Source organism: Varibaculum cambriense (genome assembly GCF_032557235.1).
Classification (GTDB): Bacteria; Actinomycetota; Actinomycetes; order Actinomycetales; family Actinomycetaceae; genus Varibaculum; species Varibaculum cambriense_C.
The window spans coordinates 288,358-346,028 of the sequence record NZ_JAWGMB010000001.1 but is presented as its reverse complement, the minus strand read 5'-3'; the positions used below and the strand labels follow the sequence as shown (position 1 = coordinate 346,028).

Sequence of the window (57,671 nt, the reverse complement as noted above, 5' to 3'; positions counted from 1 at the left end):
GTACCGTCAACCTTACTATCCCAACCCATCAAAGAATCTACGTAAGCGGAGTCCGCTGACTGCAGTGGAACCTCTTTCTTGGCTGCCCGCCGGGAAAATAGTTCTGCGAGGGCGCGCGCCCCGAAACGCTGGGAAGTTCCCCCCGCCATTTCAATCCAGGGGGAATCAAGCAGCAGTCCTGCCACTTGATCCCGATGTCGGTTCACCCAATAGGCCGCCGTCAGACCCCCGGTAGAATGACCGGCCAACACTAGCGGCAACCCCGGATGTTCCTCTCGCATAACCTCTAGGGCGGCGCAAATGTCCAGATCATAAGATAGCAGGTCTTCGGTCCAGCCAAATGTCTGCCATTGACGCCAAGATCGCCCATATTTGCAGAGGTCAATTGCGTAAAATGCGCCGCCCGCTAAAGAAATATGGCGAGCCAGCTCCCGTTGGAAAAAGTAATCATTCCAACCGTGAATGAACAGACAGGTAAAGGCAGGCTCTTCGGGGCTATTTGAGATCGCCCAGGGATCATCCTGGGGAAGGTGACGCACCAAAGTAGCGCACAGTTCTCCCTCGTCATCACGGGGTAGCTCCAGGGTACGAGCCTCAAATCCCGGCCCTAAAATATCGGGCACCCACCGACCTACCGGTGCGGGCATCGCCGCCGGCTCGGTCGGTAAAGACGCGGCAGATGAACTCCCTTTCCCCATTATCGTCTCCTAGTGACCGTGTTTCCGCTCGCGGGACGCCGCATGGCGTTCTATCTCCGCGTTAACTTCCGCAATAGCTTCTGCCAAAGTGGGACCCTCCAGGTTTCCAATCCGGAATGCCTCCCAGGCATCCAGTTCACTATTTCCCCCGACCTGCTCAAACACTGCCTGAACTTGATCGGTAAGCTGGCCGTCCCCCGGATCAATCACTCCCTCTTCCTTCAGAAGAGCTTCGCAAATCCGTCCTCGATCATCTGACCACAGTAACACTGCGTCTTGACCAACCAGTGACGAAATAGAACGCAATCCTGCGGCATCTTTTTGCAACAACTGAGGTGTGGAACTCGCGGCAGCATCTGCCTCCTTAGCTGTTTCGGCTAAAGCTTCTGGAGCTACACCCCCATCTTCTCCCGCCGAAACTTCCGCTTCTACGCTCGCTTCTTCCTGAGGATTATCCTCCTGAGGTTCCACGTTTCCCACGTTTTCTACCGACTCTTCGCCTTCAATAGCTTCTACTTCCGGGTCACCAGTCGGTACTTCTTCGGAAACCTCTGTCGCAGCAGGCGGCGCGGGAGGTGCAGGTGGCACCGGAGAAACTTGCTCCTCCTGCGGAGCGGACTCTTCATCTACATGCCAAGAAATCTGCGGAGCCGGAGCCCGATGCCCTCCGATTTGCGGGCGTGAATAATTAATGGAACTGGAGGTAACCTGCGATACTTCTAAGAAACGACGGCCATTAGACATCTGGCGGGCAGAAATTTGGTGAATCTCAATTCCGGAAGCAAACAGCACCCCCAGCGCAGAGTAACACCCCTCATCAATTTCCCCCACTACCAGGAATAATCGCGGTCCCGGTTGAGTGGTAGGCGGCATAGCTTCCCGAAACTCTGCCCAACCGGTTTGAAAAGCTTGTACTCCCCCAGGATATTGACTGGCTAAATCCATCCATCCTTGCCCGGAGACCTGTCCGAGGCGAGAAATTGCGGCCACCAGGCTCACTGGATCGAGACGGGAAAGCACTTCAACCGAAACTACCTGTCCCGAAGCATCCAGAGCAGTTAAAGAATGCGGGCCGGTTCCCGATTCCCCGCTGTCCCCTGCCCAAGCGACCGGGAAAAGGGGGCGGTCAATTACCTCCAACACCTGCGAGCGAATAGACTCGAGCACATCCATCTCTAATCCATGCCCTACCGGGGTGCCAAACTGTGCCGGTATTAGGCGGCCAGATTCCAGTTCAAAAAGTGCCATCGATTCACCGCTCCCTGCTTTTCTTAAGGATGTTTACTCCATTGTGTCACGGATATCCTTCAGGGCGCCGGTTTTAGCGCCCATGGCGCTGTTAACAACTATTTTTTCCTGAAGGTATCCGCATTAGCTAGCAATTCCGCTAAATGTACTCCGTCTCGGCCAGCTAAAGTTTCTGCTTGGGTGCGGCAAGAAAACCCATCCGCCAAGAAAACAGCGTCCGGGTTGCCTTTTAACTGGGGTAGGAGGGCGTGCTCGGCTACCGCTAACGACATTTGGTGATGGGCGGCTTCCATCCCGAAGTTCCCGGCCATGCCGCAGCAACCTTGCAGTTCCACCAACTTGGCGCCAGTTTTCTCCAGTAAAGCACGATCGGCTTCCCAGCCCATCACTGAATAGTGGTGACAGTGCGGTTGAGCGACTACTTTCACCCCGGTGAGGTCAGGTAAGCACAAGTCGGGACAGTTCTCGTTGATAAATTCGGCGAGGGTAAAGGTTGCTTCACTAACCATTAGGGCGCGCGGGTCAGCTGGGAGGAGTTCTAACAGGTCGTCTCTAAGCACCGCGGTGCATGAGGGCTCGATTCCCACAATCGGGATACCGTTGGCAGCTGGCGGCGCCAGGCGAGCCAATAATTTTTCGAGGTGTCGCCTGGCTCCTTTAAGTTGCCCGGTGGTAATCCAGGTCAGCCCGCAGCAAGTATCTGGCGGAGCCAAAAACACCTGCCATCCTGCCCGGCTCAGCAACTGAATAGCGGCTTTGACTCCGCGTTGATCCAGTCCCCGCGAAAAAGAATCCGCCCAAATCACCACAGATTTGGAGGCTGAAAGCGCCGCCTGGTGGGTTCTTTTTCCGGCTTTATCTGCATTTTCTTTATCCGCTATTACTCCGGACTTTCCGAAAAAACCTTGTCCCCAGGGGGAAATCTCTGATGCTTTCGGCCATAGTTGGCGGTTCGGATATTGGCTTTCTAAAGAGTGAGTCGCGAAAGGAGGAAGCGCACGCTCCGTATCCAAGTGAAGCAGCTTAAGCACCGCCTGGGTTAGCGGGCGAATCTTGGTAGCCAAATTAGCCAGTTGCGCTGCTCCCGGTATTCTTGCCATTAGCCGCAGCCACCGCGGTAACCATCCCAGGGCATAATGGGAGAGCGGACGCGGCCGTCCCCGGTAGCGCCGGAATAGGGTTTCGCTTCGCCACTTTGCCATATCTACCCCGGCAGGACAATCCGCAGAACAGGCCTTACATGCGAGACATAAATCAAGCACCTGCCAGATTTCGGGGTCTGACAATCCGTGAATTAGCCCCCCGTTGGTGGCTTCTTGCAGGATACGCGCCCGGGCGCGAGTCGCATCCTGCTCACGCCGGCTTGCTTGGAAAGACGGACACATGAATCCGCCCGCCCCGCTGTTATCGGCGCGACATTTTCCCACCCCGGTGCAGCGATGGAAAGCATCGGTAAGGCTACCGGCGTCCTCGGAAAAAGCAAAGCCTTCTGGGCGGGCTTTAAGGGCGTGCGCTTGGGTACGCCGCACGTTTACTTCCACCCCATCCGGACCTGCCGGTCCAGTCAGCACCCCGGGATTCATCAAGTTCTCAGGATCAAATAAGGTTTTTACCTGCGCAAATAAGTCTACTGCCCGCGAGGAATACATTTTTGGTAGTAGCTCAGAGCGGGCTCTACCGTCCCCATGTTCCCCGGAGATAGAACCACCGTATTTTCCAACTATCTGCGCGGCGGCAAATAAGAATTCTCGCGATTTACCTAGTCCGGTAGCGCTGCCCAGTGGCATATTGAGCCGTACATGTACGCATCCGTCCCCAAAATGCCCATACAGCAGTCCGTCCAACCCGAACTTTTCTAGCAGCTTTTGGAAATCCTGCAGATAGGGGGCCAAATTTTCCGGTGGTACCGCCGCGTCTTCCCAACCTGGCCAGGCCTGGTCTCCTTTGGGGGTGCGTCCTCCCAGTCCCGCTCCATCTGCGCGAATCCGCCAAAGAGCAGCTGCATCAGCCCCGGGAGGATAAATCATGACTGCCTCTCCGCTGGCTCCAGAAGCATCCGCGAGTTGGCGTGCCCGTTGCAAAGCGGCGTCCTCATCTACGCCTTCCCCGCCGACCTCGCATAGCAGCCAACCGCTACCTTGGGGCAAATCTGGGACTGCACCTGGGCCTTTATGCTGGCGCACTACTTCCACTAGCCGAGCATCCATTCCCTCCACTGCCAGGGGCTTTAAGGGGAGGATTTTAGGTACGGCAGCGGCAGCGGCAATCATATCTGGGAAACCTAGCGCCACCAGGACTGGGGCTTTAGGAAGCGGGACGAGGCGCACGGTTGCCTGAGTGAGCACCCCCAAAGTGCCCTCGGTTCCGGTCAGGAAAGGGGCGAGGGCGCAGCCGTTTTCTGGTAGCAGATGCTCCAGGGAATAACCGGATACTTGTCGTCCAAAGCGTCCAAATTCGGTGCGGATAGTAGCTAGATTTGCTGCTACCAGGGATTTTAAACCGGGGATTTGTTTGATTTGCTCGCTGCAGGAGGACGAATCTTGCAGGGAAGCTGACCCGGTATTTTGCGGGGCCTGTCCAGCGATAATCTCGCGTCCTAACCCATCGATCAGCCGCAGCTCCAAAACGTTATCGGAGGTGCGCCCATAGGCGGTGGCGTGCGGCCCGCAAGCATTGTTACCGATCATGCCGCCGATGGTGCAGCGAGAAGAGGTTGAAGGATCGGGGCCGAATCGTAAGCCGTATTCCGCGGCCGCCTGCTGTAACTGGGATTGCACTACCCCTGGTTCGACGATGGCGTAACGCTTTTCGGCATCAATTTTTATGATTCGATTCAGGTGGCGCGAGTAATCAATTACTACTCCGGGGCCAATGGCATTTCCCGCACACGAGGTACCCGCTCCCCGCGCAGTCACTGGTACCCGACATTCCCGGGCTACCCGCAGCAATACCCGCAGGTCATCTTGATCTAATGGGCAGGCAATAAGTTTGGGAGGTATCCGATAGTTAGAGGAATCCGTGGCGTAGACAGTGCGGTCAGCCCGGGAATCTAGAAGTTCTCCGCGAAATTTTTCGCGCAAGATAGAGCGAAATCTATGGTAGCCACCTGCCTTGGTATCCATATTCCACCTTCCTCACTTTTATGCTTAATCTTAGCTGGTAGCCCCTGTGGCCTTAGACCTAAATCCATTCTCGTGCGCATGGCGGGATTGGGAGTGATAAGGAGCCGGTCGCTTCGGTTATTAATCAAACTCCTTGCGGTGGTTGCGACAAACCACCTAATTGTTGCGATAGATTTTTAAAAACAGAGCGTTACAACTCCCCTCCTGCTAGGAAATCGGGAGCGTTTACCTGAGGAACTGCGCCCGTATCCAGTTTGATCCGATCCATGGTAACGAGAGCACACTTCGACCCCGCAGGTAAGGAAGCAAAAGGACGCAACTCCCGCTGCAAAGTCTGGGTATCTAGCGCTGTCAAAGCCACTTGAAGATAGCAGGTTTCTTCGCCTCGCTGGGCACGGAAATCAATCTGGCCTTTGCTAGTTTCCGCGGTACTCACCTGGTAACCGCGACGAATCAGTTCCAGAAAGACCATATTTTCCAGGTCATGTCCAGTATTGGAGGGTTTATTTCCCAACAACACATCTCGCAATCCCGGATCAACAAAGTAGTATTTTCCGTTACTGCGCAGCCACTGCTTACCGCGCGTGCGGTAACGCCGGCAGGGATAACACATATGGGCACTGACCATGAGTTCAAGAAACCGGTCAATAGTTTGCGGAGAAATTTTTACGCCGTGCTCACCTAAAGTTGCAGAAATATTTCCCGGTGAAACCGCAGAACCCGCGGTATCGAAAATAAAACGCGCAACTTTGACGAATGCTTCGGTATCGCGCAGTTGCCCCCGACGGGCTATGTCTCGCGCAAAAATCGAATCAAACACACTGTTCATCGCTTGTTTCCGCACCTGCGAATTATGCATGAGTGCCACCGCTGGCAAAGTGCCATACATCCACTGCGCGTACGATTTTTCGTTGGGAACCTCTGCAGAGACCCTCATGAACTGGCGATACTCTTGCAATGAAAGTGGCATCACATCCAAGGCGATATAGCGACCGGCCAAATAGGTGAGTCCCTCTCCAGCAAAAAGGGAAGCATTCGAACCGGTAACAGTAATTCGTAAAGAGTATTTTTCACGCAACGAGTTCAAAACCCGTGCCCAATCTGTAAGTTCTTGAACCTCATCTACATGCAGATAAGCGATTTGATGCTCCTCAACTGCCCGCACTACTGCCTCGTGAAACTCCTGAGGATTACGCAAGTTATCACGCGAAAGATCTTCGAAGTTCACACTCATAATCTGGGTGCGGGGTACCCCCAATTCCAGCAGATGATTTTCATACAGATGCAGCAAAGTGGATTTGCCGCAGCGTCGTACCCCTGTAAGGATTCGCACCATGTCGCGAGCGGATGTTTCTGCGTCGATAGCTATTAGCTGCCGGAGATACAAATCCCGAGGAAACAGTACATTCATATTTATAAAGTATACTTCATTTTATACACCCTGTGTAGGGTTTTTAAAGTACACTTAATTTATTATATAAACTATCAACCTTTTTGAACTATAGCTTAAATACGTTTACACAGTCCCTAAGTGTCAGAAATAATTATTTCTGACACTTAGGGTAGTTAAGGCTGACACTTAGAGTATCTTCCCAGGTAGACGCCGTCCGGAAGTGTCAGCCAGAGTTATGGCCTATTAAAGCGGGCGCAGAATTCTGGTCACCTGCAAGGCGTTAGAGAGTAAGGACTAGCGGAGCTACTGGAGGACAACAGGGATTGTAGGACTAATGCCGGAAAATGAAGGGAGCCGGCGGGAAAATCCCGCCGACTCCCAGGGGTGTTCTCGAAATAGCTTATGAACTAGACCAGTGAGCGAGCGAAAGCCTCCAAGCTAATACCAAGGATCAGCAGTTATCGCTGGCTCAAGCAATCAACCTGTCCGGTTCCCTCCCCTTACAGGGAACCGGACAGGTGCGTTTAGCGTCCTAACTAGGCAGTAGCGTCCTCTCCGGATCCTTCAATGTTCTCCAAAGCCACCACGCGACCAGCCTCCAGGCGGGCAACCGCCACCCGGAACGGCGAGCAAGACACGTAATTCAACCCGGTCTTGTGGAAGAAATGAATCGATTCTGGATCGCCACCATGCTCGCCACAAACACCCATCTTCAGCTGTGGCTTGGTAGAGCGACCGCGGCCAACCCCTTCCTTAACCAAACGACCCACACCATGAGTATCAATCGTTTCGAAAGGAGAAGTCCCAAACACGCCCTCTTCAATGTACTTAGGGAAGAACACGCCCTCACAATCATCACGAGAGAAACCCCAGGTAGTCTGAGTGAGGTCATTGGTTCCGAAGCTGAAGAAATCAGCCTCTTTAGCCATAGACTCGGCGGTAATCGCAGCGCGCGGAAGCTCGATCATACAACCAATCGGGATATCCAATTGCACGCCAGCTGACTGAGAAATCTCGTCAATAATCGCCTGAGCGCGGTCACGAATAATTCCCAGCTCCGTAATCGAGCCCACCAAAGGCACCATAATCTCCGGGCGCGGATCCAGACCCTGCTTCTTCAATTCTGCGGCAGCAGACACTAGCGCATGAATCTGCATTTCAAACAGACCCGGCATCCACATACCCAAACGCACCCCACGCAAACCGAGCATCGGGTTAGCTTCATGCATCTTCCGGACTGCAGTGAGCATCCGTTGATCATCCGGGTTTACCTTGCCTTCAGCTTTTTGCAGGGCAACTTTGACCTCTAGACCAGTCAAATCTGGCAGGAATTCGTGCAGCGGAGGATCAATCAAACGAACCGTCATCGGCTTGCCATCCATAACTTGCAGCATTTCCACAAAATCCTGCTGCTGACGCTGACCCAACTGAGCGAGAGCGTCTTTCCGGTCATCCGAGCCCGGCTCCGAAAGGATAGCGTGTTCAACCAGAGGACGGCGATCGCCTAAGAACATATGCTCTGTACGGCACAGCCCAATCCCTTTAGCTCCAAAGTCTACCGCTAGCTTCGCGTCCTGCGGATTGTCGGCATTGGCGCGCACCTGCAACCGGGCACGTTTATCAGCCAGTTCCATCATCCGGTCTACGCAACGCACCAAATCTTGCAAATCGGCATCGTTGTCACAAGCTTCAAGACCCGCTGTTAGACCGCTCTCCAAATAAGTAGTTACTGGGGAGTCCTGAACTGGAACCGCACCCTCGAACACTTCACCGGTTCCACCATCAATCGCGATCATATCGCCTTCGTGGAAAGTCTTGCCGTCAACGGTCAAAGTCCCGGCTTCTGCATCAATCTCTAGAGCTTCCGCGCCACACACACAGGTCTTGCCCATACCTCGCGCCACTACCGCGGCGTGGGAAGTCTTACCGCCACGCGCCGTAAGCACGCCCTCGGCAGCGACCATACCCGCCAAATCGTCAGGATTCGTTTCCCGCCGCACCAAAATACAGGATTTACCGGCATTCTTTGCAGCCTCAGCCTGCTCGTTATTAAAAGCAATTCCACCCACAGCAGCCCCGGGAGAAGCCGGCATACCGCGAGTTAGTCTTACCCGCACGGCATCATTATCAAACTGGGGGAACATCAACTGGGTGAGCTGTTCACCGGTGACGCGCTCTAGCATCTGATCCTTGGTGATTAGACGTTCCTCGTTTAGCTGAACCGCAATCCGGAAAGCAGCAGCTGCTGTCCGCTTACCCACGCGGGTCTGCAGCATCCACAGCTTGCCTTTCTCGATGGTGTACTCGATATCGCACATATCCTGGTAGTGGGTTTCCAGTTTGCGCATAATCTTGATTAGCTGATCGTAAACTGGCTCATTTACCGTCTTGAGGTGCGAAAGAGGCTCGGTGTTCCGGATACCGGCAACCACGTCCTCGCCCTGCGCGTTCATCAAGAAATCACCGTAAACACCTGATTTGCCAGTTGAGGGATCCCGCGTAAAGGCCACGCCGGTTCCGGAATCATCACCCATATTCCCAAAGACCATGGTGCAGATATTCACCGCTGTCCCCAGCGAATTCGGAATCCGTTCGCGGCGACGATAAATCGCTGCCCGCTCGGTATTCCAAGACCTAAATACGGCTTCAATCGCCATATCCATTTGGGTGCGAGGATCTTGCGGGAAATCATTCCCGGTCTGTTCTTTAACGATCTGTTTGAACTGTGCCGTCAAATCTTGCAGGTTTTCGGCAGTCAAATCCACATCGGCCTGCGCGCCAACTTTTTCTTTCATGGAATCAAGCGCATCGGCAAATAAATCGCCGTCAATATCTAGAACGGTCTTGCCAAACATTTGCACCAGGCGGCGGTAAGAATCCCAAGCGAAGCGATCCGAACCTGACATTTTTGCCAGACCAGCTACCGAACGGTCATTCAGCCCTACATTGAGGACGGTTTCCATCATGCCCGGCATCGAGAACTTCGCACCCGAACGCACGGACACCAGCAGCGGTTCCTCTTCATCCCCCAAGGTACGCCCGATCTGATCTTCCACCCCACGCAAAGCCTTGGTTACTTCCGGAACCAAGCTTTCGGGAACCTCGTTATGTTTGAGGTATGCCCGGCAAGCATCGGTAGTAATCGTAAAACCAGGGGGAACGGGCAAACCCAGATTGGTCATCTCCGCCAGGTTGGCACCCTTGCCACCCAGTAGATCCTTCATATCCTTGTTGCCCTCGGCGAACGTGTAAACATATTTTGCCATAGGTTAATGGCCTCCATATTGAATTTAGACTGCGCTAAAAAGCGATACTTCCGTACCTAATCCTAACAGGTGGAAGCTAGATCTTAGGCCTTGAGTCCCTAAACTGAAACCAAGGCTACTGTACCTGCTGGAAACACACCGGCAACAGACAGAGTTTTCTGCATTTGTCACCGGCACTGTGCTAGTCATCCCTCACCAATGACCACATCCACAGCGAGGCAGTAAAACTGACTCCGGGTATCGCCTAAACTATTGAATGTGTCAGAGTATCCCCCTAGGAGACAGCGCCTGCAGTCTCGAGCCAACCGCGCCCGTCGGCGCTCGGACTGGAATTTGCTTATTCGCGCCTCCTCGCTCGCGATTGCGCTGACTATCACCTTTATTCTGATCATTTCCGCAATGCCACGAGCCCCTAAGGCACCGGAGGCAGTCCAGACCGCGCCCACTTTACATTGGACCGCAGTTCCGCGGGTTAATCCCAAACAGCAAGCAAAAGAGCCACCGATCGCCTTGCAGGTAAAAGGAGATTTACCGGGGGGAGAAACTTCCAAAGACGTGCCCCCTTCGGCTTCGGGAAACACATCGGTAGTACCTGGAACCTGGCAAGGACGCGGCACCGGCAAAGTCTACTTTTATCGGGTGGAAGTAGAAAACGGGCTACCCATCAACGGTGAAACGGCTGCAAAAAGTATTCACGCTATCTTGAACGATCCCCGCGGATGGGGCGGAAAACAGGGGGAAATCTCGTTTACCCGCACCGATGGGCAGGCTGATTTTCGGATAGTTATCGCCAGCCCCGCCCTGACCGACCGGCTGTGTGCCCCCCTAACCACCAACGGGGTTTCCAACTGTCGCAATGGCGATAATGTGGTACTCAATGCCCACCGGTGGATTGGAGGCGCAAAAATGTGGTTCCAAAAAGGGAAAACCATCACCGATTACCGAATCTACGAGGTTTCCCACGAAACCGGGCATTGGCTTGGACACGGACATCTGTTCTGCCCCCAGCGGGGGGGCTTAGCTCCGGTAATGCAACAGCAAAGCTCAGATGGCGGAGAAAACCTGGGATGTATTCCCAATGGCTGGGCAAATCCCTAAACCCCCTGGTAACAACTTATTTTCAGTTCGTTTTCAGGACTACTTCAGGGCGAAGTGAGACAATCGCCGCATGAGTGTTTTACTGACGATCGGTTTTGTTCTCTGTGGCGCAGCGCTAGTATTCCTGGTGGCTCGCAGTGTAAGAGGTCTAAATGCCCGCGACCGCGCCCGCAAATCTCATTTCGAACAGGAAATCGGCAGCGTAGATAATCTGCTGGCTTCCTCACTAGCCGATCGCGATAAGCTACGCCAGATGCGTGATCAAGGACGCCTGCAACGCTGGGACGCGATCCGGGACGTGATGCGCCAAGAGGGCGTACCCGAGGACGTTGCCACCGAATTTATTGACCGCCTCTAACGCTCTCTTATTTTCAGGTTTCGAGGACGGCTCTACCCTTACCCCGGTTGTTAGCTTTGCTGGAACTCACTCGTTGGTTTTACTAGAAAATTTTCCAGTAGTTTTCTAGTAGGTTTTCCAGTAGCTCATTTCCGCAGGTAGTCCAGTCTTTTATCACCTACCTACTGGAAAGGTAATATTTTCCAGTAGCTTTACAGCAGCTAGTAATTACTATGGTTCCACCAGTCTGTTGGGCTCGGGCAAGGGCACTTATGTTCTACTTTAAATGCCAAGTTGCCCGCGGGTCGCGCGCACTTTTCCCTTGCCAAGAAACTAGTCCTAGGTCTTTCAAATCTTTCAAAGCCGCCCGCGTTGTTGGTCGGGTAAGCATCGCAAACTGAGCGATATCGCCGGTTCCTCCGGAGCCTCCGAGGGCTTTTAAAGCTGCCATAACTGCTTTTGTGCTACGCGAAAGCTCCCCCTCTACCCCTTTAAGCCGCGGCTGATACCGCAAAGTTAGGATCACATGCATAGGTTCTTGCCGGTATTCCGGGTCAGCCAATCCGGCCTCTTTCATCTGTGAAAATATACGTTTAATGCCCTCTCCCAGTTCCTGGGCATACCCCAGGTCGCAGCAAGTGCGCGCGATTCTAGGATTTATCGCATATCGGGCTATTTCTAGAGGATCTCGGGAGGCGAGCCTTCTATCTCGAAAGCTACCCGGGTTGCTAATTTCAATCCGATTATCAAATATTTCAATCCTGATCCCATCTCCTATTAGGTCATAGGCACGATGGATAACTGCATTTACCAGTCCTTCCAACCAAGCGCCCTGAGGAATAACCGGAAAATCCGCGAACTTGCCATCTTGTCCCAAGGCGCGGCGTCGAGGCATTACGCCGTCAATCCACTGTACCGCCTGTTCAACAGCCTGAGGGATGGGAAGTTCTGTTCGCTGATCAAAAACTATGTTTTGGCTCTTGCCAGTCAACCGCTCATTTCCTTGGAAACGACATACCCGGATATACGCTCCCGGGAGGAGCACAAGCGGAGAATCAGCAAATAACAGATATGCCGCATTGTTGATGTGTCCATACTTATCGCAAAGTGAACGCGAACGAAGCAGGTGCTCCTTCCCGCGAGTAGCGCCAGTAGCCTCTAAGAAGGGAGCAATATTTTTCAGGGGTAAATCATCCACCGTGAGGTCGCGGACAGGTTCAGCTTCAAATTGTCTAGCTCCTCGATCATATTCCAAACGGCGAATTTCATCCGCGCTTAGACGCAATGAACGGTCACCACGGCGAAGGTAACAGTTATGGTCAGTTCCATAATGTACTTGCCCACTAGGAGCGACCGAAAAAGCTAGTACAAATCTAGATTCTCCGCCCTGGGAGCTAGTTACTACTTCCGTAACCTCACAATCAATCGGCGGAATACAATACTGAGTACCGGGAGTCATCCGCAGTTCGTTAATATTTTTAGTTTGCCGGTTTAAATCCTGGATCTTTCGGTCTTTAACTCCCACAATGACGGTACCACCCTCAGCATTGGCGAATGCAATCAAAGTGTGAGCCAAAGTTTTTGGGGAGACTTCTATCGCTTTACGTTCAAACCACTGATCTTCGTCCCGCAAGCATAACTGTCGGGTACGCTCCTCAATATTGGAAGCAAGAATAGCGTCTATATTGTTTGGCGTCATTTCTTGAGTATATATGCCACTTCATATATTCTACTGGAAAATTTTCCAGTAATTTTCTAGTAGATTTTCCAGTAGCATATTTCCGCAGGTAGTCACTTCTTTTTCGCCTGCCTACTGGAAAGGTAATATTTTCCAGTAGCTTTCCAGTAGGCAGTCAGCGTTGTTTTGCGTCAACCGCGCTAAGGCGCTCTCCCCACTTAAGCAATACGATCAACCAAGTTGTCGGCAAACTTTTCCAGCGCCGCTTTAACTCCGTTATCTTCAAGAAATGCAATCGCTGCCTTCGCATCCTCACACCAGCAAAAAGCCAATTGCCGGGTACGTTCCAGCACCGAATGTGCCCGCAGCATTTGCACTACCTGCTCCAGTGCGGAATCGTCGCTAACCAATGTGCCTCGGCTAAGTTCCGCTAAAATCTTTTGCCCGTCCTCATCGAGAACTCCGCGCGCCGCGTCCTGCCTCAGCAACAAAATCGGCATAGTATCTACGCCCTCGCGCAAATCCGTGCCCGGAGTTTTCCCGGAATCTGCGCTATCAGAGGACAGATCAATAACGTCATCTGCCAACTGGAACGCTACCCCGATCTTTTCACCGAACTGGACTACCGCTTCCGTCACAACCTCGGGAGCCCCGGACAGCTCCGCGCCAAAGCGTGCCGACTGCGCTACCAAAGAACCAGTCTTATCCGCCAGCACCTGGATATAAAACTCCACCGGATCTTGACCGGCTTCCGAGCCGAAAGTTTCGTTCAATTGCCCGCGACATAAACGATCAAAAGTTACGGCGTGTTGCATCACTGCTTCCGGACCTAAAGTGGCAACCACTTGTGAGGCGCGAGCAAAGACTAAGTCGCCTGCCAGTACCGCACGGTTATTACCCCACACGCGTTGCACGGCGTTCACCCCGCGTCTGGTGGGAGCCGAATCCATTACGTCATCGTGGTACAAAGTAGCCAGATGGGTAAGCTCGACTACCACGCAGGCACGCAGAATTTGTTCAGAGGAAGGACGCTCACCCAGATGGGAACACAGGAGCACCAAACCGGGACGCATTCTTTTGCCACCGGCTTTCGCCAAGTGTCCGACAATATCGTCGAGCACCCCGCGGTCATCTGATAGTACCTGGCTCAGGCGCTCCTCCACCTGAGCCAGGCCATCGGAAATTTGATCTTCGAGCTCGTCGATACGCGACTGGGACAAGTTACTCACGGGATAACAATAGCGGTATTTTGTAAAATATCGAGAACTGATCCCGGGAAAATCCCCAGAAGCACTGTCAAGAGAGCACACATGCCTATAGCCACATAAGTGATCTCAGCATGGGGAGCTACCGTAGTGTTTTCTGCCACCGGATCTAGGAACATAATCTTACCCAGGCGGAAATAGTAGAAGGCAGTAATCGCAGAGGCAATCACCGCACAGATAACCAGCGCAGTTGCCCCACCTTGCACACCAGCACTAAAGGCTAGGAATTTACCCACAAACCCGGCAGTCAGTGGGATCCCGGCGAAAGACAGCAAGAAGAGCATCATACAGCCAGCCAAAACCGGGTGAGTCTTACCGAAACCAGCCCAAGCGGACATGGAGTGTTGCTCCGCAGTCGCGACCCCGTCCTCGTTACTAACGCGAACCAGGTAGATGATCGCGAAAGCTCCAATAGTAGCGATCCCATAGGTAAGCAGGTAGAACAAGACTGCCCCATTCGCGTTTAAGGCTCCCTTAGTGAAGGCAATCAAGATGAAGCCAGCATGTGCAATCGAGGAGTAGGCGAGCATCCGTTTGATGTTATCTTGCACCAAACCGAAGAAGGTACCGACCGCCATGGTCAAAATGGCGACCGTCCACAAGAAGGGCTTGAAGTTGGCCTCGAACTGCACCACCACGGTAGAGAAGAAGCGCAGCATCGCTAGGAATGCCGCCGCCTTAACGCCCGCAGCCATAAAACCCGTCACCGGGGTAGGCGCACCCTGATATACATCCGGGGTCCAAGCGTGGAAAGGCGCAGCACCAATCTTGAAGAGCAAGCCCACCATCATCAGGGCGGCACCCGTCATCAGTAGCGTCGGAGAAGCTACTCGATAGGGAATAGCTAGCGCCAATTGATCCAGCAGCAGCGACCCGGAGTATCCGTATAGCAAAGACATACCCATGAGCATGAACCCCGAAGCGAATGCTCCCAGCACGAAATACTTAAGCGCAGCTTCCTGGCTGAGGAGGCGGCGGTAGCGCGCCATGGCACTCATCGCATATAAGGGCAGCGAAATAATCTCTAGTGCCACAAACAAAGTGAGCATCGAGTTTGCCATGGGGAATATCATCATTCCCCCCAGGGAGAATAGGCTGAGCGGCAGCACCTCGCTGCGCTGGTAGCCGCGTCTTTCAGTCTGTTCTTCTTGGAAAGAACCGGGAATATCCGAGGGCTGTCCAGCGAAAGCAGAAACCCGGTTGCCGGTACGATCAATCATCGGCAGCAGCGCCAGCAATCCCACAATCAGCATCAGCAGCTGGGAGAACATGGAGAATCCATCCACGATTAATTCTCCGCGCACTAGCCGCTGACCAGTTTGTAGATCGAAGGCCCCAAATGAGGGTGCAAAAGCCAGCAGGGCAACCGCAACTACAGCAATTGACCAGGCGCATTGCACGCTCCAACGCTGTTTTACGGGTACGAATGCCTCTAGCAGAATCCCGATGATTGCCCCAAAAAGCACCACCAATACCGGAGCCATTAGCGCCCAGTTAAAACCGAGCTCGCTAAAGTCATTAATCACGGTAGCGTTCATTAAGCTCACTTTCCGGTCCCTTCTACTTGAAACGCCACATCCTGGGTGACAATCACCTGATCGGCAACCTGTGACATCGGATCAACCAACGGTTGTGGATGCAAACCAATCACCAGCATCAGCACGATCAACGGAGCCGCAACTCCCCAACGTTCCCGGTTATCCAAATCCTTAATCGCCTTACGATGCTCCGGAGCCTTTCCGGTGAAAATCTTTTGATAAGGCAAAAGCACATAAACCGCGCCCGCGACTACTCCCACCAAGCAGAGCGCTGCTGCCCACTGGTAGAGGCGGAAGGTACCAATCAGTACCATTAGCTCCGGCACGAAACCAGACAGACCGGGCAAGGCAATGGCGGCTAATCCGGAGATTAAGAAGGTACCGGCAATCAGCGGGGTCACTCGTTGCATACCGCCGTAAGCCTCAATGTCTTGGCTATGTCCCCGCTCGGTGAGGAACCCGCCAATCAGGAACATACCGGCGATCGATAGGCCGTGCGCCACCATATAAACCATGGCACCAGCCAGCGCCACGGTGTTGCCAACATAGATACCCAGCACCATCAAGCCAAAGTGGGCTACCGAGGTGAAAGAAATCAGGCGCATTAGATCCTTTTGCGCCAAAGCCGCCAGTGAACCCCAGATTACGGAAATCACGGCCAGGATGATGAAAGCCAAGGCGGCTCGCTGGGAGGCATTCGGGAAGATGGTCAAACATAAAGTAATCATCCCGAAAGTACCGATTTTATCTAGGATTCCTACTAGCAGAGCGGAGGTTCCCGGACGGGCATTCTCGGCGGTGTCTGCTAGCCAGGTGTGTACTGGCACCATCGGCGCTTTGACCGCGAACGCAATAAAGAAGCTGATCATTAACGCCATTTCTACCCCGGGGCTAGCTTGCAGCTTTCCGGACAGGTTCTCTATCAGGTAAAGGCTGGCGTGCTGCTCGTTAGAGGCCGCGGCCAGCGGAGAATAAACATAGATTCCCACGATACCAATTAGCATCACCAGGCCGCCTGCCAGCGAATACAGCAGGAACTTCATAGCTGCGGCTTTACGTTTTGCCCCATTTCCATAGCGACCAATCAGGAAGAACATGGGCACTAGCATGGCTTCAAACGCCAAGTAGAAAACGAATACGTCACGAGCTGCAAAAATCAGCATCATAAATGCCAGGGTTGCCAAGGTAAGACCCACATACCCGGCATCATCGTAAGGTTTGTTCTCGCCCTCGAGGTCACGAGCCGAAGCGATCAGCACGATCAAAGTGAGCAGTGCCGAAAGTACTAGCATTGCCAGTCCGAGGCCGTTTACCCCCAGCGCCCAAGAAACTCCCAGGGCACGAATCCAACTGTGAGTTTCTGCGAACTGGTAGGCGGCCGCTTTACCGTAGTCAAAATTCAGTGCCAGGTAAATGGTGCCTAGCAAAACTAAGGCTGATACTGCGAGACCGATCTGCCGCGCGGCAATCCGAGTAGGCTTTATCAACCACAGCGCCAAAGCCGCCAGCGCCGGTAGCAGTACTAGCAGCGTTAGCACCGGGAAAGTTGAGTTCAAGACTGTAATCTCCATTTATCTTTTCCTCCTGCCCCTAAACCAATTGGCTTCCGACAACTAGGACCAGGGCTAAAAGCACACCGCCCAGAATGTAACTGGCGTATGCACGAATGTAGCCATTTTGTGCATGGCTCACGGCACGTCCCAAAGCCTGAGCACACCAGGCGATACCCCGAACGATGCCATCAATGAGACCGCGGTCAGCGCCTCCAACCCCGACAGTAAGTAGTTGTGCCGGCAGCATGGCGACCGACTCGTTAACGGTGTCCTGATACAGATCCACTCGAGCTGCTTCCACCAGGGCGTTGGAGGCCGGAGCAACTTTCGGTACCGGCTTGCGAACGTACATTACGAACGCCAAGGCCAGCCCGCAAAGAACCAGGATCAAGGTGATTACCGAAATCGCGGCGTGGGATAGCACTGAAACCGAAGCGTTTTCCGTAGCGGCTGCAGTGCCAGTAACTGGCTCGAGCCACTGGGTGAATTTCTCGGTGAAGCCCAAGACCATCCCCATGGCCAGAGAGAATACTGACAGCACCACGATCGGTCCGTTCATCAACCAGGAAGCTTCGTGTGGATGCACATCGCTGCCACCGTCAAATTCGGTTGTCCACCGCTTTTCTCCATGGAAAATCATGAAGAACAGCCGCGACATATAGAAAGAAGTGATTCCCGCGCCCACCATGGCTATCAATCCGAAGATCCAAGCCCCGGTGGTTCCAAAAGCCGCCGAGTTAAAGGCAGCTGCGATAATCGGTTCTTTGGAGAAGAAACCCGAGAACGGGGGGATCCCCAAGATCGCCAACCAGGCGATACCGAAACAGATCCAAGAAACCTTCATCACCGTTCGCAAAGCCCCGAACCGGCGCATATCGACCTGCTCGTTCATAGCGTGCATTACCGAGCCGGCACCTAGGAACAATTGGGCTTTGAAGAATCCGTGTACGAAAAGGTGGAAGATAGCCAAGGTCCAGCCGATGGGACCCAAACCAGCACCGAGCATCATATACCCGATCTGGGACATAGTAGAGGCGGCCAGTACCTTCTTCATATCGTCCTTGGCGCACCCCACGATTGCTCCGAACAACAAGGTAATCGCTCCCACGATTGCCACACAGAGCTGGGCAGTCGGAGAGGCCACAAAGATAGCCCCCGAACGCACAATCAAGTACACACCGGCGGTAACCATGGTAGCCGCGTGGATAAGGGCTGACACCGGGGTGGGGCCGGCCATAGCGTCGCCGAGCCAGGCTTGCAGCGGGAACTGCGCGGATTTACCGCAAGCAGCCAGTAGCAAGAACAGCCCGATGGCGGTAGCCCAACCAGCGGTCATGTCCCCAGAGCGCGAAGCTCCCAGGACATCGACAAACTTCATGGAATTAAATTCCGCGTACATGGCCATCATGGCAAGCAACAGACCCAGGTCACCGACCCGGTTCATTACGAAGGCTTTCTTAGCTGCTACCGCATTGGCTAGTTCGTGATTCCAGAAGCCAATCAACAGGTAGGATGCCAGGCCGACGCCCTCCCAACCGAAGAACAACGCCACATAGGAATCCGAAAGCACCAGCGTCAGCATCGAGGCCACGAAGAAGTTCAGATAGGCGAAGAAACGTCGCCGATCTGGATCGTGTTCCATGTAGGCCACGGAATAGACGTGGATCAAGGAACCCACAAACGTAACCAGGAGTACGAAAGTCATCGAGAGCGGATCCAGGAGTAGATTCCAGGAAAGCTCAATGGTCTCATTTCCGCCTCCGGCCTTAAACCAGGTAAACACCGGAGCTAAAATCGATCTTTCAGCTGGTGCCTGCCCGATCATTTGGCAGAAAATAATAAAGCCGATCAGGAAAGAACTCCAGGAGGCAACAACTGCTAACCAGTGTCCCCATTTATCGGTAGCCCGACCACATACCAGCAGGAAACCGGAAGATAACAGTGGAATAGCCACCATTAGCCAAGCGTATTCCGCTAGTCCCGTAGCCGACACATTTGCCATTTGTTCTGCCGCGGTATTTAGCAACAACGAGTTCATTACTTTCTATACCCCCTAGCGTCCCATCAAACGCACTTCATCGACCGAGGTCGAACGGCGCGTCCTAAAGATCGAGACGATGATCGCCAGGCCTACCACCACTTCTGCGGCGGCTACCACCATGACGAAGAAGGCCATCACTTGCCCTTCAATGTTTTGATGCATATTGGAGAAAGTCACCAGCATCAAGTTACAGGAGTTCAGCATCAATTCCACTCCCATCAGGGCGATTACTGCCGAGTGGCGAGTTAAAACGATCACCGCACCGATGAAGAAGAGTATGACTGCCAATACTAGATATGAAGTCAAAGACATTATTCACTGACCTCCGTTTGTGAGGCATCCAGTTGGGATGCTGCCGGCGGATCGTTGGGGGGCGTTCCCTCAATCTTGGGGGTGACTACCCGGGTCTTAGGGGAGTTCAATCCACTAGGCGCATCTTGTCCGTCCATCCCCCAGGCTCCAGATTTAGCGACTGCTTTCGAGGCCGCAGTAGAGTGTACCCCTTGCGCGGGGTTCGCCCCGAGATCGGCTCGAATCTTCTCTACCAAGTGCGGTGCAGCTTCACCTAGCGAGCGGTCAGCGTTGCGGGCACGCAGCGCCGGGGAAACCGAGTTGACGATCGGACGTTGATCCTCTCCCGAAATGTTGGGAGTGTCGGTGGCGTTAGTAGTTTGATAAACACCCGCGGCCGGCTGCTGACCGGGATGAATACCCCGTTTAGCATAATCCTCCATCCGAGCCTGCGCCGTCTCTGGCTGTTTAAACAGCTTATGGAGACGATCGCCGTGAGTTAGCGAAACCGCCGCGACTACCGCAATAATCAGCAGACAGCCGATAACTTCCATAGTGTAAATATGCTCGGTAAACAGGCTCATAGCGATCTTGACCGGGTTAGAATCGGTGGCACCTTGCGGTGAAGCAGTAGGCATATCCGGAACTTGACCAAACTTCGGTAGATAGGCCTTGAATAGCACAACTGCCACAAAAATCACTCCGAAAGCGCCCGCACAAATTGCGCTCCAACGCAAGAAACGGCGAGTACGCAGATAGTTATCCGAGGCAGCGACCCCCACCATCATGATAATGAACAGTATCAAGGTCATGACTGCGCCCGTATAAACCACTACTTGCACTACCCCAATAAAGTAGGCTCCCTGCGAGGCGTACATCATTGCTAGGCAGAGCATTACCCCCACCATACATACCGCAGAGTGTACTGCGGTTCGGCAAAACAGCACGCCGAGCGCTAGCGCCACCATGATTACTGCCGTGACCCAGAAGAATACGGTTTGTCCCGTACTAAAATCTGTAGCTGCGGCTTGGGCTAGCAATGTCATTGCTGAACCTCCTTAACCCCCGACTGTGTATGAGTCGGATCTTCTGGACGATGCTCGGCAACCCAATCACGTTGTGCCTGGGTCACACCGGTCACCTTTCCTCGGTAATAATCACCATCGGTGGTTCCTTCCACCATGGGGTGCGGAGCGGCAAGCATCCCGTCCTCAAGCGGAGCCAGGATCTGATCTTTCTCGTAGATCATAGTTTCGCGATGGTAATCCGCCATCTCAAAGTCGTTACTCATCGTCAAAGCTCGCGTGGGGCAAGCTTCAATACACATTCCGCAGAAAATACAACGCAAATAGTTGATTTGGTAAACCCTGCCGTAACGCTCCCCGGGCGAATACTGCGCCTCGGGAGTATTGGCGGCGGCCTCTACATAGATGGCATCCGCGGGGCATGCCCAGGCACACAGTTCACATCCGATGCATTTCTCCAAGCCATCGGGATAATGGTTCAGCTGATGGCGGCCGTGAAACCGTGGTTGCACATGCGGAGCCTCATAGGGGTATTGCTCAGTTACCGTGGGACGGAAGAAAGAGCGGAAAGTAACTCCGAATCCGGCTACGGGAGCGAAAAACTCGCCTAACGCACCCTTTTCATCGGGCTCAAAGCTCATGTCTTCCCTGGTGGGATTGCGTTTACTCATTTGATTCCCCTTCGTTGGCTACCAGGTAATCTTCCCTGGTACTTGCCCGCACTACGGCACGCGGACTGGGAGGTAGTACTTGCCCTGGCAGAGGCGGCACCGGGTATCCGCCTTTGAAAGCGTCAAAGGGTTCGCTGGCTGTGGCTTCCTTTTGAGCTTGCTTTTCCAGGGCTTTGCGATCGGCCTTGCCCCCGGTTATCCAAATAATGATGAGGGCAACTATAAAGACTGCCGCAATCGCCATCATTCTTTGCGAAATACTGCCAATTCCGTAGACGGTAACTACCCGCATCACGACCACCACTACCATCCAGGCGATCGATACCGGCAGCAAAATCTTCCAACCGAGCATCATTAACTGGTCATAGCGAACACGCAGCAGGGTGCCGCGTACCCAAATCATGAACCACATGACCGCCCAGACCTTGATTCCAAACCACAGGAATGGCCAAAGTCCGCTGTTGAGCGCGCCCCCGAGAATGGCATCCCCACCGGGGAAACGCCAACCACCCAGGAACAGCGTCACGCAGATCCCCGATACGTTAAACATGTTGATGTATTCCGCCAAGTAGAACCAGGCGAACTTCATCGAAGAGTACTCGGTCATATGACCCGCGACGATCTCGCCCTCACATTCGGGCAGGTCGAAAGGCAAGCGGTTAACTTCGCCCATCATCGAGATTACGTAGATTACGAAAGCAGGGAAGAGGGCGACGCACCACCACATGGGGCTTTGGGCGGCCACAATCTCCGAGGTTTTCATGGAACCGGAAACTACGAACACTGATACCAGAGACATTCCCATTGCCAGTTCGTAGCTGATCACCTGCGCGGCGGAGCGGGTTGCACCATAAAGCGGCAGGTGCCCATTGGACGCCCAGCCGCCGAGGATAATGCCGTAAACTCCTAATCCCGCAACGGCAAGCATATAAAGCACCGCCACATTAGAATCGGTCAGCTGCATAGGAGTCGAAAAACTCCCAAAATGCAGATCGGGGCCGAAAGGAATTACCGCGTAGATGCAGAAGGCACAGGCGGCGGTGATAACCGGTGCCAGTAGATAAAGCACCTTGTCTACATTCCGTTTGAAGATATCTTCTTTAGTTAGTAGCTTGACGGCATCGGCTAGCGCCTGGAAAAGCCCCAGTGGACCGTGAACATTCGGTCCTGGCCGGGTCTGAATCCGACCCAGGCCGCGCCTTTCCACCCACAGGGCCATGATCACACTGATAATCAGCCATGCCACGATGAAAACCGCCTTGATTAAGGTTATCCACCAGGTGTCATTACTGAAATCAGCGGCACCAGTACTATTTGCGCTTAGCAGGATTGTGGTATTCACTGCTGCACCTCCGCATTGGGCTCTAACTGGACTAAGGCGCCACTGGTGACGCCCAAAGATTCATACACGTGTGAGCCGGTGGAACATTCGGGCACCCACACCACACGCTGCGGCATTTTGGTTAGTACCACAGGCAGCTGGATTTGTCCCCTATCCGTTTTCAGGCTGATAGCGTCACCATCTTGGATACCAAACTCTTGCGCAGTTTCCGAACTGATACGCGCAAACGAAGCGCGCCCAGCCGCTTGCATATCGGTGGCTCCCACCTGCAAAAGGCCTTCATCGATCTGAGTCTTATGGCAAGTGATCACCACTTGCTTATTGGGGGGAGTTACCAACTCGGCAGGGGTGGCACCTTCGAACGCTACCCGTTTGCCATCCCAGTCCATAAGTTCATTAGCTTCCGCGTAAAGGGACTTGAGGGAATCAATCCCCAATTCCACACCCATCACTTGAGCTAGCTTGTTTAATACTTCCCAGTCCGGCATGTCTTGGGAAACCAGGGCTTGTCCGAAGGGACGCAAACGCCCTTCCCAGTTAATAAAGGTGCCGGGTTTCTCCGAAACTGGCGCCACCGGGAATACTACGTCCGCTGCTTGGGCGGCCGGCGTGAGATTAACTTCCAGGGAAACTACGAAGGAGGCCGCAGTTAAGGCTTTTTGAGCTAACTTCTGATCTGGCAGGTCGCGCAAGTCTAGACCGCCGAGCACCAGTGCTGATAGCTCCCCGCTGCAGGCATCCTCTAGAATCTTCTGCGTGTCACGTCCAGGCGTATCTGGCAGTTGCGCATTCCAAGCGGCAGCTAGATCACTGCGGGCTTCCGCGTCCCGCGCATCGCGTCCAAAGGGTAACAAGCCGGGTAAAGCGCCGGCTTCTACTCCCCCACGTTCGCCGCTGCGGCGTGGAATCCAAGCTAGCCGGGCTCCACTGCGAGCAGCCAAATCATTAACTGCTGTTAGTAAGCCCGGAACGGTACCAGCGCGTTCGCCAACGACGATTACTGCGCCCTCGCCTTGCAGACCAGCAAAAACTGTACCAAAGTCCCCTTCGGCCTCAGCTGTTACATTGGCTACTACTTCCGGCTCAGTTCCGGGAGCTGCAAACAGCACGGTAGCGTCAGTCTTTACCGAGGAGGGAGAGGCGAAAGGTGCCACTGTGGCTACCTTTACGCTCCCGGAGCGTACCCCTTTACGCAACCGCAGGAATACGGCACCGCATTCGTCCTCAGGTTCGAAACCAACCAATAGCACTTGACCGGCTTTTTCGAGGTCAGAGTAGGTTACTGGCATTCCTGCACCCGCGAAATAGGCACCTAAGAAAGATTCTTCTTCCCGGCCAGCCGCGCGGGTGCGCTGATCAATATCGTTAGTTCCGCAAACAACGCGGGCAAACTTGGACCAGGTGTAGGCGTCCTCAAAAGTTAGCCTGCCACCGGGCAGGAAACCAACTTTGCCTTTCCCGGCTGCTGCCAGTCCCTTCGCGGCACGATCAAAAGCATCCGACCAAGAGGTGGGAACCAGTTTGCCATCCTCGCGCACCAGCGGAGTTTTAATCCGGGACGGTTGGAACTGCCACTGGTAACCGAAACGATCCTTATCGGTGATCCACTCTTCGTTTACTTCCAGATCCTTTTGCGCTAGCCGTCGTGTGATGGCTCCACGACGAATATCGGTGCGCAAAGCAGAACCAGAAGCGTCCTGTTCGGTGACTCCCCGGGTGGAAACCAAATCGAAAGGCCGCGCCCGGAAGCGATAACGCTTTGAGGTCAGTGCCCCTACCGGACAGATCTGAATGATATTGCCCGAGAAGTAAGAGCTAAACAGTCTGCCTGCCTGGTCTTTCTCGTCCACGCCGGCGCCAATGGCAGCCGGGGAGGAAAGCGGAGCAGGTTTGCCGTGAGAATCCGAAAGCGCCGCGGCCTCGGGGTTGAGGCGAAGAGTCGGCTGAGAGCCGTCAGAATCGGAGATTCCCAAGATCTCCTGGTCAAAAGCGCCGATGTTTTCACCCATGAAATCGTGGTCGTCACGAGGCGAGGAACCGCCCCCGCGCCCTTGCAAGGCGATGAACGAGTCGCCCGCAATCTGGTTAGCGAACCGTACACAACGCTGACACAGTACGCAGCGTTCCCGGTCAATCAGAATTTGGCTAGTTAGCTCTACCGGTTTTGGCCACAGCCGCTTTTCATCACTAAAGCGGGTATGCAAAGTGCCATGCGACATGGCTTGATTTTGCAGTGGGCATTCCCCGCCCTTATCGCAAATCGGGCAATCCAGGGGGTGGTTAATCAACAGGAATTCGGTAATCCCGTGTTGGGCTTTCTCTGCTACTTCCGAAGTGGCAGCAGTTTTTATTTCCATTCCGGCCATTGCGGTCATAGTGCAGGCCGGTTGGGGCTTGGGCATAGGGCGAACCACCCCATCACGCCCCGGCATCGCCACCTCTACCAGGCACTGCCGGCAGGCTCCTGCCGGATCTAGCAGCGGATGGTCACAGAACCGCGGAATATGAATTCCTAGTTTTTCGGCTGCGCGAATTAGCAGTGTACCTTTAGCGACCTCAATGTCTTGGCCGTCAATATTGATTTGGACTTGCTCACTCACAGGGCGCCTCCTTTATTAAAAACCTCCGAGGCAGCGGGCGGGAATGCCTCCCACCAGGGAGTCGTATATCCGGCCTCGAACTCTTCGCGGAATTTATCGATTCCGCTACGCACCGGGGTAGCCGCGGCATCACCGAGGGCGCAGAAGCTGCGTCCAGCGATATTACCGGCAATATCGTAAAGCAGGTCTACATCGCCCTCTTGACCTTTGCCGGCCTCTAAGCGGTGCATTATCTGTTTCATCCAATAGGTACCTTCACGGCACGGGGTACATTTACCGCAGGATTCATGCTGGTAGAAATCAGTCCAACGGCTAATCACCCGTACTACGGAAGTAGTGTCATCGAAGACCTGCAGGGCGCGGGTGGCCAGCATGGAACCAGCGGATGCTACGTCCTCATAAGTTAGGGGAACATCCAGGTCATCTGCAGTAAATAACGGAGTCGAGGATCCACCCGGGGTATAGAACTTTAAGGCGTGCCCCTCGCGAATCCCACCGGAGTATTCCAGCAGCTCGCGCATGGTAATCCCAAACGGTGCCTCATATAGACCCGGATGTTTAACGTGACCAGACAGATTAAACATTCCGTAACCGAGGGATTTATCGCGACCCATCGAGGCGTACCATTCCACCGAATTACGGAACACCGTGGATACTTGGGCAATGGTTTCGGCGTTGTTAATTACCGTAGGCCGCGCATAGAGCCCCTTGACTGCCGGGAAGGGCGGTTTCAAACGGGGGTGACCCCGCTTGCCCTCTAGAGAATCCAGCAGTGCAGTTTCTTCCCCACAGATATAGGCACCGGCACCGGCGTGGGCAATCAACTTCAGATCACCCAACAACCCGGCATCTTCAGCCTCTTTAATGGCCACTAGCAGGCGGTTATAGGCGTGAACGACTTCGCCACGGATATAGATAAAAGCGTGATCGCAACCGATAGCCAAACAGGTGATCGCCACCCCTTCGATAACCGCGTGCGGGTTAGCCAAAATCATCGGGATATCTTTGCAGGTACCCGGCTCGGATTCGTCACAGTTAACGGTAAGGTAACGCGGACCGCCGTCATCAGGCGGCAGGAACGACCATTTCAGACCAGTACCGAAACCGGCACCACCACGTCCGCGCACGCCGGCTTGCTTAACTGCATCCAGAATTTGCGCCGGTTCCATTTGCTTGGCTTTTTCCAGGCCGGCGTAACCGCCAGTTTTCTGGTAGGCCTTCAGCGTCCAGCTCTCCGGCTCCCGATACTGTTTAGTGATAATCGGGGTCAGCGGAACCCGGCGGATCTCAGACTTTCCGTTTTCGCTCACTTGTCCGCCTCCTTATGATCAGCAGAGGAATGCTCCTTGCCGACCGGATCTTTTCCGGCCTGATTAGCAGCTGCACCCGAAGCTGTATCTCCAGCCTGAGCGGCTTCAGGTTCTCCAAACTGCTCGGGGTCAGGGGCTTGCATACCTTGTTCTTCGGCTACTTTTAGTCCCCACAAACTGGCGGGACCGGCAGCCACGCCCTGATTTGCAGTCTCGGGATTAGGGAATCCTGCCAGAATCCGGCTGGCCTCTTTGAAAGTAGGAGCCACTTCGGATCCTCGCGTGGGATGCACCGGCTTTCCAGCTTTAATATCGCGCACCAATTGCACCGCTGATTCGGGAGTCTGATTATCGAAGAACTCCCAGTTAACCATAACTACCGGCGCATAGTCACAGCCAGCATTGCATTCGAGTGCCTCGAGAGTAATCTTTCCGTCGGCGGTAGTCTCATCATTTCCGACCTCTAGTTCTTTTTCTAGAGTCTCCATGATGTTATCCCCGCCGAGGACGGCGCAGAGGGCGTTCGTACATACCCCCACGGTGTATTCGCCGTTAGGGTGCCGTTTGAACTGGGTATAGAAGGTGGCAACCGCGCTCACTTCCGCGCGCTGGCAGTTAAGAATATCGGCGATTAGTCCGATGCCGTTGGCGGTGACGTATCCGTCGATGCTCTGCACTAGGTGCAGCAATGGGATCATTGCGCTGCGTTCGTGCCCCTGTGGATAGCGAGCAATAATTTCCGCTGCTTCGGCGCGGAACTTTTGCTCGACCTCAAAATCGTAAAAACTCATTAGCGATCGACACCTCCCAGGACGGGATCCACACTGGCCAGCGTTACGATCAAGTCAGAGATCGTACCGCCTTGTGCCATTAGGGATAAGGACTGCAGGTTAGCAAAGCTGGGGTCACGGAAGTGCGCCCGATAGGGACGAGTGCCCCCATCCGAGACCACGTGTACCCCCATTACGCCTTTAGCATGTTCCACCAGCTGGGTGGCCTGGCCAACCGGTGCTCTAAAGCCTTCGGTCACCAACTTGAAATGTTGAATCAGGGACTCCATGGAGTTACCCATGATCTCCTTGATGTGTTCGGGAGAGTTACCTTGCCCATCGGTACCTACGCTCAGCTGTGCGGGCCATTTGATTTGCGGATCGGAAATCATAACCGGTTCGCCCTCGGTTTCATCAAGGCGATCCAGCACCTGGTAGATAATCTTCAAGGATTCATAACATTCGTCGAAGCGAACCACAGTCCGGTTATAGGCATCAGACTGGTCAGCTACGGGAACATCGAACTCGAAGTTTTCGTATCCACAATAAGGCTGCATCTTCCGCATATCCAGAGGATATCCAGCTGCCCTCACGGAAGGACCGGTCATAGACATAGCCATATGTCCCGATAAAGGCAAAACAGCTACATCACAAAAACGAGCCTTAAAGATCGGGTTCTGCAAAGTCAGATCCTGCAGCTCGTTGATATCACGGCGGGTCTTGGGGAGCAGATCACGAATATAATCGGTACACCCAGGCGGCAAATCTTGGGCTACCCCACCGGGACGGATATAGGCGTGGTTCATACGCAAACCGGTGATCTGTTCGAAGATCCGTAGGATTTCTTCACGTCCTCTGAACCCGATGGTCATCATAGTGGTGGCGCCGAGCTCGTTACCACCGGTGGCAATGGCCACTACATGCGAGGCAATCCGGTTTAACTCCATCATTAGGATGCGGATTAGGTTTGCCCGCTCCGGGATTTCAGCGGTTTTCTTTAGAAGTTTTTCTACTGCCAGGCAGTAGGCGACTTCTTGGAAGAAGGGGGCTACATAGTCCATCCGGGTGCAGTAGGTTACGCCCTGCGTCCAGGTACGGTATTCCATGTTCTTTTCGATACCGGTATGCAAGTATCCGGTTCCCACCCGCACGTCGCGAACGTATTCGCCATCGAGTTCCACAATCAGGCGCAACACCCCGTGCGTCGAGGGGTGAACCGGTCCGATATTCATCACGACCCGCTCATTGGCGAGTTTTTCGACTTCGGACGCCATTTCTTCCCAGTCTCCGCCATGCAGATCGTATTGCGGAGTGTCCTCGGTTACTAGACTGTCGAGGGCGGGACCGGCAGCTCGGAGCAGGGGGCTGTTCTTTTCGTCGGTGTATTTCATTTAGCTGTATGACCTCCGAGAATCGGCGGGCGGAACTGTCGCGCCCTTAAATTGCACCGGGATACCGCCCAACGGATAGTCTTTCCGCTGCGGGTGTCCTACCCAGTCGTCGGGTAAAGCAGTTCTGGTCAGACCGGGATGACCGGTAAAGATAATTCCCATCAGATCCCAGGTTTCTCGCTCCCACCAGTCATTTCCTGGATAGGTAGCTACCACCGAGGGAATCCGAGGATCAGATTCCGGGCAGGTAACTTCTATGCGCAGCTGGCGATTGTGGGTTGCGGAATAGAGCATATAGACTGCGTGCAGCTCTTTCCCCGTATCATGCGGATAGTGCACGCCGTTGACCCCAAGACACAGCTCAAAACGCAGATCTTGATCGTCGCGCAGCCACCTGGCAACCTGCGGCAGATGCTCGCGGGCGATGAAAATGGTCAGTTCATCATTATCGACTACTACCCGCTCGATTACCTGCGCTATTTCCAGGTCAGACTGTTCGATAAGTTCTTCTAAAATATCTACGACTTCATCGAACCAGGATCCATAGGGACGTCCGCTTTCAGCCGGCATCTGGCGACGCAACTGCATTTCAGTGAAGCCGGTGGTGTCACCATCATCGTGTACCCCGAACAGACCGTGGCGGGTACCCATATCTGAGCCGGCCGTGAAACCGCGTGGGGCGGTTACCTCGACCGCTACTGGCCCGTCCTCAACATCGGAATGGAGGACTACTGTCTTGTCGTCTTCGCTCACGCCAACAGTCCTTTCATCTGGGAGGTAGGAGTCGCTTCCAAGGCCGCCTTTTCGGCTTTACGGGCGATCTCCAGCCGTTCTTTTTGAGTAATAGGAGTGCGGTAGTGGATCTGATCCCACAGCACCATAATCGCGTGGATCAGGGCTTCGGGACGCGGGGGGCATCCGGGCAGATACACATCTACCGGCACCACGTGGTCGCAGCCTTGCACTACTGCATAGTTATTGAATACCCCGCCGGAGGAAGCACAGGCACCCATGGAAATAACCCATTTAGGCTCCGGCATGGCATCGTAACAATTGCGGATAATCGGTGCCATCTTCCAGGAAACCCTGCCCGATACGATCATCAGGTCGGCATGCCGCGGAGAGGCACGGAAAACTTCCATCCCGAAACGGGAAATATCAAAGCGCGGGGTGCCGGTGGCCATCATTTCGATAGCGCAGCAGGCCAGCCCCATAGTCACCGGCCAGACACTAGCTTTACGGTTAAGACCCATAAACTTGTCTAGGCTGGTGAGGGCGACTCCTGCCGGCAGCTCATTATCAAAAGACATGCTGTACCTCCTGTACCTCTCTTAATAGTCCAGTCCGCCGCGGCGCCATTCATAAATATAGGGCACCAGCACCAACACAATGAACAGTAGGATGTCGATCAATACCGGAATGGCCATCACTTGACCAAAATGCCCGATTGATACGGCGAACGGGTATAGGAACACCATTTCCACGTCGAAGACAATGAACGTCATCGCAATCAAGTAGTACTTAATCGGGAAACGTCCGCGGGCGTCCTCGTGAACATTGGGATCAATCCCGCATTCGTAAGTCGCCAGTTTGGTGCGGGTCTTGCGCCCCGGGCCGAGAACTGCCGACAGTACCAGACCGCCGACGGCCAGCACAATCGCGACCGCACCCATGATTAACAGTGATGCCGATGGACTCATTTGGCCTCCACATCCTTTTTATCCGCTCCGCCAGCTATGACGAAGTTACTGCTGTAGTTTCCGGTTAGATTCCGGTTCGGTTGTTCTTTCTGACCGATGTTCTTCATGACGGTATTACCACCTTAGTCAGAATTCGCAGCATCTTGTCGGAGGCTACTCCGCCGCGGCGTTCATAACCATCAGAAAGCATCTTATGGACAAATCGCATCAGCGCCGGTTTATCCAACCCGTACTTGGTACAGGCATGCATAATTTTGGGATTCTCGATCAGGCGCACAAACACGCGACCCAAACTGTAGTAACCCCCGTATTGATCTTGCAGGTCACGAGGGTATTCTCGGAGGGCGAGTTCTGCTTGTTCCCGCGAGGTACGTCCCAGTGCCTGGATTAAAGCGTCAGCGGCGCGCCGTCCGGCGAACATCCCCGGGGCGATTCCTTCCCCGTTGAAAGGAGATACCATTCCGGCGGCATCACCGACCAAAAGTAGTCCATTTTCGTAAGCCGGTTTGCGATTAAATGCCATTGGTAAGGGTGCAGACCGTAGCGACCCCACCATATTTTCTTCGGTCAGACCCCATTCCGGGGGAAGGTTAGCGACCCAGCGCTGGAATATCTGCTTATATGGCAACTTGGTGGACTGGGCACCCGAGGATACCGACCCTAATCCCACGTTGACCAGCCCATCACCCATCGGGAACAGCCAACCGTAACCGGGAAGTAAATTGGATTTACCAGGTTTGCCATCCCACAGCTCTAGGTGCGATTCCATCATGGTTTCGTTGCCGCGGGGAGAGCGGAAATATGCCCGCGCCGCTACCGCTAGGGGACGATTCTTGAGGGGGCTACGCCCTTGCCGCGAAGCGAGACGGGCATTCGCTCCCGAACAATCCACCACGTATTGTGCCTGGAAAGTTACTTCCTGTTTTTTGCGAGTCTTAGGATCGCGCTTAATAGCGCTGACCCCGCGGGCATATCCGTCACCGTCGGTGAGCAAGTCTTGAACCACGGTGTTTTCCACTAGCCGAGCACCTGCGGCTACTGCCTGTTTAATTAGCCGCTGGTCTAGCTGGGTGCGCTGGCGGGTAAGGCCATAGGCGGGCAGGGAACCGTTTTTCGGCCACGGCAAAGTAATCCGATGCCCACCCCCGATTACGCTCAATCCGTAATTGGGCTGCCACCCTTCTGTTAAGGGATTAATCCCCATCGCCAAAATTTCTTTAACCGCTCCTGGGGTTAGACCGTCACCGCAAATTTTGTCCCGCGGAAAAGTGGATTTTTCTAGCACTAGGACGTCAATGCCGGCTTTAGCTAGGTGATAGGCTGTGGCAGACCCTGCCGGACCGGCACCCACTACCAGCACCTGACAGCGATCGCCTGCAAGCTGATCCGCCATGCCTGAACGCCCCTCCCGTGCCATGTATCGTTCCTGCCTCTACCCTGATGTAGGTAAGCAAATCGAGGATTTTAGGCAGTCTCCTCACGCCTGTCCTAGGCTAACCTGCTTTTTTATTTGCCTAAAGTCACAGAGGTTTACGCTGGCAAACCCAATTTTCCCAGGACCTAAGTCCATGACATATTCTAAGTGATTAAGCAAGGGATTTATTGCTTAATTAGATACAACTTTCAGAAAATCTCCATATTTCCCGGTCATAACCATTCGTAGTTATCCCCGTAATCAGCTTTTAGCTCTCTTTAAATGCGCGATGAATCGCCACTGTTCCTAACGTTAGATTGCGGTAGGAGACCTCACCCCAACCATTGTCTTGGATTAGGTGCCCCAAAGTCTCTTGGTTTGGCCAATCCAAAATGGAATCAAACAGGTAAGTATAGGCATCCGAATCTGAGGAGACCAGGCGTCCGGCAGTGGGCAATACGTTGCGCATATACAGCTCATATAGCCGGGCAATCAAGGATGAAGGCGGAGTCGAGAACTCCATAATTGCCAACTTTCCCCCCGGCTTAGTAACTCGCGCCAGTTCCCGCAACGCCTTCGCCGGATCGTGCATATTTCTAAACCCGAAGGAGCAGGTAACGGTGTCAAACGACTGATCCGCGAAAGGTAGGTCGTGGGCGTCACCTACCACGAAGTTAAGTTCGCGGTGGCGCCTTTTCCCCTCCGCAACCATGCCTGCCGAAAAATCGCAGCAGGTAACTTCCGCTCCTGCCCGGTGAAAACCCAGCGAAGAGGTGCCGGTGCCAGCGGCGATGTCCAGAATCTTTTGCCCTGGTCGCGGCGCCACCACTTGCTGCAGACAGCGCCGCCAAATCCGGTGTTGCCCGAAAGTCATCACATCATTAGTCAAATCATAACGGGCAGCCACCTGGTCAAACATTCCAGATACTTCTTCAGGCTGCTTATCTAGACCAGCGGCTGCCGGTGGTTGCTTTTCGCTCAAAATGGCTCCTTCTAAGTAGGCATTTGTCAGGTTACTCAGAAACGTTGCCCCAATCCAACCAGGTTGAAACCATGCCGCCTAGCCTTTGCTTTTTGCAGGGCTTTACTAATCCGGGAGCGACGCCGAAAATCGATCACCGGCCACCCGCGCTGCAAAGCGCGCACCCGCAGCCAAATATCGGGATTGATAGCCGAAGGCTTGCCCACCAGGGTTAATAGCGGCATATCGTTATCGGAATCTGAATATGCAAAACAGGATTGAAGGTCGTATCCCCGCTCTGCCGCCAGCGCCACTACCTGATCTCGCTTGCCTTGGGCGTGCATAAGTTCTGATTCTAGACGCGCCTCGTAAACCCCGTCTTTCACCGCAACTTGGGTGCCGATGCCACCGGTAATTCCCAGACGCGCAGCCAACATTTGGGGAAGTTCCGAGGGCGCGGCGGAGATCAACCAAATATCATGCCCGGCTGCCTGATGTCGTTTTATCAGTCCTTGTGCCTGCGGGAAAAGCTTTTTCTCTAATCGGTCGCATACCCGCTGCGAGATCGCCATAATCTCTTGGCAAGTATGCCCGGCCATAACCTGTAAAGCCCGGGTTTTTACCTGCTCGATACGCTTTTGATCTTCTCCCAACACCACATAGAAAAAGGCGTGACGCGCAGCAAAGAACAGGTCGGAAATCCCAAAAAATCCGTGTCTAAAAAGCTCACGAGTGAGTATCCAGGAACTAGCTCCCCGAATGACGGTTTCGTCAAGATCGAAGAAGGCTGCTACCTTCGGTTCTCCGCTCACGCCTCTAGCCTAATGGTCTAGCTAGGTTTTGCACACTCAGTTAGCAAAAACAGTTTGCTAGGGTTGAGGATATGCAGAACCTAACCACGATTCACCTAATGCGCCACGGCGAAGTTGATAATCCGGATGGGGTTTTATATGGACGGCTGCCGGGATATCACCTAACCGATCTCGGCCGGCAAATGGCGCAGATGAGCGCAGAATATCTCCTGGAAAAGGGCGCCTATTTAGAGGCCATCGTTTCCTCTCCTCTAGAGCGCGCGGTCGAGTCTGCAACGCCGGCCTCGGATCTATTTGATCTGCCTATTCATACTGACAAACGGCTTTTAGAGTCGATGAATATGTTCGAGGGTGAAGTGGTTAACGGCAACCGTGCCGCCCTATTCCATCCGCGCAATTGGCCGCGTTACCGCAACGTTTTTCGTCCTTCCTGGTGCGAGCCTTACGCCGTCCAAGCCAGCCGAGTTACAGAAGCGGTGCGTTCTGCGCTCCATCTGCCAATTGCGGATCCTTCCCGCCTGGGTCGCTCCACCGATGGCGCTACGATTCGCGAAATTTTGGTGGTGTCTCACCAGCTTCCCATCTGGTCTTTCCGCCTGTTTGTGGAGGGTCGTCCGCTAGCACATATTCCTACCCGCCGGCAATGCGCTTTAGCCTCGCTTACTTCCCTTACTTTCTTAGGAAACACCCTGATTAGTTTGGATTATTGCGAACCGGCGGCTCCGCTGCTAGCTCAGGCTTCCGATATGGTACCGGGCACTTCCGCCGCCACTTTAAATCAAGGACACTAAACGCCTGCCGATCCCATAATGCGTAGAGTGTTTGGCTGAAAATAACCCGGCCAGCCCGGTTACTACGGCTGCGCTAAGCGCAGGTATCGCTTTAGCCTTGTGAGGACGGTTTTTCCGGAGGGTTCGCGTCCGGGTCGGCTTCGTCCTCGCCGCTGCCGCGTGAGGAGGAATCTTCCCCGCTGTCAGCGCTGTCAGCGGCGTCCTGCCCACTAACTGAGTCCTGCCGGTTTTTCGCGGCTCGCCGCAACGCCTCTTCTTCGGCTTCCCGCGCCAGCTTTTCTCGCCGCATCTTCGCCTCTAAAGAGAACAAAAAATCGGGGTTATCATCGGGCGCCTCTGGTATGTCCGGTTCTTGCGAGCGGGAACGCTCCCCGCTTCCTCGGAAAATGTCCAGCGGATTGCGGGGAATCTCTATCCTGCCGTCAGCACTTTCGGCTTTGCTCGCCCAAGAAATCACGATCCACGCTAGCGGCCCAAAAAGCGGTAATACAATAATAATCAACAACCAAAATGCCCGCGGAAGGCGCCCGGGAAGATCCGATTTATCCGTGCGCAAGCAATCCACTAGCGCGTATACCGCTAGCAGGATCTGTACGAGGGCAATAACTACCGCAGCCATGTTCCCAGCCTAGCAACTATAAATTTTTTGGTCTTTCTAAAGACCTTGGAAAGCCCACTGAACCGCTATAGCCAGCCCATACCCCAAGGTGATTTGCCCCACCTGTTTCAGGGTTTTTATCAGGGCTTTCCCCCGGGCGCCTTGCAGCACTTTCATCAGTGGCAAACTCAGCCAAATCGCCAGGGCGAGGCCAAACATTAGCGCTTCCCAACGGACACTGAAGGATATTACCCCCAGTACCAACGCTGCATATAGATAACAGGCAAACAGATAGCGCGAGCCCTTATCCCCTAACTTCACCGCTAGCGTATTTTTTCCGCTCTGGCGGTCTCCGGGGATATCGCGCAGATTATTTACTAACAATAGGGCGCAAGAAAGCAGCCCGATACCACTGGCCGCTGTCCAGGTGCGCCACGGCAACATATGGGCATGCACCCAGATAGTTCCCTGCACCGCCAAAAGACCGAAAAAGGCAAACACCATCACTTCGGATATCCCAGGCAGATAGCCGTAAGGATGCTTTCCTCCGGTATAGAACCACGCCGCCAGGGCAGCCAGCACCCCTAGGCCAATCAATCCGTAGCTACCTGCCCAGACACAAAGGGCAATTCCACAAATCCCTCCGAACGCATAGCAGCTCAAGGCCGCCAGCAACACCGTGCGGGGAGCGGCTAATCCCGCACCCGTCAGGCGCTGGGGCCCCACCCGTTTCCCGCTCGCATCGGTGCCGCGGATTCCATCGGAATAATCATTGGAAAAATTCACGCCTACCTGGAAAGATAGCGCTACTAACAGTGCTAATACTGATTTTCCTAGAGAGGCGTTTCCCAGGCCAATCGCCCCGCCAATCCCCATAATCACCGGCGCCAGGGAGGCGGGTAAGGTTTTCGGGCGGGCGGCTTCAATCCATTGTGAACCAGTTGCCATTACGGCTTAGATTCCTTTCTATTCGCGGTACATTATCGCATTTCTTCGTTTTCACAGTAATGAAACTTCTTTGACTGTCGCCGGATTATCTAATCCAGGCTTCCCCGGATGCCACTCGCTGGGTAGCCAGTTGCCGGCAGGCGCTGCGATCAACCTTTCCCTGCAAATCAGTAGGAATCTCATTTACGAGGACGAGGGCACGGGGAGCATGTGCTCGATCCAACTGGCCGGTCACCAGGGATCGTACCAGCATCGCTAAATCGGTGGATGGTTCGGACTCATCCTCTGTAGGAACCGTGGCGCTATAGGGACGGTCTCCTCCTTCGGGACGGTTGCCGCTCCCAGTGATCTCAGTTGCCGCGATTTCCATTTCTTCTAAATCGCCCTCTAGATCATCGGGCAGAGCTACCGGAGCGGAGGGGGCAATATCGGCAGCTGGGAAGACAATTTCTCCTTCGGAAGTGGGATTAGCGGTTCCCCGCGCTACCTCGTAGATTCCGGCCGGTAGTTCCCCGGTTTCTGCGGCGGCAACCACATCTACATCGGCTCCCCTGATCTTGGCGGCCATGGCGGCCATCGCCGCTTCCAAGGGAGTTAATTGCGGCTTCGATTCCTCTTCCTTAGTGGAAGGAAGCCCGGCCAGGTCTCGTACTTTCTCAGCATCAATTTTTAGGGTGGATCCGCGCGAAAACCCTGTCGAAACCGCTGGTTTTACCGCCAAATTATGCTGGGGATTTAGCAGCTGCTCAGCGATATCGGATGCCGGCTTAATGACCGCAGTAACCAGGGAACCCCATCTGGGATCAGGCACCCCCACCACTACTACCTTGTCAACCTGCGGTAGATCCTGAATTACTCGTTCCACCAGGGAGGCTTGGATATGTACCCCCGCAGTGGCTATTACGTCGCGCATTTTTCCGTCCACTATTAGACGCGACCCGCGCATATGACCCGCGTCTTTGCTGCGCAGCCAACGCCTCCGTCCCCGCGTAACCCACTCGACCTGTCCCGGTTTACCCAGATAACCGGCCATCATACAGATCCCAGATAGCCAAATCCGATCCCCGATAGTGGCCACGTGCACGCCGGCAACCGGTTTACCATCCAGCACGCACAGTCCGCACGATTCGGGGATCCCGTAGCCGGGAATAATATCTATTCCCGCTTCTCTCGCGGCGCGCCCCAGACGATCATGACTAGTTAAACCGGTAACTATCAGTGCCGATACTTCGCTCAGTGCGCTGCGCTGTGCAGGAGGGATGTCCAGGAGCTGGGAGAGCTGTTCCTTAGTGATCTGCATATAAATAGGAGCCTGATCTTTGTCGCTGCGATCCTTCGCTCGCTCCACCGCCCTCACAATCTCGAGGGCACCAGCTGGTGTGGTTTTGGCGGCAATGATCGGAGGAATATTTACCGCAATGGCTCGGGCCAGAGTCATAATCCCGTCGATCTCAGTGACCGGAGCGGTAAGAACCCAGCGTCCCGGCCTACCTATCGCGGAATTTACTGCTTCCGCCATATTTTTAATGCCGAGCTGCGAGTAGCAAATAACGGCGCCACCTGCCGGTGCCGGCAGGGCTAAGACCGCGGATTCCGGCACCTGGTGCTTGCGGGTTTCATAGTCTGTCAGCCCCTTCGGACGACCCATACTCTTCGGGAAAGGGAACAGTACCTGAGATTTTTTCAGACGAGTGCGATTTAGATTGGGAGGGAAATCTTCATCCCCTGTCATTTGTTTAGCTAGCGCAGAAAGCAAAGTGGAGACATCTGCCGAAGAATCAGCTATCGGCAGGTAATGAAAAGGAGAAAAGATTTCCATCGCGACTTCCTGAAAGTTAAGTAATGTCGAATGCTATTCTAGCCTGTCATTAGCTTCGAGTTCTTAAAACTCCGTAACCTCAGCGACGGTTAAAGCTACAGCATGTAGCATTTTATGACTTGTAGCACATTAAAAAGATTAGGCTTCTTCCATCTTTTTGCTATACTTATAGAAGCCGGTCGCTCCGGCTATTTTAGGGGAACGTGTGTCAAGATAACCCCTAAACTACAACCTAGAGTCGGTTCCGCATTAGCGCAGGAGGGAGCGCGCGGAACCGGCTCTAGGCATTTAAACTCCACTTACTTTCCGCCGCTGACTGTCTGCTACCTGCCGATCAGGGTGCACTTGATGCGAGTGCGCCTTGCGGCATTAGCCCACAGATCACTACAGGCGGCTGGTGGATACTATTTACTCTGCGCTAATCCAGTAAGATCTCTGCTACTTGGGATAATACCTGGGAGGCGCCACCAGACACCCGCACGTCCGCAAGAGAATCAGCGGCAGTCGGTCCGCGATTAATCACCGCTACGTTGGCGCCGGTTCCCCAGGCCTCCCGCAACACCCATAGTCCGGTTAAAACTGCCAGGGAGGTTCCCACTGCCAGCACCACGTCGGCTTCTCGCGCCGCCGCGAAAGAATGATCCATGGCCTCTCCCGGTAGCGCTTCCCCGAAAAACACGATTCCCGGTTTAATAATCCCGCCGCAACGCGGACAAGACAGCAGGTTGAACTGGCAGGCGCGTGCCGCCTGCTCATCGGCAGCCGCTAGCACTGCCACGTTTTTGGGGTCGGGATCGTCTTTTACGTCCGGATTAAGTTTGCGTAACTCCTGGTCAATATGTTCGCGCGAAAATACTGCTCCGCAGCCTAGGCATTGGACGTCCTCAAAAGTTCCGTGCAACAGCTGCACATTCTTACAGCCCGCTTTCCGATCTAGGCCGTCGACGTTCTGGGTGGCGATGCAGTTAATCAGCCCCGCCTCCTCTAGCCGCGCTAAAGCGTAGTGCCCCGGGGTGGGCTGCAGCCGCGCTACCGTTTTCCAGGTTTCTTGATTTCGCCGCCACACCCATTTTTGCCAATAAAGCTCGCCTAAAAACTGATCCATATCGACAGTAGGCATCCCGGAAGAACCGGTGCCGCGATAATCCGGAATCCCGGCATCGGTAGACATGCCCGCTCCCGCGACCACAATCGTTTTTTTGCCGGACATCAAATCCGCTATGGCCTGGGCTCCCGCCTTTTCATCAGTAATGAACTCGCTCACGTTTTGCCTCCCGCCCTCAGGTTACCCCGTTTAGAGGAAGATTACCGGGGAGGCAACCAGCGTCAACCGGTCTCGCGCTTTTTAACCTCGAAAATTTGCTGGTTAACCTGGTAAGTTATGGCTATTGTCAATAGGAGTCGCCTATTTGCCGGCAAACCCCGCTACAATTGGGGAAGGCAATTATCGATGCCGTCTGCAAGAAAGGAAGGGCATCCCTGTGAGACCGACACACATTCTGATTCTAATTCTGGTGTTAATCATTGTTTTTGGAGCCTCGAAACTACCCGATATTGCCCGCAATATCGGCAAATCTGCAAAGGTTTTGAAGTCCGAACTTTCGGATCTTAGTGAAGACGACAACACCAAGCAGGTAGCGGCAGGAACTCAGAACCCCCAAATTCCAGCTGCTCCTTCTTCTCCGGCTCCCACGCAGAACGCACAGACTTCCTCTCCGGAAGTAGTCAGCGGGCAGTCCGACACCGCGGATCCGCCGGAAACCAAATAGTTCTCTAACCCGATGCCGGGACAAAAAAAGAACAACCCGCAAGCCCGTATGCGGGTAAGCGAACACCTGATAGAACTGCGCAAACGCTTACTACTGGCGCTGGCCGGGATACTTGTAGCCTCGATTGGCGGCTGGTTCTTAGTTACCCCTACCTTGAACTGGATGCAAGCACCGCTGCTGGCCGTCAGTGAGCAAGCTCCGCAACTAAACTTCCAAACGATTGGCGCCGCCTTTGATATGCGGATTCAGGTCTCGCTTTGGCTAGGAGTATTGATTTCTGCGCCCTGGTGGATTTACCAAATTGGTGCCTTTATCGCTCCAGGATTGAAGCGTAAAGAAAAAATCTATATCGCCAGTTTTGGTTTAGTAGGAGTATTACTTTTCAGCGGCGGCGCCCTCTCTGGGATATGGGTGATCCCCAAGGCAGTAGCAATCCTTAACTCTTTCACTCCCGACGGAGCCTTAATGCTGCTAAGGGCAGATTCCTATATCACCTTCTTTATGCGGATGGTACTGGCCTTCGGCCTGTCCTGCCTGGCGCCCGAAATCTTGGTGGCGCTGAACTTTATGGGGGTACTGAAAGCAAAAACCATGCTAAAAGGCTGGCGGTGGGCAGTGGTACTGGCCGCTGTTTTCTCGGCGGTTGCCAATCCCCTACCCACTGCCTGGCCGATGATCGTACAGATGTCGGCCTTAATCGGACTCTACCTATTGGCAGTCGGAATCTCCGCTATCAACGACTGGATTAAAGCCGGAGGTAGCCTGCACTCTCGCTTCGGTAAGATTTTGCGAAAACGGAAGCATTCCGAGGCATCCTCCGCTTCTAAGCAATAATGATTGCTCGAAATCCGCGCCTATTTTCGTGAGATACGTCCTCAGAAAACAAAGCCCTAGCAAAGATTATCTTCCCTGGTATCGTTAATACTTGACACGGAAACGCGGCCTTAATCCGGTCGCAGCAAGCGAAAGGGGAACATGTTGGCCGGCAACAGCAAAAAAGACGACCCAGAAAAGATGGCACAGATGCACCGCTGGTTAGACCAGGTGCGTGCAGACCTGCAATTAGAAGATAATCCCCTGGAAGCGGTGGAATCAGAACTGCTGTCTCTGATTGGAACCGTAGCGCATGGCCCTTCCCGCCCGGGTGCCCCTTTGACTGCCTTTCTTGCCGGATATCTAGCTGGTCAGGGCGCTGATGCCAAGCAGGTTATTGCCCAGCTGCAAGAACTAGCTAGCAACTGGCAAGACTAGCTACCTAGCATCAAACAGCAGATATCGGGTCGGGAGGGGTAATGCGCGTCGAATCTGGGGGTGAGGAATCCTCGCCCCAGCTAGTTGATCTTTGGGGACGGGTAGCCGCAGACCTGCGACTATCGGTTACCGACCGTTGTAACTTGCGCTGCAGTTACTGCCTTCCCGAGGACGCCGACACCTGGATTCCCCGTCAAGATTTACTGACTCCCGCCGAGATCAGGCGCCTTACCCAGGTGGCACTGTCTCTAGGAATTCGTAAAGTTCGTTTAACCGGAGGCGAACCTCTTTTACGCCCCGATTTATCCGAGATTATCCACCAGATTCGCCAGGCGTTCACGCAGGCGAGCCTGCCTGCTGATATCGCGCTGACTACCAACGCTATCGGTTTAGCTCCCCGGCTAGATTCTCTGGTAAACGCGGGTTTAGGGCGCATCAACATTTCTTTAGACACCTTGGATCCCGGCCGCTATCACGCGCTCGCAAAACGCGACCGTTTTCCCGAGGTGGCCACGGCTCTGGAAAAACTACCCGGTAGCGGCCTAGAACCCACAAAACTTAACTCAGTGATTTTAGATCAGCAGTCCCTAGAGGAAATACCGGATCTAGTTCGCTTTGCGCTGCGGCGCGGATTCCAATGGCGCGCGATCGAGTTTATGCCGATTGGCCCCTTAGGGGATTCGGCTACGGTGCGTCCCCATGCTCGCGACATCCTCGCGCGCCTGCAGGAAAGTTTTTCGCTCACCCCGATTGAAACCGACCCGGCGGCTCCGGCGCGCCGTTGGAACGTGGCAGCCGGCAGCGACCATCCCGCCGGGATTATCGGGGTTATTGCCTCCGAGTCTTCGCCCTTCTGCGCTACCTGTGACCGCACCCGCCTGTCTGCTGATGGCAAGGTTTATTCCTGCCTGTTTTCTTTATCTTTTGTCGATTTACTTGCTCCTATGCGTCAAGGTGCCTCTAACGACGAGCTGGCTCAGCTTTGGCTAGCTGCCCAGGCAGCTAAGCCTGCCGGTCACCGTGAAATAGCGGCGCCAGGACGCAGAACCTATTCCCTCTCTCAGATTGGAGGCTAAAGCGTGGTTACCGTACGTTTTTTCGCCGGAGCTGCCCAGGCAGCAGGAGTTGATAGCGCCCAGGTTACGGCGGCTGCCCACCAAACTTTGCGGGAAATCGCGCAAGCTGCCAGCAGTAATAATCTGGCACCGATTCTAGAGGTTAGTTCCTTCCTAGTGGACGGCGCCCTCGCCGATGGCGACACCCCCCTAGGTGAATCCGCCACCAACGGCCAATTGGATGTACTTCCCCCGTTTGCGGGTGGTTAGGAGTCGCACCCAATTGTGCACGGGGGAGAAGTTTTTCCTCCCGCCCTGTGTTGCGGGTCTGGCTCGGTAAAAGCACTCCGGGGACCCCGTGAGCTTCGCAAGGCTCAGCTCAAGCCCCTCTCGTATCTTTTACCGGCCGCGACCCGCTCAATAATTGCCAAATCATTTTTCAATTTTTTACGTATTACGCCCAAACAAAGGATCCGATTGATTGCCAGGTATCCGATATTTAGCCTTTCGACTACTAAGCGGTCTAGCCTGATCGGATAAAACTTCTCCCCCACGCTAGGGTTGCAAGCACCGCCTCGCCATTGAGCGCCTGGTATTTCGGGCAGTTCCCCCATGCAAGGGATGCTTCCGGTTACCGAAAAGGGAGAAATCCACTTAGCCTGCAAGAACGGATTTATGCCTGAGGACAAACAGAAAACCACATTCCAAGGATTCGGATACGCATTAGCTCATCTATTTGCAGCCATTTCTATTTTCTCTGTGCTGGTCAACCTGTCCCCGAGCAAGGGTCGCGGCAGGAAAATTGATCAGTAGCGGGAGTAGATTTTATCCGAGTAGGTGCGGTGGGCATAAGAATTTGGGCACTATAGCACCCGGGCGGATTTATGCCTCAGGACAAACAGAAAACCACATTCCAAGGGTTCGGATACGCACCAGTTCACCTATTTGCAGCCATTTCTTTTTCATATATTGGTCAATCTGTCCCCACACTAGGGTCGCGGCCAGGAATAGTAATCAGTAGCGGGGGAGGAGATTCTCCCGAGTGGGCGCGGTGGGCATAAGAATTCGGAAAATGTTGCTACATTTTCCAAATTCTTGGGCAGGAGGGAGATTCTCCTCCCCCGCTCAACTACGACTTTTACCGAGACAGACCCGGAACTCTAAGGACAGTTTGACCAGTGGTTACTTCCATTGGAGAAGTATTGATCCTTCCAGATCGGCACCTGCGCCTTGATTTGGTCAACGATTTCGGCAGCCACTTTGAAAGCTGCCTTTCGATGCGGGGCATCAACTACCACTAGCAGGGCGGTTTCTCCGATCTCTAGCCGCCCGATCCGGTGGCGTACAAAAACTGCATCCAAACTTTCAGCGTTATCTCCCGCTGCCTCCGGGGAAAGCGCGTCCTCGCCCTCGGAAAGGACAAGTTTAATCGCGTCCCGGACGGCTTTAAGCAGAAATTTTTCGGCCTCCGGATGGGCGGAATAAATCAGGTGGGTTACTCCTTGACCGCCATCGTGGTTACGGACGCATCCGTTAAAGACCACGCGCGCGCCACTAGTAGCCGGAATATCCGCTAGCCCTATGGATGAACTCGGATCTGCTAGGGATTCTTGTGTCATTTTTACATCGAATAGCATCTGCCCCCCTCCTGAAGCGCTCTACCGGTATTGTATAAGGCAGTAGCTACGGAAAAGGAGGCATATGGTTTCTGAACGGGATCGCCTCACCGCCACCGTGGACGGGATCGGCGAGCGCGGAATTGATTCTTTGCAGGCCGCGCGGATTTTGGTGGTAGGCGCGGGTGGTTTAGGCTCGCCTGCCCTGGCCTATTTGAGTGCCGCGGGGGTCGGCACCTTGGGTATTTCTGATCCCGATCGGGTCGAACAATCGAATCTGCAACGCCAAGTAATCCATCCCGCTTCTAGCTTGGGGCAGGTGAAATCGGTGTCAGCCGCGGCCACCGTCCATGCCTTGAATCCAAATGTGCGGGTGCAATTGGAACCGAAGATCACTGCTGATAATGCTCGCAGTATTATTAGCGCCTATGACTTGGTGATTGATGCGACTGATAATTTTTCCGCGAAATATTTACTCGCGGATACTTGCTCCGAGGTGGGGCGCCCGCACCTGTGGGGAACTTTAGTAGCGATGAATTTTCAGATTTCCGTGTTCGCCGAGGGACTTACTTTACGGGATCTATATCCGGCGCCTCCTCCCGCGGGAACTACCCCCACTTCGCGGGTAAATGGCGTGTTGGGAGCGGTTTGCGGGCAGGCCGGATCGGTTCTGGCAACTGAAGCTATCAAAATGATTGTGGGAGTAGGCGAGCCGCTGCTTGGAAAGCTCTTAATCGTCGATGCCGCCAGCGGAAAATGGAATGTGGTGCATTTTGGGAACGCAAACCATAAACAAGCAACGGTATCCGGAAAGGATAAATAATTATGAAACCGGTAGATGAATACCTGAACCAGGTGTTAACCCAGGTTAATTCGCTTCCACCTACGGTGATGCCGGTGGCGGAGGCTTTGGGCACCACTTTGGCGGAAGATGTTTTTGCCCGTTTCCCGGTACCACCTTTTACTAATTCCGCTATGGATGGGTTCGCGGTGCGTTCCTGCGATCTGCCGGACGTCCTCGAAAATACGTCGATCCCGGCGGCTACGCAAACAGAAAAAACTGCAGAGCCTGTGCCTGCTGCTACGCCCAGCCAAAGCGAATTACCCAGCGCCCCGGGGGATGATGGAGCCCAAATAACTTTGCCTTTAACTCTGCCCGTGGAAGCCGATATTCCCGCTGGTGATAACGGGGATTATCAACTCAGTCCCGGGCATGCTATCCGGATTATGACTGGCGCACGGATGCCGGCTGGCGCCGATACCGTGATTAAAGTCGAGGACACTACCCTGCCGGCTGGCCCACTTGACCTACCTAAAGAGGTCACGATTGAGCGTTGTCCGCGCGCAGGCGCCAACGTACGCAAGGCGGGCGAGGACGCCGCCGTGGGTGACCTGGTACTAGCGGCGGGAACAGTTCTTACTCCCGCGGCACTTTCTTCTGCGGTTTCGATTGGTTATTCAGAGTTGCCAGTTTATCGCCGCCCGCGAGTGGCAGTAATCTCTACCGGACTGGAGCTGCGTCCGGCAGGCGCGACCCTGAAGGGAGCGCAAATCCCAGACTCGAATTCGGTGCTGCTAGAGGCGTTGTTGCGTCGCCAAGACGTTGTTGTGTCGGGGGTTTACAGTTCCGATGATGAACCGGAAGTGTTTGCGAAAACCTTGCAGCAAGCTGCCCAGGGAGCGGATTTGATTGTCACCACTGGTGGAGTGAGTGCGGGTGCCTATGACGTGGTTAAACAAGTTGGCTTATCGGGAGGTTTAGCGTTTACCAAAGTGGCGATGCAGCCGGGTAAACCGCAGGGCTTTGGCACTATTTCCGCCCCCGATGGCGCCGATGTCTATGTGGCAACGTTGCCGGGTAACCCGGTCAGCGTGTTTGTGTCTTTCCACGTATTTGTGCGTCCGGTTTTGGCCGCTCTATCTGGCAAAGAGGGGCGTGCGGCGTTGCAGACTCGCGCCGCCACTACTACGGTGGCCTGGAAGTCCCCTGCCGGTAAACGTCAGTTCGTGCCGGTACATTTGACCGAGGCGGAGCGGGTAGGCGATACCCCCACGGTTACCCCGACTCACCGTCTGGGGGCGCGTTCGCACTTTGTGGCTTCCCTGCATCAAGCGAATGCGCTGGCAATCGTACCGGAGGACGTAACCGAAGTGGAGCAATGGAGTCTGGTAGATGTGTTGCCCTGTTAGGGACACATTTATAGCACCATAGGCCGATCCGGGCACCAGGAAAGAAGGAACAGTTATGGGAGACAAAGAGGCACAGCACTTACCTCATTTAAACGCGTCTGGACAGGCGCATATGGTGGATATTACTGGCAAAGAGCCCACGGTGCGCGAGGCGCGGGCACGAGCTTTTGTGCAGTGTTCACCCCAGATCATGGCGGCATTGCGAGCTGGTGAAGTCCCGAAAGGGGATGCTTTAGCGGTGGCACGTATCGGCGGAATCGCGGCCTCCAAACGTACCCCCCTGCTGCTGCCCTTGGCGCACCCGATTGGGGTGCATTATTGCGCGGTGGATATCCGCCTGGCTGAGGAAGGGGTCGAGATCCTCGCTACCTGCCGCACTGCTGACCGCACCGGAATCGAGATGGAAGCACTAACCGCTGCCTCCGTGGCCGCTTTGAACCTGATTGACATGGTGAAAGGGGTAGACAAAATGGTCTCTATCCGCGAATGTTACGTCCTGGAAAAACGAGGAGGTCGCTCGGGAACTTGGGTGCGTCCGGGATGTGAGCATGACGGCACGGGACGGGATGTGAGTCATGGCTAGTTCACCGCAGCATCTCAATGGGATGATTGTGCTGGCAGGCGGGACGGGCAAACGCCTGGGCGGGCGCAGTAAACCTGATCTGCTGATTGCCGGGGATCGCCTTATCAGCTGGACACTGTCTTTCTTGCCGAAGGTTCCCACCGTGGTGGTGGCTCCGGAGGAGGTTGAGGTTCCCGAAAAGATTTTCCTCACTATGGAGGAGCCGCCCGGTTCGGGACCGGCAGCCGGGATAGTTGCGGGCTGGCACCGTTTAGCTGACTCGTTCGTGTTTTCGCCCTCCGATATTATCGGGGTTTGCCCGGTAGATGCTCCGCTTTCCGGTTTTGCTTTGCGGCAGCTTAGCCGGCAACTCCAGGAGATGAATGAAGACGGATCTAGCAAAGAAAAAATTCTTTTAGGGCAAGTCGGAGAGGTTACCCAATATGTCCTAGGGGCGTTTACCGTGAGGGCACTCATGGAGATGGCGCGATCTAATCCCCTAAACCGTTCAGTGCGGGGATTGCTAGGTGAAATCGGTTTTTCCACCCGTGAGATTTCCGCTAATTATGCCCGCGACGTGGACACTCCGGCAGATATTCTCCCGGTGACTGAACTGCTACGTATTTCCCGTTAGCTGCGCGAGACTGCTAGTTCGGGTTGAGCGCGGGAGTTGATTGCTCCTCCAATAGCCTTGCTCTTTGCGCGAGGGAGTAGATTGCTCCTCCTGCCCAAGAATTTGGAAAACGTAGCGCCGTTTTCCAAATTCTTATGCCCACCGCGCCCACTCGGAACAATCTACTCCCTCGCAAGGGTCGCGGCCGGTAAAAGATACGAGAGGGGCTTGAGCCGAGCTTGGCGAGGCTCATGGGGTCCCCGGAGTGCTTTTACCGAGCCAGACCCTTGAGCGCTAGGCAGGAGGAAAAAGTTTTGCCTGCTCCGGATGAAACAGGTCTCCGGTTATTCCAGAGGGAAGGCTTCGGGATCTAGCTGCTCTAAAAGGTGGGGCAATAACGGACCGAGGACGCTCAGGGTGTCGCGGACTCCTCCCCGAGAGCCGGGCGCATTGGCCACGATCGCACCCTTGGCGCCGCGTGCGGTGATTCCCACCAGGGCGCGCGAAAGCGAAGCGAGCGGAGTGGCTTTTAAACCCTGCTGACAGATTTGCCAGGCAATCCCGTCCAAACGCGCCTCTAGCAAGGGGGCAGTAGCTTCCGGGGTCAGGTCACGTGCGGTAATCCCGGTACCGCCGGTAGTGATTATTACCCGCGCTCCCTCAGCAATAGCGGCGCGAATCTCCTTTTGCACCGACTCGATTCCATCGCTTACTATCCGCACCCGATCAACATCGATTCCGTACTTACCCAACAGCTCTTGCGCTAGCGGCCCCGACTTATCTGAACGTTCACCGTTTTTACAACGATCTGAAACAGTTATTACCGCCCCTACGGCACGACCGCGTAATTTTTGCAGTTTTTTCTCTTTTAAATGCGCATGCGGGTCTACTGACAAGGCGAATTCCTCCTACAAATTACGCAAATGCAAGCTTGCGATTACCTGGATATTTTTCCACAAACTGGGTCATCACCATACAAAATAATGTTGCGTTAACCTGCATATACTATTCCGAGGAATCATAACACGGAAGTTGCGAGAAAAATTTGAAAGACTACAGGGGTTACCCAGCATTAAAGGAAGTTTTTAGCAATGGAAGCTATGAAGAAGTCTAAATATGTACTAACCGACTGAGAACCGAACAATCCGGATAAATGGAACTCTGGGCTTGCCTGGCGCACCCTGGCGATTTCCACCTATTCCCTAATTTTGGCGTTCACTGTATGGTTCCTGGTCTCCGCAATCGCCCCCAAACTTAACGAGATCGGATTCGACCTCACCAAGGCACAGCTTTATTGGCTGACCTCGATGCCCGGTCTGTCCTGCGGGTTCTTGCGTTTAATCTATACTTTCTTGCCGCCCATCGTGGGTACCCGCAAACTGGTGGGCTGGTCTTCAATCCTCTATATGATTCCCATGTTGGGATGGTTCTTCGCGGTACAAAACCCGAACACCCCCTATTGGTGGCTACTAGCTTTAGCTTTCATGTGCGGAATCGGGGGCGGTTCCTTCTCTGGCTACATGCCTTCCACTGGATATTTCTTCCCCAAGCGACTCTCGGGGACTGCTTTGGGACTGCAAGCCGGGATCGGCAACTTGGGGATGTCAATCATTCAGCTGGTCGGCCCACTGCTAATGGGATTCTCGTTATTTGGCCTCACCTGGATGAGCCCCCAGCAGACCGCAGACGGGGCAAGTATTTGGGTATCTAACGCCGCAATCTTCTTCGTACCCTGGTGCATCGTGGCCGCTATCTTGTCCTTCACCCTGCTACGTGACGTACCGATTAAAGCCAATATCCGCCAGCAGCTCGACATCTTCAGCAACGCCAATACCTGGTACATGACAGTGCTGTATGTGATGACCTTCGGACTATTTTCGGGGCTATCGGCAGTATTCGGTCTGCTCATTAATGACAACTACGGTGCCGAATCTCCCCTGAAACTGGCGGTCACTGGCGCCTCCTTCGCCTTCCTCGGGCCGCTGATTGGCTCGGTAGTCCGCATGGCCTGGGGGCCTTTCTGCGACAAAATGGGCGGAGCGATCTGGACTTTCATTTCTGGGGTGGGAATGGCAATTACCCTAGCTGTCGCCGGATTCTACTTAAGTAACCCCCACGGCATGAGCGACTTTTATGGTTTCCTGATTGCCATGCTGGTGATGTTCTTCTTCGCTGGCCTGGGCAATGCCGGCACCTTCAAACAGATGCCGATGATTATGCCGGCTCGCCAAGCAGGCGGCGCAATCGGATTCACTGCCGCAGTAGCGTCCTTCGGTCCCTTCGTGGTGTCGGTTGCGCTCACGATGATTTCCCCGGCCGTCTTCTTCTATGGTTGCACCGTCTTTTGCATTATCGGATCGGCACTTTGCTGGTGGCAGTACGCCCGCAAGAATGCACCCTTCCCCGGATAACCAATTATTCCCGAGGGCGCAGCGTCGTCCTCGGAACCAAAACTTAGTAAGCACAAAAATCAAAGGAAAATAAAATGGCTGGTTCTTCGTTATTAAAACTAGGTGCGAAGCTTAGGCGCGGGCAGGTAAGCCAGGATGCTCGCCAAATGTTCCTGGTCGGAGGGCGCGAAGCGGATGCATTCTACCGACAACGTTTCAGCCATGACAAGGTGGTGCGCTCTACTCACGGGGTCAACTGCACCGGTTCTTGCTCCTGGCGAGTATTCGTAAAAGATGGGCTGATCACCTGGGAGGCGCAGGCAGTAGATTACCCCTCTACCGGTCCGTATATGCCCGACTATGAGCCGCGCGGCTGTCCGCGCGGAGCCGCGTTCTCCTGGTACGAATATTCCCCAACCCGGATCCGGCACCCCTATGTGCGCTCAGTACTGCTAGATGCCTACCGCAAAGCAAAGCAAACCCATCCTGATCCTGTTGATGCTTTCCGGGCAGTCGCCTCCGATCCGGCAGCCTCCGCCGCCTATAAATCGGCGCGCGGCAAGGGCGGAATGGTGCGTACCAGCTGGGAGGAAGCCCTAGAAATCGTGGCAGCCGCCAATGTGTCCACCATTAAAGACTACGGCCCAGATCGGATCGCCGGATTCTCGGTGCTCCCCGCCATGTCGATGGTTTCTTTCGGGGCAGGTGCCCGTTACTTGCAGTTAATTGGCGGGGTAAACCTATCTTTCTATGACTGGTATGCAGATCTTCCGGTAGCCAGCCCCCAGGTGTTCGGAGATCAAACCGATGTTCCCGAGGCCGGAGACTGGTTTAACTCCTCTTACCTGCTGGTTTGGGGTTCTAACCTGCCGCTCACCCGCACCCCGGATGCGCACTTCATGACCGAGGCGCGTTACCACGGGCAAAAGATGGTGTCGATTAACCCTGACTATTCTGATAACACCAAGTTTGCGGATGAATGGCTGCGGGTTAATCCCGGTACCGATGGGGCGTTGGCGACCGCGATGGGGCACGTGATTCTAAACGAGTTCCACGTGGGTAAACAGTCTCCCTATTTCTTGGACTATATGCGTAGCTATACTGACTCTCCTTTCCTAGTAAAGCTAGAAGAAACTCCCGAAGGGTTAGTGCCGGGCAAATTCTTAAGCGCTGCTGATGTTTCCAGTCTGCCGGCAGAAGTTAAAGAAAAACCAAAACCGGAGTTCCGTTTCCTGGTGATGGATGCCGACGGAGCCGTCAAGGATCCGGGTGGAACCTTGGCTGACCGTTTCACTCCGGAAGGTAAAGGTCATTGGAACCTAAAGATGGAGGGGGTAAACGCCCAGCTCAGCCTATACCAGGAGGGCGGGGAAAGCGCTGAAATCACCCTACCCCGCTTTGATCTGGTGGCCGGGGAAAACAAAGGTAGCTCTGTGGGTGCCGGCACCATTAAGCGTGGAGTGCCGGTTCGCAAGATTGACGGACACCTGGTCGCCACCGTTTACGATATTTTGCTCGCTCAATACGGAGTCAAACGCACCGGCCTTCCGGGTATTTGGGGCAAAGACTACCAGGATCCTTCTACCCCGGGGACTCCCGCTTGGGCGGAAGAAATCACTGGAGTACCAGCTAACGCCACCATCCGGATTGCTCGCGAGTTCGCGCAAAACGCCCTCGATTCTAAAGGACGCAGCCAGATTATTCTAGGCGCGGGTACTAACCACTATTTCCACTCTGACCAGATTTACCGCACCATCTTGGCACTGACTTCGATGTGCGGCACTCAAGGGGTTAACGGTGGCGGCTGGGCGCACTATGTCGGTCAGGAAAAGGTGCGGCCGATTACCGGCTGGACCCAGTATTCATTTGCTCTGGACTGGCAGCGTCCGGCGCGGCAAATGATCTCCACCGGTTTCTGGTATTTAACCACCGACCAGTGGCGTTACGATTCCCTAACCACCGACCGTTTAACTTCTCCTGCGAGTGCGGCGAAGGTTCCCACGCAAAACATCGCGGATTCTTTACTGGAAGCCACTGAACGCGGTTGGATGCCCGCATACCCGCAGTTCAACCGGTCTTCTTTGGAGCTGGGACGGCAAGCGCAAGAATCCGGGCAAAAACCTGCGGACTATGTGGCCGCACAGCTAGCTGCCGGAAAGCTAGAGTTCGCGGCTAAAGATCCGGATAACCCGGCGAACTACCCGCGCGTCCTCTTTAACTGGCGTACTAACCTGTTGGGGTCGTCTGCCAAAGGTACCGAGTTCTTCTTACGCCACATGATCGGCGCCGATAACGATGTCCAGGCCGAGGAAGTACCGGAAGACCAGCGTCCTCGTAACGTACGTTGGCGCAAGCAGGCCGCGAAAGGCAAGCTGGATTTGGTAGTGACTGCGGATTTCCGTAACACTTCCACCACTTTGCATTCTGACGTGGTACTTCCTGCCGCCACCTGGTACGAAAAGCACGATCTATCCAGTACCGATATGCACCCCTATGTGCATACTTTCAATGCGGCGATTTTGCCGCCTTGGCAAGCACGCACCGATTTTCAGTTGTTCCAAGATTTAGCACAGCTGGTCTCCAAGATGGCGGGCAATCACTTGGGTACGCAAACGGACGTGCTGGCCGCTCCCCTGGGGCATGACAGCCCAGATGAGCTGGCTAATCCCGCGGGAGTCGTGGTACCCCGGGAGGAATGTGGCTGGGTGCCGGGAGTAAATATGCCGAAGATTATCCCGATTGAGCGTGATTACACCAAGATCGGGGAGAAATTTAACTCCCTGGGGCCGGTTATCGAGAAAATGGGGATGGGCACTAAGGGTGTGCCTTTCACCCCTGATAAAGAACTGCGCGAAATGCGCGAACAGTTCGGAGAAATTGAGACTGCGATTGGCCCGCGTCCGCGCCTCGACACCGACCAGATTGCTGCCGAGTTTATTTTGAAGTTCTCGGGCACTACTAATGGACGGCTGGCTACTCAAGGCTTTGAGACTCTCACGGAAAAGGTGGGCGCCGCTGGAGATATGACCGAAATGTCGCGCGGGCACGCTGATTACCAGATCACTTTGACTGATGTGCAACAGGCTCCTAAGACAGTGGTTACTTCCCCCGAATGGTCAGGTAGTGAGCATGGAGGCCGGCGTTACACTGCATTTAGCCAAAACGTAGAGTACCTCAAACCTTGGCACACCCTCACCGGCAGGATGCACTACTATCTGGATCACGATTGGATGTGTGCCTACGGGGAATCCCTGCCCACCTATCGTCCTCCGCTAGATTTGCATCATCTCTTTGGGGAACCTGCGCCGGGCATGGTGCGCGGGGATGGTACCCTCAGCGCCGAGGTCGCAGTTCGCTACCTCACTCCTCATAACAAGTGGGCGATCCACTCCCAGTATTTCGACAACCTCTATATGCTAACTCTGGGTCGCGGCGGCCAAACCGTGTGGATGTCCCCGCAGGATGCCGCCAAGATCGGGGTACGCGATAACGAATGGATTGAAGCCCATAATCGTAACGGAGTGGTTAGCGCCCGTGCGATTGTGTCCCACCGGATCCCGGAGGGCACCGTGTTTATGCATCACGCGCAAGAACGGATTACCCACACTCCGCTTAACCAGTCAACCGGTAAACGTGGCGGTACCCATAACTCTCTGACCCGCATTTTTATTAAACCAACCCATTTGTTGGGCGGATATGGACAGTTCTCTTACGCCTTTAACTACACCGGTCCTACCGGCAACCAGCGCGACGAAGTCACCTATATTCGCCGCCGTAGCCAGGAGGTGGAGTTCTAAATGTCAGTGGCAGTTTGCATTTTCTCTAAAGGAGACCAGTCATGAAAGTAATGAGCCAAGTGGTCATGGTTATGAACCTGGACAAGTGCATTGGTTGCCACACCTGCTCGGTGACCTGCAAACAGGCCTGGACTAATCGTACCGGCACTGAATATATGTGGTTCAACAATGTGGAGACCCGTCCCGGGCTCGGCTATCCGCGCACCTGGGAGGATCAAGAAAAATGGAAGGGCGGTTGGCGACGCACGGCCTCCGGCAAGTTAGTTCCGCGATCGGGTGGCAAACTAGCACAACTGGCTAAAATTTTCGCCAACCCTAATATGCCGCAGATAGACGACTATTACGAGCCCTGGACTTATGACTATGACAAGTTATTGTCTGCTCCGGCGGGTTCTAAAGCGTTACCGGTGGCGCAGGCGCGCTCCCAGATGAGCGGCAAGCCCTTAAAGAACATTGAGTGGGGGCCGAACTGGGATGACAACCTGGCCGGATCTACCGAAACCATGCAGGATGACCCCATCCTCAAAAAGATGAATCAGCAGGTAAAGACGGATATTGAAAATTCGTTTATGTTCTACCTGCCGCGGATTTGTAACCACTGTTTGAACCCCACCTGCGTGGCCGCCTGTCCCTCGGGGGCGATGTATAAACGCACCGAGGACGGGATTGTCCTGGTTGACCAGGATGCTTGCCGCGGCTGGCGGATGTGTGTTTCCGGCTGCCCCTATAAGAAGGTTTACTTCAACCATAAGAGCGGAAAAGCTGAAAAATGCACCCTCTGCTATCCCCGGATTGAGGCCGGTGACCCCACGGTTTGCTCCGAAACCTGTGTAGGCAGGCTCCGCTACTTGGGGGTTATCCTCTATGACGCAGATCGGGTCAGCCAGGCAGCGGCTGTCAAGGAAGAAACCGATCTCTACCAGGCACAGCGCGATGTCATGTTGGATCCGCACGATCCGGAAGTGATTGCGGCTGCGCGGCAAAGCGGGATTCCGCAGTCCTTTATCGACGCCGCCCAAAAATCTCCGGTCTATAAGTTGATCGTGGAATACTCTTTGGCGTTACCGCTCCACCCAGAGTTCCGCACTCTGCCGATGGTTTGGTACATTCCCCCGCTATCGCCGGTAGTAGAAGCAGTTACCGCTTCGGGAGCCGATGGGGAGAACCATAAAATCCTGCTGACCGCTCTCGCCACTATGCGTATTCCTCTGGAGTACCTAGCAGATCTATTTGCTGCCGGGGATCCGCGACCGGTGGAACGCTCCTTGCGACGCTTGGCCGCCATGCGATCCTATATGCGCGATATCAATCTGGGCGATCAGCCGAATCCAGATATCCCAGCGGCGGTAGGCATGAGTGAAGAGCAGGTAAAAGCTATGTACCGGCTGCTATCGATTGCCAAATATAAAGATCGCTACGTTATTCCCACAACTCATCCGGAAACTGCCCGCACTCCCAGTGAATATATTTGCCCAGTAGGTCAGGGGGCGTCCTCGGGCAAAGTCCCGGTGGAAATCGGGAGGGCACCGCGGTGAGCGCTAAGGTTTCCTTTATCCCTACCCGGCAGGAGGCGCCTCCGGTAAACGCGGTGGCACTAGCACCGGAACAGCGCTCGGCTGCCCTTATGACGTGCGCACTGCTCTTGGACTACCCCGGTGACAACCTAGAAGAAATCCTGTCCCAGGTAAAGGCAGAAACTGAACTCTTACCCGCGGAGATCGGTCGCGAACTTGCAGAGTTTTGTTCCTGGGCACGGATGCGCGGGGTACGCGGGGTGCAAGAGGACTACGTGGATACTTTTGACCGCAAACGTCGCTGTGCCCTGGAACTAACCTACTATGCCACCGGAGATACCCGGCAACGCGGGATCGCGCTGACGGTGTTCTCGGATTTATTTAACGCCGTAGGTTTTGAACCTCCTCACCGCGAATCCCTACCTGACTATCTGCCGCGAGTTTTAGAGTTAGCCGCCCGCTGTCAGGGCGAAGATTTGTCCTTGGTCTTAGGCGCAATCGCAGCTAGCCGCGAGGGTATCGAAGTACTGCACGCTGCGCTCTGCTCATTGGATTCCCCCTGGCAGAAAGTGGTCGCTGCCCTACGTACGGTCTTGGGGGAAGCCGATAGTGAAACTACCGAGCGCATGGAGCGCCTAATCCGTCAAGGCCCGCCTACTGAATTGGTGGGCTTGGATGACAGTAATAACTTGCCGTGGCCACAGTTAGCCCCGGTTCAATCAGACACCGCGAGCGAAGGGTGAAGTAATGGACGTGTTGTTTTGGGGAGTTTTTCCCTATATTTGCATTACGCTACTAGTTGCCGGTCTCATTTGGCGTTACCGCTGCGACCAGTATGGATGGACTTCTGAGTCCTCGCAGCTGCGGGAAGCTAAAATTCTGCGACTGGCTTCTCCCCTATTCCATTTCGGAATCCTATTCGTGCTGTTGGGGCATTTTATGGGGCTATTTATCCCCGACTGGATGACCGAGTCAATGGGGGTCTCCCAGCATCAATATCACCTATTAGCCACCGTTGGGGGTACCGTAGCCGGGATTGCAGCGCTAGTGGGCTTTTGCGGTTTACTCTGGCGGCGCTTCGTTAACCATTCAGTACGCTTTGCTACTACCGGTCGCGACCTAGTTGCCTATGTGTTTTTGGCGATTCCTCTAACGCTGGGGGCGATAGCCACTGCCGTCAACCAGCTCTTTGGGGCTGATGGCGGTTACAACTACCGTAAAACGATTTCGGTGTGGCTGCGATCCCTGTTTATGCTGCAGCCGCGAGTAGATTTAATGGTGAATGTGCCCCTCAGCTTCAAACTGCATATCATTGCCGGTTTGTTGCTACTGGCAGTCTGGCCTTTCACCCGTTTGGTGCACGTCCTTTCCGCTCCGGTAGGTTACGTTAGCCGTCCTCCGATTGTTTATCGTTCCCGTCGTCCGGCTCCCGCAGCTAGCCCTGAACAGCCAGGTTGGACTCCGGTGCGGGCTACTGTTGCCGGTGGTGAGGACGCTGGCGGGGCGCCTGCACAGGGGGCTTAAATCAGATCACTTTCCCGAGGGTGTCGGTTCGCTTTCTAAGCAAACCGGCACCCTCGATAGGTTTTATCATTAGATATTTCCACGGACACCAGCTGTTTTACTTAACTATCGACACCTGAATCTACTTTTTTCTATCAGGAGTTTTACTTTGATTATCCCCGTATAATATATTTTTTTATGGCATTTTTACCGTTTCTGCGATACTCTATTTACATGCCAAATTATCGTATTTCTACTATTGCCAACCTGCTTGGGGTCAGCGATGACACCATCCGCCGTTGGCTCGATGAAAATTTAATCAAAGCAGTTAACGGATCTGGCCCTAAGCGGGTAGATGGCGCCTCAGTAGCTCGTTTCCTGCAGGAGCGTCCCGCCGGGATCTTACTGGGGGAAGATCCTAATGAATCAATTCGTAACCATTTCCAGGGACTAGTGGTTGCTCTTAAGAAAGGCCAGGTGATGAGCCAGGTAGATCTGCAATGTGGACCATACCGGGTAGTATCCCTGGTTTCTACCGAAGCGGTAGAAGAACTGAACCTAGAGATAGGTTCAGTAGCGACCGCCCAGGTAAAAGCCACTAATGTTTCAGTGCAGCTTCCAGAAGGAGATAAACTGTGAAAAAATTTCGTCTGGTCGCTTTAGCAGCCGGGCTCGCCCTCGCGCTGGGAGCTTGCTCGTCCTCCGGCGGCACTAGAGCGGAAGAAAGCAAAGCTCCAGCAGACAAAACCCAGTTAACGGTTTTCGCGGCGGCCTCGTTAAATAAAGCTTTCCCGGAAGTGGTAGAGAAAGTACTAAAGAAGTCAGATCCCAATATTGAAGTAAAGTTCTCCTTTGAAGGTTCATCTACCCTGGTAGATCAGCTAAAGAACGGTGCAGTGGCGGACGTGTTTGCTTCTGCTGACGAAAAGAACATGAACAAAGCTACCGATGCGAAGCTAGTTAGCGATGTCAAACCCTTCGCTTCGAACACTTTGGAACTAATCGTCCCTAAGGGGAACCCCGCCAAGATCACCGGACTAGACGCCTCTTTGGACGGTAAGAAACTAGTCGTGTGCGCCGAGGGCGTCCCTTGTGGTAATGCCACTAAAGAGCTGCAGGAAAAGCTGGGGGTCACCCTGAAGCCGGCATCTGAGGAACAGAAAGTTACCGATGTGCGCGGCAAAGTGGAAAGCGGAGAGGCCGATGCGGGACTGGTTTACCGCACCGATGCCCTGGCTGCCGGTGACAAAGTGGAGATTATCAAGGTGGAAGGCATCGAGCAGGTAGTTAACGCCTACCCGATTTCTTTGGTGAAGGATTCTAAGAACCAGGAAGCCGCCAAGAAATTTATCGAGGCGGTGCTATCTGACGAGGGGCTAAAGATCCTAGAAAACTATGGTTTCTCTGCTCCGCTGTCAAAGGATAAGAACTAAAGCTTCCCTTGCGTAAATCTTTCGGAGCAAATCAAGCGGCGGGATCCCCAGCTTGGCTGGCCGGTCCCGCCGCCTTAGCGCTAATTTTCCTACTGGTACCTTTCGGCGCCTTAGTAATGCGAGTGCACTGGGGGCAGATCCCCCAACTCCTTGCCACTACCCAAAGCCAAGATGCCCTATGGTTATCTTTAAAAACCTGCCTGATTTCTACCGGGCTGTGTATCGTTTTCGGGGTGCCCCTGGCGCTGTGGCTTTCGCAAGCGCGAAATAGTTTCTTTCCCCGCCTGGTACGCACCAT

The 57,671-nt window shown here is 54.3% G+C and carries 50 protein-coding genes and 1 pseudogene (2 of these 51 only partly in view); 21 read left to right on the top strand and 30 right to left on the bottom strand.

Annotation, left to right across the window (positions count from 1 at the left end; translation table 11 throughout):
- From E6072_RS01435 to ppdK, 5 genes are all read right to left on the bottom strand, one after another.
- Window positions 1–698, bottom strand: partial view of an alpha/beta hydrolase gene (locus E6072_RS01435; protein ID WP_316693264.1) — the 5' portion only. 454 nt of this gene lie to the left of the window's left edge; only the first 698 of its 1,152 coding nucleotides appear in the window; the start codon lies at window positions 696–698; its stop codon lies beyond the left edge, outside the window.
- A gap of 9 nt (window positions 699–707) precedes the next feature.
- Window positions 708–1,946: a hypothetical protein gene (locus tag E6072_RS01430; RefSeq protein WP_316693262.1), complete on the bottom strand. Its 1,239-nt coding sequence runs from the start codon at window positions 1,944–1,946 to the stop codon at window positions 708–710.
- A gap of 98 nt (window positions 1,947–2,044) precedes the next feature.
- Window positions 2,045–5,068, bottom strand: a complete 3,024-nt coding sequence (locus E6072_RS01425; protein ID WP_316693261.1) for an FAD-binding and (Fe-S)-binding domain-containing protein — start codon at window positions 5,066–5,068, stop codon at window positions 2,045–2,047.
- A 190-nt stretch (window positions 5,069–5,258) separates the two neighbouring features.
- Window positions 5,259–6,479 carry an ATP-binding protein gene (locus tag E6072_RS01420; protein ID WP_316693260.1) on the bottom strand — a complete coding sequence of 407 codons (1,221 nt, stop codon included), beginning with the start codon at window positions 6,477–6,479 and terminating at the stop codon, window positions 5,259–5,261.
- Window positions 6,480–6,997: 518 nt separating this feature from the next.
- Window positions 6,998–9,727, bottom strand: coding sequence for a pyruvate, phosphate dikinase (gene ppdK / locus E6072_RS01415; protein ID WP_316693259.1), 2,730 nt, complete (start codon window positions 9,725–9,727; stop codon window positions 6,998–7,000).
- 258 nt (window positions 9,728–9,985) lie between these two features.
- Between ppdK and E6072_RS01410 the strand changes: the two genes are divergently transcribed.
- Both E6072_RS01410 and E6072_RS01405 read left to right on the top strand, forming a co-directional pair.
- Window positions 9,986–10,825, top strand: a complete 840-nt coding sequence (locus E6072_RS01410) for a DUF3152 domain-containing protein (protein ID WP_316693258.1) — start codon at window positions 9,986–9,988, stop codon at window positions 10,823–10,825.
- Between the two features lie 70 nt (window positions 10,826–10,895).
- Window positions 10,896–11,183, top strand: coding sequence for a hypothetical protein (locus E6072_RS01405; RefSeq protein WP_316693257.1), 288 nt, complete (start codon window positions 10,896–10,898; stop codon window positions 11,181–11,183).
- 256 nt (window positions 11,184–11,439) lie between these two features.
- On the opposite strand, the gene E6072_RS01400 is transcribed toward E6072_RS01405, so the two are convergent.
- From E6072_RS01400 to E6072_RS01310, 19 genes are all read right to left on the bottom strand, one after another.
- On the bottom strand, window positions 11,440–12,861 hold the full coding sequence (locus E6072_RS01400; protein WP_316693256.1) for an ATP-binding protein: 1,422 nt from the start codon (window positions 12,859–12,861) through the stop codon (window positions 11,440–11,442).
- 197 nt (window positions 12,862–13,058) lie between these two features.
- On the bottom strand, window positions 13,059–14,069 hold the full coding sequence (locus E6072_RS01395; RefSeq protein ID WP_316693255.1) for a polyprenyl synthetase family protein: 1,011 nt from the start codon (window positions 14,067–14,069) through the stop codon (window positions 13,059–13,061).
- The gene (nuoN, locus tag E6072_RS01390; RefSeq protein WP_316693334.1) at window positions 14,066–15,643 is read right to left on the bottom strand and encodes an NADH-quinone oxidoreductase subunit NuoN; all 1,578 of its coding nucleotides are present in this window, start codon (window positions 15,641–15,643) and stop codon (window positions 14,066–14,068) included. The genes E6072_RS01395 and nuoN overlap by 4 nt, the downstream gene beginning before the upstream one ends.
- 5 nt (window positions 15,644–15,648) lie before the next feature.
- Entirely contained in the window at window positions 15,649–17,214 is a 1,566-nt protein-coding gene (locus E6072_RS01385) for an NADH-quinone oxidoreductase subunit M (protein WP_316693254.1), read from the bottom strand.
- A gap of 19 nt (window positions 17,215–17,233) precedes the next feature.
- A complete protein-coding gene (gene nuoL, locus E6072_RS01380) occupies window positions 17,234–19,234 on the bottom strand; it encodes an NADH-quinone oxidoreductase subunit L (protein ID WP_316693252.1) in 2,001 nt (666 codons plus the stop codon).
- 15 nt (window positions 19,235–19,249) lie between these two features.
- Window positions 19,250–19,549: an NADH-quinone oxidoreductase subunit NuoK gene (gene nuoK, locus E6072_RS01375; RefSeq protein WP_022864652.1), complete on the bottom strand. Its 300-nt coding sequence runs from the start codon at window positions 19,547–19,549 to the stop codon at window positions 19,250–19,252.
- On the bottom strand, window positions 19,549–20,574 hold the full coding sequence (locus E6072_RS01370; protein WP_316693250.1) for an NADH-quinone oxidoreductase subunit J: 1,026 nt from the start codon (window positions 20,572–20,574) through the stop codon (window positions 19,549–19,551). Before E6072_RS01370 ends, nuoK begins: the two co-directional genes overlap by 1 nt.
- Window positions 20,571–21,224: an NADH-quinone oxidoreductase subunit NuoI gene (nuoI, locus tag E6072_RS01365; protein ID WP_316693248.1), complete on the bottom strand. Its 654-nt coding sequence runs from the start codon at window positions 21,222–21,224 to the stop codon at window positions 20,571–20,573. Before nuoI ends, E6072_RS01370 begins: the two co-directional genes overlap by 4 nt.
- Window positions 21,217–22,566 carry an NADH-quinone oxidoreductase subunit NuoH gene (gene nuoH, locus E6072_RS01360; RefSeq protein WP_316693246.1) on the bottom strand — a complete coding sequence of 450 codons (1,350 nt, stop codon included), beginning with the start codon at window positions 22,564–22,566 and terminating at the stop codon, window positions 21,217–21,219. The genes nuoI and nuoH overlap by 8 nt, the downstream gene beginning before the upstream one ends.
- On the bottom strand, window positions 22,563–25,166 hold the full coding sequence (locus E6072_RS01355; RefSeq protein WP_316693244.1) for an NADH-quinone oxidoreductase subunit G: 2,604 nt from the start codon (window positions 25,164–25,166) through the stop codon (window positions 22,563–22,565). Before E6072_RS01355 ends, nuoH begins: the two co-directional genes overlap by 4 nt.
- The gene (gene nuoF, locus E6072_RS01350; RefSeq protein ID WP_316693242.1) at window positions 25,163–26,476 is read right to left on the bottom strand and encodes an NADH-quinone oxidoreductase subunit NuoF; all 1,314 of its coding nucleotides are present in this window, start codon (window positions 26,474–26,476) and stop codon (window positions 25,163–25,165) included. The genes E6072_RS01355 and nuoF overlap by 4 nt, the downstream gene beginning before the upstream one ends.
- Entirely contained in the window at window positions 26,473–27,267 is a 795-nt protein-coding gene (gene nuoE / locus E6072_RS01345; protein WP_316693240.1) for an NADH-quinone oxidoreductase subunit NuoE, read from the bottom strand. The genes nuoF and nuoE overlap by 4 nt, the downstream gene beginning before the upstream one ends.
- Complete coding sequence (locus E6072_RS01340; RefSeq protein ID WP_024059897.1) at window positions 27,267–28,637, bottom strand: NADH-quinone oxidoreductase subunit D; 1,371 nt, start codon at window positions 28,635–28,637, stop codon at window positions 27,267–27,269. Before E6072_RS01340 ends, nuoE begins: the two co-directional genes overlap by 1 nt.
- Window positions 28,638–29,288, bottom strand: coding sequence for an NADH-quinone oxidoreductase subunit C (locus E6072_RS01335; RefSeq protein ID WP_316693333.1), 651 nt, complete (start codon window positions 29,286–29,288; stop codon window positions 28,638–28,640).
- Window positions 29,289–29,386: 98 nt separating this feature from the next.
- Window positions 29,387–29,947, bottom strand: a complete 561-nt coding sequence (locus E6072_RS01330) for an NADH-quinone oxidoreductase subunit B (RefSeq protein ID WP_024059899.1) — start codon at window positions 29,945–29,947, stop codon at window positions 29,387–29,389.
- Between the two features lie 21 nt (window positions 29,948–29,968).
- On the bottom strand, window positions 29,969–30,337 hold the full coding sequence (gene ndhC, locus E6072_RS01325) for an NADH-quinone oxidoreductase subunit A (RefSeq protein ID WP_024059900.1): 369 nt from the start codon (window positions 30,335–30,337) through the stop codon (window positions 29,969–29,971).
- Between the two features lie 103 nt (window positions 30,338–30,440).
- Window positions 30,441–31,730, bottom strand: a complete 1,290-nt coding sequence (locus tag E6072_RS01320) for a geranylgeranyl reductase family protein (protein ID WP_316693239.1) — start codon at window positions 31,728–31,730, stop codon at window positions 30,441–30,443.
- 289 nt (window positions 31,731–32,019) lie between these two features.
- Window positions 32,020–32,733, bottom strand: a complete 714-nt coding sequence (locus tag E6072_RS01315; RefSeq protein ID WP_316693237.1) for a class I SAM-dependent methyltransferase — start codon at window positions 32,731–32,733, stop codon at window positions 32,020–32,022.
- Between the two features lie 35 nt (window positions 32,734–32,768).
- Window positions 32,769–33,524, bottom strand: coding sequence for an HAD-IB family hydrolase (locus tag E6072_RS01310; protein WP_316693235.1), 756 nt, complete (start codon window positions 33,522–33,524; stop codon window positions 32,769–32,771).
- A gap of 71 nt (window positions 33,525–33,595) precedes the next feature.
- Between E6072_RS01310 and E6072_RS01305 the strand changes: the two genes are divergently transcribed.
- Window positions 33,596–34,315, top strand: a complete 720-nt coding sequence (locus E6072_RS01305) for a histidine phosphatase family protein (protein WP_316693234.1) — start codon at window positions 33,596–33,598, stop codon at window positions 34,313–34,315.
- Window positions 34,316–34,406: 91 nt separating this feature from the next.
- Here E6072_RS01305 and E6072_RS01300 read toward each other — a convergent pair whose 3' ends face one another.
- The 4 genes from E6072_RS01300 to E6072_RS01285 all read right to left on the bottom strand — a co-directional run bounded on the left by E6072_RS01300 (window position 34,407) and on the right by E6072_RS01285 (window position 38,944).
- Complete coding sequence (locus tag E6072_RS01300; RefSeq protein ID WP_316693233.1) at window positions 34,407–34,934, bottom strand: PLD nuclease N-terminal domain-containing protein; 528 nt, start codon at window positions 34,932–34,934, stop codon at window positions 34,407–34,409.
- Between the two features lie 36 nt (window positions 34,935–34,970).
- Window positions 34,971–35,861, bottom strand: coding sequence for a 1,4-dihydroxy-2-naphthoate polyprenyltransferase (locus E6072_RS01295; protein WP_316693232.1), 891 nt, complete (start codon window positions 35,859–35,861; stop codon window positions 34,971–34,973).
- An 85-nt stretch (window positions 35,862–35,946) separates the two neighbouring features.
- Window positions 35,947–37,680 carry a hypothetical protein gene (locus E6072_RS01290; RefSeq protein WP_316693230.1) on the bottom strand — a complete coding sequence of 578 codons (1,734 nt, stop codon included), beginning with the start codon at window positions 37,678–37,680 and terminating at the stop codon, window positions 35,947–35,949.
- Between the two features lie 418 nt (window positions 37,681–38,098).
- Window positions 38,099–38,944 carry an SIR2 family NAD-dependent protein deacylase gene (locus tag E6072_RS01285; protein WP_399334853.1) on the bottom strand — a complete coding sequence of 282 codons (846 nt, stop codon included), beginning with the start codon at window positions 38,942–38,944 and terminating at the stop codon, window positions 38,099–38,101.
- A gap of 217 nt (window positions 38,945–39,161) precedes the next feature.
- Here E6072_RS01285 and tatA point away from each other — a divergent pair, with 217 nt between their 5' ends.
- From tatA to E6072_RS01255, 6 genes are all read left to right on the top strand, one after another.
- The gene (tatA, locus tag E6072_RS01280; RefSeq protein WP_316693229.1) at window positions 39,162–39,449 is read left to right on the top strand and encodes a Sec-independent protein translocase subunit TatA; all 288 of its coding nucleotides are present in this window, start codon (window positions 39,162–39,164) and stop codon (window positions 39,447–39,449) included.
- Window positions 39,450–39,461: 12 nt separating this feature from the next.
- Complete coding sequence (gene tatC, locus E6072_RS01275) at window positions 39,462–40,283, top strand: twin-arginine translocase subunit TatC (protein WP_316693228.1); 822 nt, start codon at window positions 39,462–39,464, stop codon at window positions 40,281–40,283.
- 180 nt (window positions 40,284–40,463) lie between these two features.
- Window positions 40,464–40,700: a DUF6457 domain-containing protein gene (locus tag E6072_RS01270; protein WP_316693226.1), complete on the top strand. Its 237-nt coding sequence runs from the start codon at window positions 40,464–40,466 to the stop codon at window positions 40,698–40,700.
- A gap of 41 nt (window positions 40,701–40,741) precedes the next feature.
- Window positions 40,742–41,776 carry a GTP 3',8-cyclase MoaA gene (moaA, locus tag E6072_RS01265; RefSeq protein WP_316693223.1) on the top strand — a complete coding sequence of 345 codons (1,035 nt, stop codon included), beginning with the start codon at window positions 40,742–40,744 and terminating at the stop codon, window positions 41,774–41,776.
- Between the two features lie 3 nt (window positions 41,777–41,779).
- Window positions 41,780–42,025, top strand: a complete 246-nt coding sequence (locus tag E6072_RS01260; RefSeq protein ID WP_316074754.1) for a MoaD/ThiS family protein — start codon at window positions 41,780–41,782, stop codon at window positions 42,023–42,025.
- A 342-nt stretch (window positions 42,026–42,367) separates the two neighbouring features.
- A complete protein-coding gene (locus tag E6072_RS01255; protein ID WP_316693220.1) occupies window positions 42,368–42,568 on the top strand; it encodes a hypothetical protein in 201 nt (66 codons plus the stop codon).
- Window positions 42,569–42,915: 347 nt separating this feature from the next.
- Here E6072_RS01255 and E6072_RS01250 read toward each other — a convergent pair whose 3' ends face one another.
- Window positions 42,916–43,392: a molybdenum cofactor biosynthesis protein MoaE gene (locus tag E6072_RS01250; RefSeq protein WP_316693218.1), complete on the bottom strand. Its 477-nt coding sequence runs from the start codon at window positions 43,390–43,392 to the stop codon at window positions 42,916–42,918.
- Between the two features lie 64 nt (window positions 43,393–43,456).
- Between E6072_RS01250 and E6072_RS01245 the strand changes: the two genes are divergently transcribed.
- From E6072_RS01245 to E6072_RS01230, 4 genes are read left to right on the top strand one after another with little or no spacing between them, the layout of a single operon-like run.
- Window positions 43,457–44,194: a HesA/MoeB/ThiF family protein gene (locus tag E6072_RS01245; protein WP_316693215.1), complete on the top strand. Its 738-nt coding sequence runs from the start codon at window positions 43,457–43,459 to the stop codon at window positions 44,192–44,194.
- A gap of 2 nt (window positions 44,195–44,196) precedes the next feature.
- Window positions 44,197–45,561, top strand: a complete 1,365-nt coding sequence (glp, locus tag E6072_RS01240; RefSeq protein ID WP_316693214.1) for a gephyrin-like molybdotransferase Glp — start codon at window positions 44,197–44,199, stop codon at window positions 45,559–45,561.
- Between the two features lie 55 nt (window positions 45,562–45,616).
- Window positions 45,617–46,144 (top strand): cyclic pyranopterin monophosphate synthase MoaC, encoded by a 528-nt coding sequence (gene moaC, locus E6072_RS01235; RefSeq protein ID WP_316693212.1) that lies wholly within the window; start codon window positions 45,617–45,619, stop codon window positions 46,142–46,144.
- Window positions 46,137–46,757 (top strand): NTP transferase domain-containing protein, encoded by a 621-nt coding sequence (locus tag E6072_RS01230; protein WP_316693210.1) that lies wholly within the window; start codon window positions 46,137–46,139, stop codon window positions 46,755–46,757. Before moaC ends, E6072_RS01230 begins: the two co-directional genes overlap by 8 nt.
- Window positions 46,758–47,080: 323 nt before the next feature.
- Here the strand turns inward: E6072_RS01230 and E6072_RS01225 are convergent, their stop codons facing one another.
- Window positions 47,081–47,632, bottom strand: coding sequence for a MogA/MoaB family molybdenum cofactor biosynthesis protein (locus E6072_RS01225; RefSeq protein WP_399334845.1), 552 nt, complete (start codon window positions 47,630–47,632; stop codon window positions 47,081–47,083).
- 204 nt (window positions 47,633–47,836) lie between these two features.
- Between E6072_RS01225 and E6072_RS01220 the strand changes: the two are divergent.
- The 8 genes and pseudogenes from E6072_RS01220 to E6072_RS01185 form a co-directional block, all read left to right on the top strand.
- A pseudogene (locus E6072_RS01220) lies at window positions 47,837–49,147 on the top strand (nitrate/nitrite transporter).
- 74 nt (window positions 49,148–49,221) lie between these two features.
- Window positions 49,222–52,923, top strand: coding sequence for a nitrate reductase subunit alpha (locus E6072_RS01215; RefSeq protein WP_316693208.1), 3,702 nt, complete (start codon window positions 49,222–49,224; stop codon window positions 52,921–52,923).
- Window positions 52,924–52,964: 41 nt separating this feature from the next.
- Entirely contained in the window at window positions 52,965–54,458 is a 1,494-nt protein-coding gene (narH, locus tag E6072_RS01210) for a nitrate reductase subunit beta (RefSeq protein ID WP_316693207.1), read from the top strand.
- Window positions 54,455–55,180 (top strand): nitrate reductase molybdenum cofactor assembly chaperone, encoded by a 726-nt coding sequence (gene narJ, locus E6072_RS01205; RefSeq protein WP_316693206.1) that lies wholly within the window; start codon window positions 54,455–54,457, stop codon window positions 55,178–55,180. The genes narH and narJ overlap by 4 nt, the downstream gene beginning before the upstream one ends.
- Window positions 55,181–55,184: 4 nt before the next feature.
- The gene (gene narI / locus E6072_RS01200; RefSeq protein WP_316693205.1) at window positions 55,185–55,961 is read left to right on the top strand and encodes a respiratory nitrate reductase subunit gamma; all 777 of its coding nucleotides are present in this window, start codon (window positions 55,185–55,187) and stop codon (window positions 55,959–55,961) included.
- A gap of 213 nt (window positions 55,962–56,174) precedes the next feature.
- Window positions 56,175–56,579 carry a TOBE domain-containing protein gene (locus E6072_RS01195; RefSeq protein ID WP_316693204.1) on the top strand — a complete coding sequence of 135 codons (405 nt, stop codon included), beginning with the start codon at window positions 56,175–56,177 and terminating at the stop codon, window positions 56,577–56,579.
- A complete protein-coding gene (modA, locus tag E6072_RS01190) occupies window positions 56,576–57,373 on the top strand; it encodes a molybdate ABC transporter substrate-binding protein (RefSeq protein WP_316693202.1) in 798 nt (265 codons plus the stop codon). Before E6072_RS01195 ends, modA begins: the two co-directional genes overlap by 4 nt.
- Window positions 57,374–57,381: 8 nt before the next feature.
- Window positions 57,382–57,671, top strand: partial view of an ABC transporter permease gene (locus tag E6072_RS01185; protein ID WP_316693201.1) — the beginning only. It continues 1,300 nt past the right edge of the window; only the first 290 of its 1,590 coding nucleotides appear in the window; the start codon lies at window positions 57,382–57,384; the stop codon falls past the right edge of the window.

Excerpts from the sequence above, each read along its gene's own strand:
- E6072_RS01430 (WP_316693262.1), bottom strand. The coding sequence starts at position 1,946 with ATGGCACTTTTTGAACTGGAATCTGGCCGCCTAATACCGGCACAGTTT.
- E6072_RS01425 (WP_316693261.1), bottom strand. The coding sequence starts at position 5,068 with ATGGATACCAAGGCAGGTGGCTACCATAGATTTCGCTCTATCTTGCGC.
- E6072_RS01420 (WP_316693260.1), bottom strand. The coding sequence starts at position 6,479 with ATGAATGTACTGTTTCCTCGGGATTTGTATCTCCGGCAGCTAATAGCT.
- ppdK (WP_316693259.1), bottom strand. The coding sequence starts at position 9,727 with ATGGCAAAATATGTTTACACGTTCGCCGAGGGCAACAAGGATATGAAG.
- E6072_RS01405 (WP_316693257.1), top strand. The coding sequence starts at position 10,896 with ATGAGTGTTTTACTGACGATCGGTTTTGTTCTCTGTGGCGCAGCGCTA.
- E6072_RS01400 (WP_316693256.1), bottom strand. The coding sequence starts at position 12,861 with ATGACGCCAAACAATATAGACGCTATTCTTGCTTCCAATATTGAGGAG.
- nuoN (WP_316693334.1), bottom strand. The coding sequence starts at position 15,643 with ATGAACGCTACCGTGATTAATGACTTTAGCGAGCTCGGTTTTAACTGG.
- E6072_RS01385 (WP_316693254.1), bottom strand. The coding sequence starts at position 17,214 with ATGGAGATTACAGTCTTGAACTCAACTTTCCCGGTGCTAACGCTGCTA.
- nuoL (WP_316693252.1), bottom strand. The coding sequence starts at position 19,234 with ATGAACTCGTTGTTGCTAAATACCGCGGCAGAACAAATGGCAAATGTG.
- nuoK (WP_022864652.1), bottom strand. The coding sequence starts at position 19,549 with ATGTCTTTGACTTCATATCTAGTATTGGCAGTCATACTCTTCTTCATC.
- E6072_RS01370 (WP_316693250.1), bottom strand. The coding sequence starts at position 20,574 with ATGACATTGCTAGCCCAAGCCGCAGCTACAGATTTTAGTACGGGACAA.
- nuoI (WP_316693248.1), bottom strand. The coding sequence starts at position 21,224 with ATGAGTAAACGCAATCCCACCAGGGAAGACATGAGCTTTGAGCCCGAT.
- nuoE (WP_316693240.1), bottom strand. The coding sequence starts at position 27,267 with ATGAGTTTTTACGATTTTGAGGTCGAGCAAAAGTTCCGCGCCGAAGCA.
- E6072_RS01340 (WP_024059897.1), bottom strand. The coding sequence starts at position 28,637 with ATGAAATACACCGACGAAAAGAACAGCCCCCTGCTCCGAGCTGCCGGT.
- E6072_RS01335 (WP_316693333.1), bottom strand. The coding sequence starts at position 29,288 with ATGGGTACCCGCCACGGTCTGTTCGGGGTACACGATGATGGTGACACC.
- E6072_RS01330 (WP_024059899.1), bottom strand. The coding sequence starts at position 29,947 with ATGTCTTTTGATAATGAGCTGCCGGCAGGAGTCGCCCTCACCAGCCTA.
- ndhC (WP_024059900.1), bottom strand. The coding sequence starts at position 30,337 with ATGAGTCCATCGGCATCACTGTTAATCATGGGTGCGGTCGCGATTGTG.
- E6072_RS01320 (WP_316693239.1), bottom strand. The coding sequence starts at position 31,730 with ATGGCGGATCAGCTTGCAGGCGATCGCTGTCAGGTGCTGGTAGTGGGT.
- E6072_RS01305 (WP_316693234.1), top strand. The coding sequence starts at position 33,596 with ATGCAGAACCTAACCACGATTCACCTAATGCGCCACGGCGAAGTTGAT.
- E6072_RS01300 (WP_316693233.1), bottom strand. The coding sequence starts at position 34,934 with ATGGCTGCGGTAGTTATTGCCCTCGTACAGATCCTGCTAGCGGTATAC.
- E6072_RS01295 (WP_316693232.1), bottom strand. The coding sequence starts at position 35,861 with ATGGCAACTGGTTCACAATGGATTGAAGCCGCCCGCCCGAAAACCTTA.
- E6072_RS01290 (WP_316693230.1), bottom strand. The coding sequence starts at position 37,680 with ATGGAAATCTTTTCTCCTTTTCATTACCTGCCGATAGCTGATTCTTCG.
- tatC (WP_316693228.1), top strand. The coding sequence starts at position 39,462 with ATGCCGGGACAAAAAAAGAACAACCCGCAAGCCCGTATGCGGGTAAGC.
- E6072_RS01270 (WP_316693226.1), top strand. The coding sequence starts at position 40,464 with ATGGCACAGATGCACCGCTGGTTAGACCAGGTGCGTGCAGACCTGCAA.
- moaA (WP_316693223.1), top strand. The coding sequence starts at position 40,742 with ATGCGCGTCGAATCTGGGGGTGAGGAATCCTCGCCCCAGCTAGTTGAT.
- E6072_RS01255 (WP_316693220.1), top strand. The coding sequence starts at position 42,368 with ATGCAAGGGATGCTTCCGGTTACCGAAAAGGGAGAAATCCACTTAGCC.
- E6072_RS01250 (WP_316693218.1), bottom strand. The coding sequence starts at position 43,392 with ATGCTATTCGATGTAAAAATGACACAAGAATCCCTAGCAGATCCGAGT.
- E6072_RS01245 (WP_316693215.1), top strand. The coding sequence starts at position 43,457 with ATGGTTTCTGAACGGGATCGCCTCACCGCCACCGTGGACGGGATCGGC.
- glp (WP_316693214.1), top strand. The coding sequence starts at position 44,197 with ATGAAACCGGTAGATGAATACCTGAACCAGGTGTTAACCCAGGTTAAT.
- moaC (WP_316693212.1), top strand. The coding sequence starts at position 45,617 with ATGGGAGACAAAGAGGCACAGCACTTACCTCATTTAAACGCGTCTGGA.
- E6072_RS01230 (WP_316693210.1), top strand. The coding sequence starts at position 46,137 with ATGGCTAGTTCACCGCAGCATCTCAATGGGATGATTGTGCTGGCAGGC.
- E6072_RS01215 (WP_316693208.1), top strand. The coding sequence starts at position 49,222 with ATGGCTGGTTCTTCGTTATTAAAACTAGGTGCGAAGCTTAGGCGCGGG.
- narH (WP_316693207.1), top strand. The coding sequence starts at position 52,965 with ATGAAAGTAATGAGCCAAGTGGTCATGGTTATGAACCTGGACAAGTGC.
- narI (WP_316693205.1), top strand. The coding sequence starts at position 55,185 with ATGGACGTGTTGTTTTGGGGAGTTTTTCCCTATATTTGCATTACGCTA.
- E6072_RS01195 (WP_316693204.1), top strand. The coding sequence starts at position 56,175 with ATGCCAAATTATCGTATTTCTACTATTGCCAACCTGCTTGGGGTCAGC.